The organism is Streptomyces sp. NPDC030991 (assembly GCF_055571235.1).
This window is the reverse complement of sequence record NZ_JBVIFR010000006.1, coordinates 112,363-168,408: the sequence shown is the minus strand read 5'-3', so window position 1 is coordinate 168,408 and position 56,046 is coordinate 112,363. Positions and strand designations below refer to the sequence as shown.

The 56,046-nt window shown below is 71.0% G+C and carries 53 protein-coding genes (2 of these 53 cut by a window edge); 23 read left to right on the top strand and 30 right to left on the bottom strand.

Translation table 11 applies throughout. The annotated features are described in order from the left end of the window. Positions 1-376, top strand: partial view of a discoidin domain-containing protein gene (locus ACZ45E_RS13990; RefSeq protein WP_468220382.1) — the 3' portion only. It extends 2,330 nt beyond the left edge of the window; the window shows 376 of its 2,706 coding nt (coding positions 2,331-2,706); its start codon lies beyond the left edge, outside the window; its stop codon occupies positions 374-376. Positions 377-577: 201 nt separating this feature from the next. On the opposite strand, the gene ACZ45E_RS13985 is transcribed toward ACZ45E_RS13990, so the two are convergent. Then, a complete protein-coding gene (locus tag ACZ45E_RS13985) occupies positions 578-1,243 on the bottom strand; it encodes a response regulator (RefSeq protein WP_468220381.1) in 666 nt (221 codons plus the stop codon). Further along, positions 1,240-2,499 carry a sensor histidine kinase gene (locus ACZ45E_RS13980; RefSeq protein WP_468220380.1) on the bottom strand — a complete coding sequence of 420 codons (1,260 nt, stop codon included), beginning with the start codon at positions 2,497-2,499 and terminating at the stop codon, positions 1,240-1,242. Before ACZ45E_RS13980 ends, ACZ45E_RS13985 begins: the two co-directional genes overlap by 4 nt. A 499-nt stretch (positions 2,500-2,998) precedes the next feature. On the opposite strand from ACZ45E_RS13980, the gene ACZ45E_RS13975 reads away from it, so the two are divergent. Continuing rightward, positions 2,999-3,946 (top strand): ABC transporter ATP-binding protein, encoded by a 948-nt coding sequence (locus ACZ45E_RS13975; RefSeq protein WP_468220378.1) that lies wholly within the window; start codon positions 2,999-3,001, stop codon positions 3,944-3,946. Next, positions 3,943-4,971 carry an ABC transporter permease gene (locus tag ACZ45E_RS13970; protein ID WP_468220376.1) on the top strand — a complete coding sequence of 343 codons (1,029 nt, stop codon included), beginning with the start codon at positions 3,943-3,945 and terminating at the stop codon, positions 4,969-4,971. The genes ACZ45E_RS13975 and ACZ45E_RS13970 overlap by 4 nt, the downstream gene beginning before the upstream one ends. A 182-nt stretch (positions 4,972-5,153) precedes the next feature. Here the strand turns inward: ACZ45E_RS13970 and ychF are convergent, their stop codons facing one another. Continuing rightward, entirely contained in the window at positions 5,154-6,242 is a 1,089-nt protein-coding gene (gene ychF / locus ACZ45E_RS13965; protein ID WP_468220373.1) for a redox-regulated ATPase YchF, read from the bottom strand. Between the two features lie 197 nt (positions 6,243-6,439). Here ychF and ACZ45E_RS13960 point away from each other — a divergent pair, with 197 nt between their 5' ends. After that, positions 6,440-7,054 (top strand): DUF6542 domain-containing protein, encoded by a 615-nt coding sequence (locus ACZ45E_RS13960; RefSeq protein ID WP_468220371.1) that lies wholly within the window; start codon positions 6,440-6,442, stop codon positions 7,052-7,054. A 193-nt stretch (positions 7,055-7,247) separates the two neighbouring features. Here ACZ45E_RS13960 and ppgK read toward each other — a convergent pair whose 3' ends face one another. Beyond that, positions 7,248-7,994, bottom strand: a complete 747-nt coding sequence (gene ppgK, locus ACZ45E_RS13955; protein WP_468220369.1) for a polyphosphate--glucose phosphotransferase — start codon at positions 7,992-7,994, stop codon at positions 7,248-7,250. Positions 7,995-8,024: 30 nt separating this feature from the next. Then, on the bottom strand, positions 8,025-9,023 hold the full coding sequence (locus tag ACZ45E_RS13950) for a 4-hydroxy-3-methylbut-2-enyl diphosphate reductase (RefSeq protein WP_468220368.1): 999 nt from the start codon (positions 9,021-9,023) through the stop codon (positions 8,025-8,027). Positions 9,024-9,195: 172 nt separating this feature from the next. On the opposite strand from ACZ45E_RS13950, the gene ACZ45E_RS13945 reads away from it, so the two are divergent. After that, entirely contained in the window at positions 9,196-10,560 is a 1,365-nt protein-coding gene (locus ACZ45E_RS13945; RefSeq protein WP_468220366.1) for an APC family permease, read from the top strand. A 268-nt stretch (positions 10,561-10,828) separates the two neighbouring features. Here ACZ45E_RS13945 and ACZ45E_RS13940 read toward each other — a convergent pair whose 3' ends face one another. After that, positions 10,829-12,256, bottom strand: a complete 1,428-nt coding sequence (locus ACZ45E_RS13940) for a collagen-binding domain-containing protein (RefSeq protein WP_468220364.1) — start codon at positions 12,254-12,256, stop codon at positions 10,829-10,831. A gap of 114 nt (positions 12,257-12,370) precedes the next feature. Between ACZ45E_RS13940 and xseA the strand changes: the two genes are divergently transcribed. From xseA to ACZ45E_RS13925, 3 genes are all read left to right on the top strand, one after another. Beyond that, a complete protein-coding gene (gene xseA, locus ACZ45E_RS13935) occupies positions 12,371-13,678 on the top strand; it encodes an exodeoxyribonuclease VII large subunit (RefSeq protein WP_468220362.1) in 1,308 nt (435 codons plus the stop codon). Positions 13,679-13,695: 17 nt separating this feature from the next. After that, on the top strand, positions 13,696-13,947 hold the full coding sequence (locus ACZ45E_RS13930; RefSeq protein ID WP_468220769.1) for an exodeoxyribonuclease VII small subunit: 252 nt from the start codon (positions 13,696-13,698) through the stop codon (positions 13,945-13,947). Between the two features lie 168 nt (positions 13,948-14,115). After that, a complete protein-coding gene (locus ACZ45E_RS13925) occupies positions 14,116-14,706 on the top strand; it encodes a malonic semialdehyde reductase (RefSeq protein WP_468220361.1) in 591 nt (196 codons plus the stop codon). Positions 14,707-14,779: 73 nt separating this feature from the next. Here ACZ45E_RS13925 and ACZ45E_RS13920 read toward each other — a convergent pair whose 3' ends face one another. Next, positions 14,780-15,316 carry a DUF4245 domain-containing protein gene (locus tag ACZ45E_RS13920; protein WP_468220359.1) on the bottom strand — a complete coding sequence of 179 codons (537 nt, stop codon included), beginning with the start codon at positions 15,314-15,316 and terminating at the stop codon, positions 14,780-14,782. Positions 15,317-15,508: 192 nt separating this feature from the next. Here ACZ45E_RS13920 and glpX point away from each other — a divergent pair, with 192 nt between their 5' ends. Further along, the gene (glpX, locus tag ACZ45E_RS13915; protein ID WP_468220358.1) at positions 15,509-16,543 is read left to right on the top strand and encodes a class II fructose-bisphosphatase; all 1,035 of its coding nucleotides are present in this window, start codon (positions 15,509-15,511) and stop codon (positions 16,541-16,543) included. Between the two features lie 83 nt (positions 16,544-16,626). On the opposite strand, the gene ACZ45E_RS13910 is transcribed toward glpX, so the two are convergent. Both ACZ45E_RS13910 and ACZ45E_RS13905 read right to left on the bottom strand, forming a co-directional pair. Then, the gene (locus tag ACZ45E_RS13910; RefSeq protein ID WP_468220356.1) at positions 16,627-16,995 is read right to left on the bottom strand and encodes a WhiB family transcriptional regulator; all 369 of its coding nucleotides are present in this window, start codon (positions 16,993-16,995) and stop codon (positions 16,627-16,629) included. Positions 16,996-17,144: 149 nt separating this feature from the next. Further along, entirely contained in the window at positions 17,145-17,843 is a 699-nt protein-coding gene (locus ACZ45E_RS13905) for a DUF1707 SHOCT-like domain-containing protein (RefSeq protein ID WP_468220354.1), read from the bottom strand. Positions 17,844-17,997: 154 nt separating this feature from the next. Here ACZ45E_RS13905 and ACZ45E_RS13900 point away from each other — a divergent pair, with 154 nt between their 5' ends. The 4 genes from ACZ45E_RS13900 to ACZ45E_RS13885 all read left to right on the top strand — a co-directional run bounded on the left by ACZ45E_RS13900 (position 17,998) and on the right by ACZ45E_RS13885 (position 24,447). Continuing rightward, positions 17,998-19,665 (top strand): fumarate hydratase, encoded by a 1,668-nt coding sequence (locus tag ACZ45E_RS13900; RefSeq protein ID WP_468220351.1) that lies wholly within the window; start codon positions 17,998-18,000, stop codon positions 19,663-19,665. 94 nt (positions 19,666-19,759) lie between these two features. Further along, a complete protein-coding gene (locus ACZ45E_RS13895) occupies positions 19,760-21,145 on the top strand; it encodes a class II fumarate hydratase (RefSeq protein WP_468220349.1) in 1,386 nt (461 codons plus the stop codon). A gap of 81 nt (positions 21,146-21,226) precedes the next feature. Beyond that, positions 21,227-21,907, top strand: a complete 681-nt coding sequence (fomD, locus tag ACZ45E_RS13890; protein WP_468220347.1) for a cytidylyl-2-hydroxypropylphosphonate hydrolase — start codon at positions 21,227-21,229, stop codon at positions 21,905-21,907. Positions 21,908-22,437: 530 nt separating this feature from the next. After that, the gene (locus ACZ45E_RS13885; RefSeq protein ID WP_468220344.1) at positions 22,438-24,447 is read left to right on the top strand and encodes an ATP-binding SpoIIE family protein phosphatase; all 2,010 of its coding nucleotides are present in this window, start codon (positions 22,438-22,440) and stop codon (positions 24,445-24,447) included. Positions 24,448-24,467: 20 nt separating this feature from the next. On the opposite strand, the gene ACZ45E_RS13880 is transcribed toward ACZ45E_RS13885, so the two are convergent. Next, positions 24,468-26,741, bottom strand: a complete 2,274-nt coding sequence (locus ACZ45E_RS13880; protein WP_468220342.1) for a transglycosylase domain-containing protein — start codon at positions 26,739-26,741, stop codon at positions 24,468-24,470. Between the two features lie 269 nt (positions 26,742-27,010). On the opposite strand from ACZ45E_RS13880, the gene ACZ45E_RS13875 reads away from it, so the two are divergent. The 5 genes from ACZ45E_RS13875 (at position 27,011) to ACZ45E_RS13855 (ending at position 31,916) form a co-directional block, all read left to right on the top strand. After that, complete coding sequence (locus ACZ45E_RS13875) at positions 27,011-27,946, top strand: SPFH domain-containing protein (RefSeq protein WP_468220339.1); 936 nt, start codon at positions 27,011-27,013, stop codon at positions 27,944-27,946. Then, entirely contained in the window at positions 27,943-28,185 is a 243-nt protein-coding gene (locus tag ACZ45E_RS13870; protein ID WP_468220338.1) for a type II toxin-antitoxin system antitoxin, read from the top strand. Before ACZ45E_RS13875 ends, ACZ45E_RS13870 begins: the two co-directional genes overlap by 4 nt. A 145-nt stretch (positions 28,186-28,330) precedes the next feature. Next, entirely contained in the window at positions 28,331-28,858 is a 528-nt protein-coding gene (locus ACZ45E_RS13865) for a PadR family transcriptional regulator (RefSeq protein WP_468220336.1), read from the top strand. Next, on the top strand, positions 28,855-29,541 hold the full coding sequence (locus ACZ45E_RS13860) for an ABC transporter ATP-binding protein (protein ID WP_468220333.1): 687 nt from the start codon (positions 28,855-28,857) through the stop codon (positions 29,539-29,541). Before ACZ45E_RS13865 ends, ACZ45E_RS13860 begins: the two co-directional genes overlap by 4 nt. After that, the gene (locus ACZ45E_RS13855) at positions 29,538-31,916 is read left to right on the top strand and encodes an FtsX-like permease family protein (protein ID WP_468220331.1); all 2,379 of its coding nucleotides are present in this window, start codon (positions 29,538-29,540) and stop codon (positions 31,914-31,916) included. Before ACZ45E_RS13860 ends, ACZ45E_RS13855 begins: the two co-directional genes overlap by 4 nt. Positions 31,917-31,938: 22 nt before the next feature. On the opposite strand, the gene ACZ45E_RS13850 is transcribed toward ACZ45E_RS13855, so the two are convergent. Next, a complete protein-coding gene (locus ACZ45E_RS13850) occupies positions 31,939-32,901 on the bottom strand; it encodes a hydrogen peroxide-inducible genes activator (RefSeq protein ID WP_468220329.1) in 963 nt (320 codons plus the stop codon). Positions 32,902-33,033: 132 nt separating this feature from the next. On the opposite strand from ACZ45E_RS13850, the gene ACZ45E_RS13845 reads away from it, so the two are divergent. Next, positions 33,034-33,588, top strand: a complete 555-nt coding sequence (locus tag ACZ45E_RS13845) for a peroxiredoxin (protein ID WP_468220327.1) — start codon at positions 33,034-33,036, stop codon at positions 33,586-33,588. A 16-nt stretch (positions 33,589-33,604) separates the two neighbouring features. After that, entirely contained in the window at positions 33,605-34,135 is a 531-nt protein-coding gene (locus ACZ45E_RS13840) for an alkyl hydroperoxide reductase (RefSeq protein ID WP_468220325.1), read from the top strand. Positions 34,136-34,215: 80 nt separating this feature from the next. Here ACZ45E_RS13840 and ACZ45E_RS13835 read toward each other — a convergent pair whose 3' ends face one another. The 4 genes from ACZ45E_RS13835 to ACZ45E_RS13820 form a co-directional block, all read right to left on the bottom strand. Further along, the gene (locus tag ACZ45E_RS13835) at positions 34,216-35,607 is read right to left on the bottom strand and encodes an AI-2E family transporter (RefSeq protein ID WP_468220323.1); all 1,392 of its coding nucleotides are present in this window, start codon (positions 35,605-35,607) and stop codon (positions 34,216-34,218) included. Positions 35,608-35,740: 133 nt separating this feature from the next. After that, entirely contained in the window at positions 35,741-36,451 is a 711-nt protein-coding gene (locus ACZ45E_RS13830) for an aggregation-promoting factor C-terminal-like domain-containing protein (RefSeq protein WP_468220321.1), read from the bottom strand. 408 nt (positions 36,452-36,859) lie between these two features. After that, positions 36,860-38,182 carry a PhoH family protein gene (locus ACZ45E_RS13825; protein ID WP_468220318.1) on the bottom strand — a complete coding sequence of 441 codons (1,323 nt, stop codon included), beginning with the start codon at positions 38,180-38,182 and terminating at the stop codon, positions 36,860-36,862. 347 nt (positions 38,183-38,529) lie between these two features. Then, a complete protein-coding gene (locus ACZ45E_RS13820; protein WP_468220316.1) occupies positions 38,530-39,303 on the bottom strand; it encodes an isoprenyl transferase in 774 nt (257 codons plus the stop codon). A 153-nt stretch (positions 39,304-39,456) separates the two neighbouring features. On the opposite strand from ACZ45E_RS13820, the gene mgrA reads away from it, so the two are divergent. After that, positions 39,457-40,494 (top strand): L-glyceraldehyde 3-phosphate reductase, encoded by a 1,038-nt coding sequence (gene mgrA / locus ACZ45E_RS13815; protein WP_468220313.1) that lies wholly within the window; start codon positions 39,457-39,459, stop codon positions 40,492-40,494. A 565-nt stretch (positions 40,495-41,059) separates the two neighbouring features. Here mgrA and ACZ45E_RS13810 read toward each other — a convergent pair. After that, the gene (locus ACZ45E_RS13810; RefSeq protein WP_468220312.1) at positions 41,060-41,866 is read right to left on the bottom strand and encodes a class I SAM-dependent methyltransferase; all 807 of its coding nucleotides are present in this window, start codon (positions 41,864-41,866) and stop codon (positions 41,060-41,062) included. Positions 41,867-42,092: 226 nt separating this feature from the next. Between ACZ45E_RS13810 and ACZ45E_RS13805 the strand changes: the two genes are divergently transcribed. Beyond that, positions 42,093-43,403 carry a cytochrome P450 gene (locus ACZ45E_RS13805; RefSeq protein ID WP_468220310.1) on the top strand — a complete coding sequence of 437 codons (1,311 nt, stop codon included), beginning with the start codon at positions 42,093-42,095 and terminating at the stop codon, positions 43,401-43,403. A 109-nt stretch (positions 43,404-43,512) separates the two neighbouring features. After that, a complete protein-coding gene (locus tag ACZ45E_RS13800) occupies positions 43,513-45,210 on the top strand; it encodes a serine/threonine-protein kinase (protein ID WP_468220307.1) in 1,698 nt (565 codons plus the stop codon). A 54-nt stretch (positions 45,211-45,264) separates the two neighbouring features. On the opposite strand, the gene ACZ45E_RS13795 is transcribed toward ACZ45E_RS13800, so the two are convergent. The 14 genes from ACZ45E_RS13795 to ACZ45E_RS13730 all read right to left on the bottom strand — a co-directional run. Then, complete coding sequence (locus ACZ45E_RS13795; RefSeq protein ID WP_468220305.1) at positions 45,265-45,609, bottom strand: YwqJ-related putative deaminase; 345 nt, start codon at positions 45,607-45,609, stop codon at positions 45,265-45,267. After that, positions 45,602-46,078 (bottom strand): SUKH-3 domain-containing protein, encoded by a 477-nt coding sequence (locus tag ACZ45E_RS13790; protein ID WP_468220304.1) that lies wholly within the window; start codon positions 46,076-46,078, stop codon positions 45,602-45,604. Before ACZ45E_RS13790 ends, ACZ45E_RS13795 begins: the two co-directional genes overlap by 8 nt. A gap of 20 nt (positions 46,079-46,098) precedes the next feature. Then, on the bottom strand, positions 46,099-46,509 hold the full coding sequence (locus tag ACZ45E_RS13785; protein ID WP_468220301.1) for a YwqJ-related putative deaminase: 411 nt from the start codon (positions 46,507-46,509) through the stop codon (positions 46,099-46,101). Positions 46,510-46,589: 80 nt separating this feature from the next. Further along, positions 46,590-47,219 (bottom strand): OmpA family protein, encoded by a 630-nt coding sequence (locus ACZ45E_RS13780; protein ID WP_468220299.1) that lies wholly within the window; start codon positions 47,217-47,219, stop codon positions 46,590-46,592. After that, positions 47,216-47,815 carry a hypothetical protein gene (locus ACZ45E_RS13775; RefSeq protein WP_468220297.1) on the bottom strand — a complete coding sequence of 200 codons (600 nt, stop codon included), beginning with the start codon at positions 47,813-47,815 and terminating at the stop codon, positions 47,216-47,218. The genes ACZ45E_RS13780 and ACZ45E_RS13775 overlap by 4 nt, the downstream gene beginning before the upstream one ends. A gap of 35 nt (positions 47,816-47,850) precedes the next feature. Next, the gene (locus ACZ45E_RS13770; RefSeq protein ID WP_468220766.1) at positions 47,851-48,504 is read right to left on the bottom strand and encodes a pilus assembly protein TadG-related protein; all 654 of its coding nucleotides are present in this window, start codon (positions 48,502-48,504) and stop codon (positions 47,851-47,853) included. Next, a complete protein-coding gene (locus ACZ45E_RS13765; protein WP_468220764.1) occupies positions 48,501-48,689 on the bottom strand; it encodes a hypothetical protein in 189 nt (62 codons plus the stop codon). The genes ACZ45E_RS13770 and ACZ45E_RS13765 overlap by 4 nt, the downstream gene beginning before the upstream one ends. Positions 48,690-48,974: 285 nt before the next feature. Continuing rightward, entirely contained in the window at positions 48,975-49,877 is a 903-nt protein-coding gene (locus ACZ45E_RS13760) for a DUF5936 domain-containing protein (protein ID WP_468220294.1), read from the bottom strand. Positions 49,878-49,880: 3 nt separating this feature from the next. Then, the gene (locus ACZ45E_RS13755; RefSeq protein ID WP_468220293.1) at positions 49,881-50,831 is read right to left on the bottom strand and encodes a type II secretion system F family protein; all 951 of its coding nucleotides are present in this window, start codon (positions 50,829-50,831) and stop codon (positions 49,881-49,883) included. 64 nt (positions 50,832-50,895) lie between these two features. Further along, positions 50,896-52,263 (bottom strand): CpaF family protein, encoded by a 1,368-nt coding sequence (locus tag ACZ45E_RS13750; protein ID WP_468220291.1) that lies wholly within the window; start codon positions 52,261-52,263, stop codon positions 50,896-50,898. 2 nt (positions 52,264-52,265) lie between these two features. Beyond that, positions 52,266-52,547 (bottom strand): hypothetical protein, encoded by a 282-nt coding sequence (locus tag ACZ45E_RS13745; protein WP_468220288.1) that lies wholly within the window; start codon positions 52,545-52,547, stop codon positions 52,266-52,268. 206 nt (positions 52,548-52,753) lie between these two features. Beyond that, positions 52,754-54,337 (bottom strand): AAA family ATPase, encoded by a 1,584-nt coding sequence (locus ACZ45E_RS13740; protein ID WP_468220286.1) that lies wholly within the window; start codon positions 54,335-54,337, stop codon positions 52,754-52,756. Positions 54,338-54,416: 79 nt separating this feature from the next. Next, entirely contained in the window at positions 54,417-55,136 is a 720-nt protein-coding gene (gene cpaB / locus ACZ45E_RS13735; protein ID WP_468220283.1) for a Flp pilus assembly protein CpaB, read from the bottom strand. Between the two features lie 65 nt (positions 55,137-55,201). Next, on the bottom strand, positions 55,202-56,046 hold the 3' portion of the coding sequence (locus ACZ45E_RS13730) for a hypothetical protein (RefSeq protein ID WP_468220281.1). 94 nt of this gene lie beyond the right edge of the window; 845 of the gene's 939 nt are visible here — the last part of the coding sequence; its start codon lies beyond the right edge, outside the window; the stop codon is at positions 55,202-55,204.

Here is a 56,046-nt window from a genome sequence, read left to right as displayed (position 1 = left end):
CCGCAGGAGGGTGACGGCCGACGGCATCATGTTGCGGACCCGGCGCCCGGACCGCGCCCCGACCACGGACCTGGCACGCTGCCGCCCGGCGACGGCGACGTCCGAGGACCCGGGCCAGTACGCGGGCGCGGCGGTCGACGGCAACCCGGCCACGACCTGGCTCCCGGCGGGCCCCGGCGCCGCGCTGACCGTGGACCTGGGGTCGGCGCGGACGTTGTCCCGGGTGACGGTGGAGGGCGCGCGGTCGTACCGGATCAGGACGTCATCGGACGGCCGCCACTGGCTGCCGCTGGTACCCGGTGGCGCGGGCCGTTGGGTACGGGTGACGGAGACCGGGCGGTCGGCTGAACCGATCGGGGAGATCACGGTGCGGTAGACGGGCCGGGGGTGGTCCGGAACCGAACGTGAACCCACGCCGAACCGAACCGAACCGGAACCCGAACCGAACCGGAGCCCGAACCGACCTTGGACCCAGCTCAGCCCACCCGACTCAAACCGGAACCAGGCGAACCGGAACTCAAGAACCAACGGAACCCCAAGGCCGAACCACCCGACCCACACCGACCCCGCCCGCCCCCTACCCCCGCCCCTCGACAAGCCCGGACTCCCACGCCCAGGCGGCGATCTCCACACGGTTGCGGGCGGACAGCTTGCTCTGCACGTTGCCGAGATGCGTCTTCACCGTGCCGACGGAGATGACCAGTTCGGCGGCGATCTCGGCGTTGGTCAGCCCCCGGGCGACCAGGCGGACGAGGTCCTTCTCCCGCGCGGAGAGCGCGGCGTGCGCTTCCCGGGTGGCGGAGGCGGCGGCCCCGGCGCTGTTGAGGCGCCGCAGCAGCCGGACGGTGATGGCGGGGCTCACCAGCGCCTCGCCGGAGGCGGCCGCCCGGATGGCCTCGACGAGCAGGGCGGGTCCTGAGTCCTTGATCAGGAACCCGGAGGCCCCTTCGCCGAGGGCGCGTTGTACGTACTCGTCGTCGTCGAAGGTCGTCACCACGACGACCTTCGGCGGGTTCACGGTGCCGGGGCGGGTCAGCCTGCGCAGGGCCTCCAACCCGTCCATGCGGGGCATGCGAATGTCCATCAGCACCACGTCGGGCCGGTGACGTTCGGTGAGTTCCACGGCGTGCACCCCGTCCGTGGCCTCCGCGACGACGTCGATGTCGTCCTCCGCGGCGAGGATCATGGCGAACCCGGCCCTGACCATGGCCTGGTCGTCGGCGATGAGCACCCGGATCGTCACGAGCCCACCACCCCGATGGCCCCGGCTGTTCCGGCCGGGACGACCCCCGTCGGCCCCACCGGAAGCGTCGCCTCGACGCCCCAGCCGCCCCCCGTGGCCGGCCCGGCCTGGACGCTTCCGCCGATCAGACCGACCCGCTCGGCCAGCCCGCGCAGCCCGAAGCCGCTGTCGGAGACGTGGTGCGGCCGGCCGTTGTCGCTGACCCGTACGGTGAGCCGGTCCCCCGAGCGTTCCATGCGCACCCGCACCTCGGTGCAGCCGTGGGCGTGTTTGCGTACGTTGGTGAGGGCTTCCATCACGACCCGGTGAGCGGTGGTGGACACTTCCACCGGCAGATCGTCGAAGGTTCCTTCGAGATCGAGCCGGGCGCGGGCGCCGCCGACGGAGGCGAACTCCTCGACGAGCGTACGTACTTCACCGATGCCCGCCAGCGGCGTCAGGGTCACTTCTCCGTCGGCGTCACGCAGCATCCCGACCATGTGCCGCATGGAGGTCAGCGCCTCCGATCCGGCTTGTTCGATGCGCTGGAGCGCGGGCGGCACCAGTTCGGGCCGCCGGTCCGCGATGGCCTGGGCGCCTTGTGCCTGGACGACGATGCCGGTCACGTGGTGGGCGACGAAATCGTGCAGGTCCCGGGCGAACTCGGTCCGCTGTTCGATGCGCAGGGCCGCGGCCCGGCGCCGCCGGTCCTCCAGGAGCAGGCGCATGCCGAGGCCGGTGCCCAGCGCGGTGACCGCGGCCAGGGCGAAGAGGAGCGCCATGATGATGGTGGACTGCCGCGCGTTGACCGCCATCGGCCGCAGCACGATCGCCATGCCCAGCAGAGGGACGGCGACCGTCGCCCACGAAGGTTTTCCCCGCCGGGCGACGATCAGCAGGAACCACACCAGCGCGGCCGGTTCGGCGAAGCCCATCGCCTCCGAACTGCCCTCCATCTCGAGGTGCAGCCAGACCGAGAGGCACAGCGACATGCCCGCGATCCCGCAGGCGGCGATCGGCAGTGCCCGGCTGTCCAGCCGGGGCGAGAGGACGACGAGGCCGACGGCGAGCAGGGTGCCGATCAGCTTGGTGGGGCCGTGGTCCTCGATCCAGTAGAAACCTGCGGCCCCGTCCAGTACGACGAGGCCGGCCAGGGCTCCGACGAGCAGCGCCCACACCGGAACGGGTAGTACCTGCGCCCATCCCTGGCCTTGTGCGGCGCGTATGCCTCGGGGTGTGGCCGCGCGATCCGCCGCCTCCGTCATGCTGCTCACCATTTCTCGCACCGTCCCTCCCGCCGACCGGCCGAAAGTCGGAGCCGGCCGCTCATGATCTGTCTTTCGCCCGATCCGCCGCGGGAGGCGGTGCGGACAGAGTGGGGTCCACAGGGCGGCGCTCGCCACTCATCACGCTTCACCCCGCAAGGACCACGTCATGACCACGGCCAACGTCACCTTAGTGGTCCCTCTGGAAGCCACCGGCCTCCGCGTCGGAGCCCCGCCCCTCCCACACATACGCACACGAACACGAACACGCACACGGTTGCCCCTCCCCCACACACAGGAGCCACACATGGATGACGCACACATGCACCACCCATACGAAAACCGAAGCGGCGTCGGTGGCGGTACGGGGGCGGGGTGGGCGAACCCCGCAGGTGGACCGGCGATGGCGGCGGCACCGGCTATGGCGGCGGCACCGACGGTCGCGGCGGCACCGGCGATGGCGGCGGCACCGGCGATGGCGCCGGCTCCGGCTATGGCGCCGGCTCCGGCTATGGCGCCGGCTCCGGCGGTCGCGGCGATCGAGGCCCAGGGCCTCGGCAAGCAGTACCGGCGCGGCTGGGCGCTGCGGGACGTCTCGTTCCGGCTGCCCGCCGGGCGGGTGTGCGGACTGGTCGGCCCCAACGGTGCCGGCAAGAGCACGTTGATGGGCCTGGCCACTCATATGATCCGGCCGACGACGGGCGCGCTGCGGGTCTTCGGCGCGGCGCCGGGGTCGACCCGGGCGGTCCTGCGCACGGCGTTCCTCACCCAGGAGAAGCCGCTGTTCCGGCGCTTCACCGTGGCCGAGACGCTGCGTCTGGGCCGCGAGCTCAACCCCCGCTGGGACCAGTCCGTCGCCGAGGGGATCGTCCACGCGGGCGGGGTGCCGCTGAACGCGCGGATCGGAACGCTCTCCGGCGGCCAACGCACCCGCGTCGCCTTCGGCCTGGCTTTCGGCAAGCGCCCCGATCTGCTGATCCTGGACGAGCCGATGTCCGACCTGGACCCGCTGGTACGCCGCGAACTCATGGCCACGCTGCGTCAGGAGGCCGCCCAGCACGGCACGACGGTGCTGGTGTCCTCGCACATGCTCGCCGAGCTGGAGTACATCTGCGACTTCCTCCTCGTCATCGCGAACGGCGGTCTGCGCCTGGCGGGCGAGGTCGACGAGCTGCGCGGCGCGCACGCCCTGCTCGACGTCCCGGGCGGCGGCTCGTTCCCCGCCGTCGCCCCGCACACGGTCATCGAGTCCCGGCGCGGCGAGGGCAGGCCGGGCGTCCTGGTGCGTCTGGGCGCGCCGATCGAGTACGGCGGCCCGGCCGAACCGCCCACTCTCGAAGAGCTGCTGCTCGCCTATCTGCGGTCGCCCGACGCGGCGCCGCTGATCGCCCCCAGCGCCCGGGTCGGCGACATCCACGACATCATCACCCGCGACCGGCAGAAGGCTGTGACGGCATGACCACGCTCACGTACGACGCTCACGACCAGGCCCGCACGGCGACGCCGGAGGGACGCCCGAAGAACGCGCGTGGCACGCGCCTGAGCGGTACGACCTGGCTCGTCTGGCGCCAGCACCGCGCCGCGTTCTGGACCCTGATCGCTCTGACCGCCGTGGCCGTGGCCGCCATGATCTTTCTGCGCGGTCAGCTGACGGACTACCTGAACTCGTCCCAGAAGTCCGGTGGCGGGCCCGCCGACCTGGAGGAGTACACCGGCCGTCTGTCCAGCTTCGGCGGCTACCTGGGTTACGTCCCTCTCCTGACGGGTGTTCTGCTCGGAGCGCCGCTCATCGCGGGCGACCTGGAGTCCGGCACGGCGAAGCTGGTGACCTCGCAGTCCGTCAGCCGGCTGCGGTGGCTCACCATGAAGCTCGCCATGCCCGCCGTGCTGATCACGCTCTCCACCGCCGTGCTCGCCGTCGTCTTCGACTGGTGGTGGAGCCCGCTCAAGGGGGGTGTCGACACGCTGGAATGGACGAGCGGCACGTTCTTCGACGTCACGTGGGTCATGCCAGTCGCCTACGCGCTGCTCACGTTCGCCGTGGGCGCGGCGGTCGGCATGCTGCTGCGCCGCACGCTGGTGTCGATGGTGGTCACGCTCGGGGTCGTGGTGGCGATCGGGGTCGTCTGGGACCGGTTCCGGATGAGCCTGGGACACATCCTGTCGGTCAGCACCGACCAGGGCATCGGCCCGGGCGCCCCGCGTCCTGAACTGCCCGCCGGGGCGGTCCAGCAGGGCCAGGGCACCTACTTCCTGACCGACTCGGGCGCCCGCCTCGACTGGACCGCGTGCCTCGACAGCACGGACACCGACCGGGCCCGCACGGCCTGCCTGGAGGCCAAGCACGTCGTCGGCTGGTCGATCGACTACCTGCCGATCTCCCAGATGCACACGATGCAGTGGCTGGGCGCGGGCATCATGCTCGCCCTCACGGCGGCGGTGACCACGTTCATCACCCTCTGGGGCCGCAAGCGCCTCCTGTGATCCGCCCCGAAGAAGATCACTCATCCGGGCAAGATGCCGCTGATCGGCCGCCGGAACCTGCCCCCGCAGGGTCTCCCCATCCATCTCCCAGCACGGGAAAAACGAAGGGCCCGACTCCGAAGAGTCGAGCCCTCTCTGAACTGTGTGTTCGCCAGACCAGCGAAGTAGCGTCACGAGATCCGCTACACGTTGAAGCGGAACTCCACCACATCGCCGTCCTGCATCACATACTCCTTGCCCTCCATGCGCGCCTTGCCCTTTGCGCGGGCCTCGGCGACCGAGCCGACCTCGACCAGGTCCTCGAAGGAGATGATCTCCGCCTTGATGAAGCCCTTCTGGAAGTCCGTGTGGATGACTCCGGCCGCCTCGGGGGCCGTGGCGCCCTTCTTGATGGTCCATGCGCGGGATTCCTTGGGGCCGGCCGTCAGGTAGGTCTGCAGGCCGAGCGTGTTGAAGCCGACGCGGGCCAGCGTGGTGAGGCCGGGCTCCTCGGCGCCGACCGATTCGAGGAGCTCCATGGCGTCCTCCTCGTCGAGTTCGGCGAGGTCCTGCTCCAGCTTGGCGTTGAGGAAGATCGCCTCGGCCGGGGCGACCAAGGCGCGCTGTTCCTGCTTGAAGGTCTCGTCCGTCAGCTCGTCCTCGTCCACGTTGAAGACGTAGAGGAACGGCTTGGTGGTGAGGAGGTGCAGGTCGTGCAGGAGCTCCGCGCGCTCCGAGCCCTGGAGGATGCCCTGCGAGAAGAGGGTGTCGCCCTTCTCCAGGATGGCCTGGGCCTCCTCGATCGCCTTCAACTTCGGGCCGACGTCCTTCTTGATGCGCGATTCCTTCTGGAGGCGCGGGAGGACCTTCTCGATCGTCTGGAGGTCGGCGAGGATCAGCTCGGTGTTGATCGTCTCGATGTCGTCCTTGGGCGAGACCTTGCCGTCGACGTGCACGACGTTCTCGTCCTTGAAGGCGCGGATGACCTGGCAGATCGCGTCGGACTCACGGATGTTCGCCAGGAACTTGTTGCCCAGGCCCTCGCCCTCGGAGGCGCCGCGCACGATGCCCGCGATGTCCACGAAGTCGACCGTGGCCGGGAGGACCTTCTGGGAGCTGAAGATCTCGGCCAGCTTGGCGAGGCGAGTGTCGGGGACACCGACCACGCCGACGTTCGGCTCGATCGTGGCGAACGGGTAGTTGGCCGCGAGCACGTCGTTCTTGGTCAGGGCGTTGAACAGGGTCGACTTGCCGACATTCGGCAGACCGACGATTCCGATCGTGAGCGACACGTTGCGACTTCCCGTACGTGGTGGGCGCTGATGGCCATGGACTGATGGGGGTGGGCAGTCCACCAGTCTACGGCCTGGCCGCACCCCGCCCGGCGGCGTATCGAACACCCGACCAGCGCCGCTCCCCGAAAGTCAAGGTCAGCCAAAGCGCGTGTCCTTTGGCCTATTCCGCACATAAGCCCACCTATGTTGGGCGGGTGGAGCAACCGAGGACGCGTCCCCCGCAGCCCCGCCCCCGCCGCACGGCCCCGCTGCCGCCGCAGGCGCAGGGCGGTCGTGACGAGCGTGCCGCCGAGACCGCCGAGTCCGCCACCGTCTACCGTGCCGCCCGCCAGGGCCGCCGGATGCCGCCCATCGTGCTGGCGCTGCGCCGTTTTCCGAACCCGCGGTTGACGGGGCTCGGCAGCGCGCTGTTCTGCGTGGCCGCGATGCTGGTGCTCGGCTTCCTGGACCGGCTGCTGTTCGACGGTTCAGCAGGCGTGTACGGCGTGCTGTTCCTGCTGGTCAGCGGGCTTACGGCCAAGTGGGTGCGGAAGGCCGACCTGGTGACGGCGCCGGTCGCCGTGCCAATCTCGTTCGCGATCGGGGCCCTGTCGATCGCCGACGGGGCGGGCGGGCTCGGCGCGCGGCTCATGGGGGTCTTCACCACGCTCGCCATGAACGCGGGCTGGCTGTACGCCGGCACACTCCTCGCCTGCGTCCTCGTGGGCGTACGCAAGATCAGGATGATGGCCCGCCGGGCGGCACAGCGGCGGGCCGGTCAGCCCGCGTCACCGTCCGCGGCGCCGGGGCCCCGACGCCGTACCGCCTGAGCCTCCGACCGCCACCGACACCTCTGACCGTTTCTGGGACGTACCCCGCGACCGCGACCCGCGGGATACGTCCCACGGGCCGCGTACCGAGCGCGCGTATGCGAGTCACGGGTCACAGGCCACGGGCCACGTACACGCTGCGTACGTACGGCTACGCGGCGCTCAGTAAGCAGTACGCAGTACGTACTGAGCGCTACGCGCGCGATGCCGCCATCGCCGCGCCCACGATCCCCGCGTTGTTCTGCAGCTGCGCCGGGACGATCTCCGCCTTGATGCCCTCGATCAGCGGCAGGAACTTCTGCGCCTTACGGCTGACGCCGCCGCCGATGACGAACAGCTCGGGCGAGAACAGCATCTCGACGTGGGCCAGGTACTTCTGGACGCGGTGCGCCCAGTGCTCCCAACTCAGGTCGTGGTCCTCCTTGACCTTCGTGGAGGCCCTGCGCTCGGCGTCGTGGCCGTCGAGCTCGAGGTGGCCGAGCTCGGTGTTGGGGACGAGGACGCCGTCGCTGAACAGGGCGCTGCCGATGCCGGTGCCGAAGGTGAGCAGCAGCACGGTGCCCTTGCGGCCGCGGCCCGCGCCGAAGTTCATCTCGGCGACGCCCGCCGCGTCCGCGTCGTTGAGGACGGTGACGGGCAGGCCGCCGAGTGCCTCACTGAGCAGGGCGCGGGCGTCGACGTCGACCCAGCCCTTGTCGACGTTGGCGGCCGTACGGATCGTCGAGCCGCCGGTCACGACGCCGGGGAAGGTGATACCGACCCGGTCCGGGCGGACGTCGAAGTTGTCGACGACCTCTTTGACGCCCTCGGCCACCGCCTCGGGCGTGGCCGGGTGCGGGGTCAGCACCTTGAACCGCTCCTGGGCGAGATCGCCACGCTCCAGATCGACCGGAGCGCCCTTGATCCCGGATCCGCCGATGTCCACACCGAAGATCTTCATGGGCTCCACGGTACGACGCCGGAGCCGCCGTCACTTCCCGGAACGGGAACCCTGCATCAGAGCGGCCGCTTCCGCGCGCAGGTCGCGGCGGAGCTCCTTGGGCAACGAGAAGGTGATGGACTCCTCCGCCGCCTTGACGATCTCCACGTCCGCGTAGCCGCGCTGGGAGAGCCACTCCAGGACTTCCTCGACGAGGACGTCGGGGACGGAGGCGCCCGAGGTGACGCCGACGGTCGTGACGCCCTCCAGCCACGCCTCGTCGATCTCGGAGGCGTAGTCCACGAGGCGCGCGTCCTTCGCGCCGGCCAGCTTGGCGACCTCGACGAGGCGCACGGAGTTCGAGGAGTTGCGCGAGCCGACGACGATGACGAGCTCGGAGTCGGCGCCCATCTGCTTCACGGCGAGCTGGCGGTTCTGCGTGGCGTAGCAGATGTCGTCGCTGGGCGGCGAGATCAGGCCGGGGAACTTGGTCTTGAGGGCGTCGACCGTCTCCATCGTCTCGTCGACGGAGAGTGTGGTCTGGGAGAGCCAGACGACCTTGGACGGGTCGCGGACCTCGACCTTGGCGACGTCCTCGGGGCCGTCGACCAGCGTGATGTGGTCGGGGGCCTCGCCGGAGGTGCCGATGACCTCCTCGTGACCCTCGTGGCCGATCAGGAGGATGTCGAAGTCGTCGTCGGCGTAGCGGATCGCTTCCTTGTGGACCTTGGTGACCAGGGGGCAGGTCGCGTCGATGGTGGCGAGCTTGCCGCGCTCGGCCTCCGCGTGGACGGTCGGTGCGACGCCGTGCGCGGAGAACATGACGATGGCCCCCTCGGGGACCTCCGCGGTCTGCTCCACGAAGATGGCGCCCTTCCGCTCCAGGGTCTGCACGACGTACTTGTTGTGCACGATCTCGTGGCGGACGTAGATCGGGGCGCCGTACTGCTCCAGGGCTTTCTCGACGGCGATCACGGCACGGTCCACACCGGCGCAGTAGCCACGGGGGGCGGCGAGCAGGACACGGCGGGAGCCAGTCGTAGCAGTCATGCCCCCATCGTAAGGCTGCCCCCTGCGGGTCGAGGATTCCCCGCACGGGTGGCGCTCGACAGGCCGGGAACAGCGGACTTACAGAGACTGGAGCTCTGTGCACGGCCCGATGGCCCCACGGCTCACGGCCCACGGCCCACGGCCCACGGCCCCACTGTCCTACGGAGGTGTGATGTCGACCGAGACCACGGCGACCCATGAAGAGGCGGCACTGCGGCGCACTCTCAGTTTCCGGGACCTCGTGGTCTACGGGCTGCTCTTCATCGCCCCCATGGCGCCGGTCGGCGTCTTCGGCACTCTGGACGCGAAGTCGCACGGCGCCGTCGCGCTGGTCTACATCGTGGCGACGGTCGCGATGGCGTTCACCGCGTTCAGCTACGCGCAGATGGTGCGGGTCGCTCCGCGGGCGGGGTCGGTGTACGCCTACGCGCGCGTGGGGCTGGGGAAGGGGCCGGGGTTCATCGCGGGCTGGATGGCGATGCTGGACTATCTGCTGATCCCCGCGGTGGCGTACCTGTTCTCCGGGATCGCGATGAACGCGCTGGTCCCCTCGGTGTCGCGGTGGGTGTGGACGGCGCTGGCGGTGCTGATCACGACGCTGCTGAACCTGTGGGGCGTACGGGCCGCGGCCCGGGTCGGTTTCGCGGTCCTGGCGCTGGAGATCGTGGTGCTGCTGGTCTTCATGGTCTCGGCGATCGTGGTGCTGTCCCGCGACGGCGCGCAGCGGGACTGGTTGTCGCCGCTGAGCGGGGACGGGACGCAGGGGGCCTTCGCCCTGTCGGCGGTGGTCGGCGCGGTGTCCGTCGCCGTTCTCTCCTATTTGGGCTTCGACGCGATCGCCACGTTCGCCGAGGAGGTGACGGGCGGCTCGGCGAAGGTGGCGCGGGCGGTGCTGTTCTGTCTGGCGCTCACCGGTGTGCTGTTCGTGGCCCAGACGTACCTGGTGGCGCTCCTGGAACCGACGACCTCGGCGCAGCTGGCCGCCGATCCGGGCAAGCAGGGGTCCGCGTTCTACGACGCAGTCGACACGTCGGTCGGCGGGTGGCTGCACGATCTGGTGGCGGTCAGCAAGGCGATCGGCGCGGCGTTCGCGGCGCTGGCCGGGCAGGCCGCGGCGGGCCGGCTGGTCTTCGCGATGGCGCGCGACCGGCGGCTGCCGAAGGCCCTGTCCCGGACGAACTCGGGCGTGCCGCGTGCGGCGCTGCTCGTCGCGGCGGTGATCACGCTGGTCGCGGCGGTGTGGGCGGCCCGCAGGGACGACGGCATGGACCATCTGGTCTCGGTCGTCGACATCGGCGCCCTGACGGCGTTCACGCTGCTGCACGCCAGCGTGGTGGGTTATTTCGCGGTACGTCGTCGGGGCGGGCCCGTGAGCTGGTGGCGGCACCTCCTGGTCCCGGTGCTCGGCGCGGCGATCACGGTCGCGGTGATCGTGGAGGCGTCGGGGGCGGCCCAGGTGGTCGGCGCGGTCTGGCTGGTCGTGGGGCTCGTGGTGCTGGTGGTGCAGCGGGGGCGGGCGGCGGATACGGCGGCGTAGAGCCGGTCGCCGCCGGCCGCGCACCAGGGCCGCCCGCGCGTCCGGCCCGCCCGGGTATGCCCCGCCCGTGCGTCCTCCCCGCGCCGCGCCACACCCGGGCCCATGCAGGCCCCGCCATGCGCGCACCCGGACCCCGCGCACCCGGGCCCCGCACACCCCGCCCCGCACACACCCCGCCCCGCGCGCCGCACGCCCCCGGACCCCGCCCCCAAGGCCCACCGCCCCCGCACCCAACACCCAACCCCCAGCCCAGTCACGGCCTACCGGCTCAGCGGTGCCGTCCGTTCCTGCGCAGTCGGCCGAGAGCGACGGTTCCGGCGCCGGTGATCACCAGGGCGGCCGCGGCGGCGCCGAGGAGCAGGGAGGTGTGCCGGTCGGAGCCGGTGTCGGCGAGCTCGGGGCCGGTCGGGGAGGGGGTGGCCGGGGTCTGGGCCGGCGACGTGGGGGCGGGGTGTGTCGGTGAGGTCGTCCCGTCGGTCGGTCCCGGCGTGGGCGTCGCCGGCGTCGGGGTCCGGTCGGACGGTTCCGGCCTGGGCGTCACCGCGGTCGGCGTCGGGGTCGGGGTCGGCGTCGGATCGTCGTCGCACCGGACGTTCCCGTCGAACGGGCGATAGTGGATCTCCCCGGCGTTCGCCCTCCCGCCCCCGACCGCGGCGGTCGCCCCCTGCACCAGCGACTTCACGATGACGTCGCCCTCGATGTTCGATGGGTCCAGGTCGATGAACTCCGCGCTCGGCGCGTAGACCGTGCCCTCGATCTGGTCGCCGTCCGGGTTGGTGATGCGGGACGCGTCGGGGAAGTCCCACAGGATGTGCGTCTGGGAGCCCCCCACCCCGGCCATGGTCGGCGCGTGCCAGGTGTAGTCCCCGCCCTCGGCGCCGGTGTCCACCACGATCACCAGGGGCGCGGCGGCCGTCGGCCGGTCGAGCAGCGTCAGGGTCGAGATGTTGTCCAGCATCTCGCCGGTGAGGCGCAGCACGTTGGTGCGGCCGCTGTCGAGGCGGAGTTTGATCTGGGAGTTCGGCGCGATGGTCGCCTGGTCGGGGAGCGGGTCGCCGTTGCCGTCGAGCAGGGTGACGTTGTTCACGCAGGTCGCCATCTGCTGTGCGCGGTCCCGGTAGGTGGTGAACAGGCCGGGGAAGTCCATCAGGTGCGCGGCGCTGACCTTGGCCGCGGCCTCGTGCGTACTCAGTTCGATCCGGGGCGTGGCGTCGTACGGGTCGCCGGCCGCGTCGACGTGCGTGTTGACCGTGGCGCCGTTGCCGTCGGTGTCGAGGGCGTGGCCGCCGCTCATGTCGCCGATCTTCGCGTACCCGTTCTGCAGGACCCGCAGGACGCCGGCCGGGTCGCTCTCGTCGTAGCGGACCTGCCCGCCGACGAGCAGCGCCGTGGGCCGCGAGTCGCCGGGGGCGGTGAAGGAGCCGGCGGTGTTCAGGGCGACGTTGTAACCGGCGCCGAAGCGCAGGTCGCCGCCGACCGCGACGGGGCCCTCGGATTCGGTGCTGCCGAGATAGGCGTCCTCCTCGGTGACGACGCCGAAGCCGTTGTTGCCCGCGACGGGGTTGCCGACGGCCACGGCGGCGCGCGGGGCGGCGGGCGCGGAGCTCACCGGGGCCGCGGCCAGCAGCAGCCCGCCCGTGCACACGACGCAGCCCGCCGCCGCGACAGGGACCGCCGTCTTGAATACGTTTGTCATACCGGTTGACGCTAGGGAGGTGCGGTCCGGGAGCCCGGAAGGTCACGCCGGAGCGCGTGCAGGACTACCCATGTGCCCCACCTGGCTGTCAGTGCCGGCGACTACCCTCGCGGCATGGCTGCCAACACGTCTCCGGATGCCCCGCTCCCCGTGGGCGAGGTCTCCCGTCTCATCGGCGGATGGATCGACCGGCTGGGCGCCGTGTGGGTCGAGGGCCAGATCACCCAGCTGTCCCGCAGGCCGGGCGCCGGTGTCGTCTTCCTGACGCTGCGCGACCCGTCGTACGACATCTCGGTCTCGGTCACCTGCTACCGGCAGGTGTTCGAGGCGGTGGCGGACGTGGTGCGCGAGGGCTCCCGGGTCGTCGTGCACGCGAAGCCGGAGTGGTACGCGCCGCGCGGGCAGCTCTCCCTGCGCGCCGCCGAGATCCGCCCGGTCGGCGTCGGGGAGCTGCTCGCGCGCCTGGAGCAGCTGAAGAAGTCGCTCGCCCAGGAGGGGCTTTTCGCGGCCGACCGCAAGAAGGCACTGCCGTTCCTGCCGCAGCTGATCGGCCTTGTCTGCGGTCGCGCGTCGGCCGCCGAGCGCGACGTGCTGGAGAACGCGCGGCACCGCTGGCCCGCCGTCCGCTTCGAGGTGCGCAATGTGCCGGTGCAGGGTGTGCACGCCGTGCCGCAGGTCGTCCAGGCGGTGAAGGAGCTGGACGCCCTGGACGGCGTGGACGTGATCATCGTCGCGCGGGGCGGTGGCAGCGTGGAGGATCTGCTGCCCTTCTCCGACGAGCAGTTGGTGCGGGCGGTCGCCTCCTGCCGGACGCCCGTCGTCTCCGCGATCGGCCACGAGCCGGACAGTCCGCTGCTCGACCTGGTCGCCGACCTGCGGGCCTCGACGCCGACCGACGCGGCGAAGAAGGTCGTGCCGGACGTCGGCGAGGAGTACGAGCGGGTGCGCTGGTTGCGCGACCGGGCCCGGCGCAGCGTCGAGGCGTTCCTCGACCGCGAGGAGCGGGGTCTCGCCGCGGCGCTCTCCAGGCCCTCGATAGAGGACCCGCACCGGATGGTCGACGAACGTGAGCAGCAGGTCGCGGCGCTGGCCGAGCGGGCCCGCCGCACGCTCGGGCATCTTCTGGACCGCGCCGAGTCGGATCTGACGCACACGCACGCGCGCGTGGTCGCGCTCTCTCCCGCGGCCACGCTCAAGCGGGGCTATGCGGTGCTGCAGAAGGCGGACGGCCATGTGGTGCGGGCCGCGGACGACGTGGCACCCGCCGAGCGACTGCGGGCCCGGGTCGCCGAAGGCGAGTTCCACGTACAGGTCACGGAGGACGTACAGGCCACGGAAGACGCCCCGGCCACAGAAGACGGACAGGCCCCAGAAGACGCGCCCGCCACGGAAAGCGTGCGCGTCGCGGAAGACGAAGCGTGAGGACGGACGAGACCACGATGACGACGACGAAGACGGCCGAAGAGACCCTCGGCTACGAGCAGGCGCGCGACGAACTGATCGATGTCGTACGGCGGCTGGAGACCGGCGGCACGTCCCTGGAGGAGTCCCTCGCCCTGTGGGAGCGCGGCGAGGAGCTGGCGAAGGTGTGCCGCCGCTGGCTGGACGGCGCGCGGGCCCGCCTCGACGCGGCGCTGGCCGAGGAGGACGGCGGTGAGGCCGCCGACGAGGAGGCTCCCGGAGACGAGTGAGGAGGGGGCGAAGGAGGGGGTGAAGGAGGGGGGAGGGGAGGGAGTGAAGAGGGTCACGGAACGGGTTGGTTGAAAGTTGAACCTAATCCGCGTACTGTCGTGTGCATCGGCTGATCCGGAACGGATCGGATCACCCCAGCCGTCACGCCGTACCGAGAAGGTTGATCGATGTCTCTCGTTCTTGACCCCGCCGCCCAGGACCTGCTCTTCCGCGAGGCCCGCACCGCGAACACCTTCACCGACGAGCCGGTGACCGACGAGCAGGTTCAGGCGATCTACGACCTGGTCAAGTACGGTCCGACCGCCTTCAACCAGTCGCCGCTGCGCATCACCCTGGTCCGCTCCCCCGAGGCCCGCGAGCGCCTCGTGGAGCTCATGGCCGAAGGCAACCGGCCGAAGACCGCCGCCGCCCCGCTGGTCGCGATCCTCTCCGCGGACAACGAGTTCCACGAGGAGCTCCCGGCGCTCTTCCCGCACTTCCCGGCCGCGAAGGACGCCTTCTTCTCGGAGCGCCCGGTCCGTGAGCAGGCCGCCGCGCTGAACGCGTCGCTGCAGGCCGCCTACTTCATCGTCGGCGTGCGCGCCGCCGGCCTGGCCGCCGGCCCGATGACCGGCTTCGACTTCGGCGGCGTCCAGAAGGAGTTCCTGGACGACGACCACACCCCGCTGATGATCGTCAACATCGGCAAGCCGGGCGACGACGCCTGGTTCCCGCGCTCCCCGCGCCTGGAGCTCGACCAGGTCATCACGACCGTCTGAGCCCCGCACACCCCTGCGTGAAAGGGCCCCGGCTGCTGCCGGGGCCCTTTCACGTACGCGCGCACCCGCGCGCTCAGGACGCCTTGTCCTGCTTCATCTCCAGGGCCTCGGCCATCTTCGTCAGCTGCCCGAAGCCGGCCGTGCCGGTCACGAGGGTCGTGGAGTTCTTCCGCTTCAGCACCAGGGCGTCGTACTTCGCGCCCTTGTAGCGCTGCCAGCTCTCGCCGCCGATGGTCTGCTTGCCGCTGGTCTCCTCGGCGCCCTGGCTCGCGTCGTCGATGAACCGCACCGGCTTGTCCGTCGACTGCTCCACAGCGACGTACTGACCGTCGGGGTCGAGGAAACCGAGGTGCCAGGCCTCGTTCGGATCGCCCTGGTAGCGCACGGAGGTCGGCTTCCAGGTCTTCGGGAGGCCGGTCGGGGCCGCCACCGGGTACGAGGCCGCGCGCCGGGCCGTCAGCAGCTCGATCCGGTAGTCCACGCGCTTGACCGGTGTCTGCTTGGAGTCGTCGTGCGGAATGAACACGTACGCGACGCCCGCCGCGACGACGCAGACGCCGAGCGAGAGGACCAGGCTGCCGACCGTCTTCTTGCCATTTCTTCCTGCCACGCGCCCCATCGTCGCAGGTCGCCGATTGATCTCTGCCGGGAGGTCCCGTACCGCGCGACCGGCGCGGGCGGGCCCGCTCATCCGTGGGGCGCTCTGCTCAGATTGTCGGACTGGCGATAGAGTCGGGGCCGTCAACCCTCATCCGGCCGTCGTCGTATCCCGGTGAAACCCGGAACAGAAAGGTGCGTCTCGATGACCGAGCATCACCAGCTTCCGTCCGAACTCGAGGTCCCCTCCGAGGCCCCTGACCGCAACCTCGCCCTCGAGCTCGTCCGGGTCACCGAGGCCGCGGCCATGGCCGCCGGCCGCTGGGTCGGCCGCGGTGACAAGAACGGCGCGGACGGTGCGGCCGTGCGCGCCATGCGCACCCTCGTCTCCACCGTGTCGATGGACGGCATCGTCGTCATCGGCGAGGGCGAGAAGGACGAGGCGCCGATGCTGTTCAACGGCGAGCAGGTCGGGGACGGGACGGGCGCCGAGTGCGACATCGCCGTCGACCCGATCGACGGTACGACGCTGTGCGCCAAGGGCATGCCGAACGCGATCGCGGTGCTCGCCGCCGCCGACCGCGGCACCATGTTCGACCCGTCGGCCGTCTTCTACATGGACAAGCTGGTGGCCGGGCCCGAGGCCGCCGACTACGTGGACATCAACGCGCCGGTGTCGGTGAACATCCGCCGGATCGCCAAGGCGAAGAAGGCCGCCCCCGAGGACGTCACCGTCGTCATCCTCGACCGGCCGCGCCACGAGGGCATCATCAAGGAGGTCCGCGAGGCCGGCGCCCGGATCAAACTGATCTCCGACGGTGACGTCGCCGGCTCGGTCCTCGCGGTGCGCGAGGACTCCGGCGTCGATCTGCTGCTGGGCATCGGCGGCACCCCCGAGGGCATCATCTCGGCCTGCGCGATCAAGTGCCTCGGCGGTGTCATCCAGGGCAAGCTGTGGCCCAAGGACGCGGCGGAGCGGCAGCGGGCGCTGGACGCCGGGCACGATCTGGACCGCGTCCTGTCCACCGACGACCTGGTCTCCGGCGAGAACGTGTTCTTCGTGGCCACCGGCATCACCGACGGCGAGCTGCTGCGCGGCGTGCGCTACAGCTCCGAGACGGCGACGACCTCGTCCCTGGTGATGCGGTCCAAGTCGGGCACGATCCGGCAGATCGACTCGCAGCACCGGCTGAGCAAGCTCCGGGCGTACAGCGCGGTCGACTTCGACCGGGCCAAGTAACACCACGCCCTGCGGGGCGAGCGGCTACGCGTGCGGGGGCGCCCCTGAGGGAAGGGGCGCCCCCGGCGACGTACGTGGGTGACCTAGCCGGCCGCCGCCACCGCGCGGGACGGCTTCTGCAGCTCGACCTCGCGCCGGCGCCTGCGCGCCAGGACCACCCGGCGCTCGGCGGCGGTGAGGCCGCCCCACACTCCGTACGGCTCCGGCTGGAGCAGGGCGTGCTCGCGGCACTCGACCATCACGGGGCAGCGGGCACAGACCCGCTTGGCCGCCTCCTCGCGCGACAGCCGCGCGGCGGTGGGTTCCTTGGATGGGGCGAAGAAGAGTCCCGCCTCGTCGCGCCTGCACACGGCCTCCGTGTGCCACGGTGCGTCCTGGTCCCTGTCCCCCACGGGCACCCGCTGGGGCGGTACGGCGGCGACCTGCAGGGACTGATGCGGCGGATGCAGCACGGTCTACTCCTGACGACGGCTTACGACGGCTTTCGCGAGCGAGAGACGATGCAGCAAGCTCTACCCGCTGTGTCGACGCCTATGCACTGAGTTCCGAAGCGCGGAAGTTCCCTGGCGCATACGGGAGTTCACCGTCGTGCGGCCTCCGCTCAGTCCAGGTGCTTGCGCAGCTGCTTATCGACATACCTGCCGACGTACTTGTGGAGATCCTTGACGAGCTTGCCTCGCTTGGGCCGCGCCTCGATGTTGCCGAGGACCGCGACACCGTCGACGTGGACGACGGGCGCCTGCGGGTCCGCGGCCTCCAGGGTGTCCACCTCGAAGTTGCCGAGGACGCCGCCGCCGCTGCCGCGCAGCGAGACGTTCTCGGGGACGCGGATCTCGACGCTGCCGAAGACGGAGACCGCCCGGATGTAGACCTCTGGGTGCTCGAAGATCGCCTCGCTGAGGTCGATCTCGATGTTGCCGAAGACGGCGTACGCGTGCGTGCGGCGACCGACGCGCCAGCGGCCCCTGCGGGTGGTGGCGCTGAACACCGCCACCAGGTTCTCGCTGGGGACCGAAGGGACGGGGCCGGCGGCCGGGCGGCCGGGCGAGGCGCCCGCGGCAGCCGTCGGGCGGGGCGTCTGCGCGCCGGGCAAGTCCCTCACCAGCGGCTCCAGTTCACCCAGCGTCTTGGCGCGGTACACGTCGTCGATCCGCTCGGCGTGCTCCTCCGCGTCGAGGCGGCCCTCGGCGAGCGCCTCGCGCAGGATGTCCGCGATGCGGTCGCGGTCGGCGTCGGAGGCGCGCAGGTCGGCCGGGTCCGCCACGGGGGTGCTCTGCTGGGGGCGCTTCTGAAGGTCCACGACAGCAGCGTACCCAAACGCGATAGATCGCGACTAGAGGTCGGTGGCGGGAACTGAGCCTTACCTCACAGACCCGGCCGTCCCACCAGGTTCTACGCTGGTCGGCGCTGCCGATGAATGCCAGCCGCTGTCTGTCGAGTGAGGAATGGGCGAGATGCCTGAGTTCGCGTACACCGATCTGCTCCCCCAGGGCGAGGACACCACCCCGTATCGCCTGGTGACCTCCGAGGGTGTCTCCACCGCGGAGGGGCCGGACGGCCGTACGTTCCTGAAGGTCGAGCCCGAGGCGCTGCGCGCGCTCGCCGCGGAGGCCATCCACGACATCCAGCACTACCTGCGCCCGGCCCACCTCGCCCAGCTGCGCCGCATCGTGGACGACCCCGAGGCGTCGAACAACGACAAGTTCGTCGCGCTCGACCTGCTGAAGAACGCGAACATCGCGGCGGCCGGCGTGCTGCCGATGTGCCAGGACACCGGCACCGCGATCGTCATGGGCAAGCGCGGACAGAACGTCCTCACCGAAGGTGAGGACGAGAAGGCGCTCTCCAAGGGCATCTACGACGCGTACAAGAACCTGAACCTGCGGTACTCGCAGATGGCCCCGCTGACCATGTGGGACGAGAAGAACACCGGCTCGAACCTGCCCGCGCAGATCGAGCTGTACGCGACCGACGGCGGCGCCTACAAGTTCCTCTTCATGGCGAAGGGCGGCGGCTCGGCCAACAAGTCGTTCCTGTACCAGGAGACGAAGGCCGTCCTGAACGAGTCCTCCATGATGAAGTTCCTGGAGCAGAAGATCCGCTCCCTCGGCACGGCCGCCTGCCCGCCGTACCACCTCGCGATCGTCGTGGGCGGCACCAGCGCCGAGTACGCCCTGAAGACCGCGAAGTACGCCTCCGCGCACTACTACGACGAGATTCCGTCCGAGGGCTCCGAGCTGGGCCACGGCTTCCGCGACAAGGAGCTGGAGGAGAAGGTCTTCGAGCTGACCCAGAAGATCGGGATCGGCGCGCAGTTCGGCGGCAAGTACTTCTGTCACGACGTGCGCGTGGTGCGGCTGCCGCGCCACGGCGCGTCCTGCCCGGTGGCCATCGCCGTCTCCTGTTCGGCGGACCGCCAGGCCGTCGCGAAGATCACCGCCGAGGGCGTCTTCCTTGAGCAGCTGGAGACGGACCCGGCGCGGTTCCTGCCGGAGACGACGGACGAGTCCCTCGACGAGAGCGACGTCGTCGAGGTCGACCTGAACCAGCCGATGGACGCGATCCTCGCCGAGCTCTCCAAGTACCCGGTGAAGACCCGCCTCTCGCTGACCGGCCCGCTGGTCGTGGCCCGCGACATCGCGCACGCCAAGATCAAGGAGCGGCTCGACGCGGGCGAGGAGATGCCGCAGTACCTGAAGGACCACCCGGTGTACTACGCGGGCCCGGCCAAGACGCCCGAGGGTTACGCGTCGGGCTCCTTCGGGCCGACGACCGCCGGGCGCATGGACTCCTACGTGGAGCAGTTCCAGGCCGCGGGCGGCTCCAAGGTGATGCTCGCCAAGGGCAACCGCTCGCAGCAGGTCACCGACGCCTGTAACGCGCACGGCGGTTTCTACCTCGGCTCGATCGGCGGTCCGGCCGCGCGCCTCGCGCAGGACTGCATCAAGAAGGTCGAGGTCGTCGAGTACGAGGAGCTCGGCATGGAGGCCGTCTGGAAGATCGAGGTCGAGGACTTCCCGGCGTTCATCGTCGTCGACGACAAGGGCAACGACTTCTTCCAGGACCCGGCGCCCGAGCCGACCTTCACGCACATCCCGGTGCGCGGCCCCGGCCTGGCGTAACCGCGTCCGCGGTACCCGCCGGACGGGCTGAACCAGACGGCCCGTCCGGCGTTGCGCCGGGAACACTACGGCTCCTGCCCGTGCTGTACGGGGTATGAGCGACTACCGGATCGAACACGACTCCATGGGCGAGGTGCGGGTCCCCGCGGACGCGAAGTGGCGGGCCCAGACGCAGCGCGCCGTGGAGAACTTCCCCATCTCCGGGCAGCGTCTGGAGCGCGCCCACATCGAGGCGCTGGCCCGTATCAAGGCGGCGGCCGCCCAGGTCAACGCGGAGCTGGGGGTACTCGACAAGGACATCGCGCGGGCTGTCGCGGAGGCGGCGGCGGAGGTCGCCGACGGCCGCTGGGACGACCAGTTCCCTGTGGACGTTTTTCAGACAGGATCCGGCACCTCCTCCAACATGAACACCAACGAGGTGCTTGCCACGCTCGCCACCGAGCGTCTGGGCCGTGACGTCCACCCGAACGACCACGTCAACGCCTCGCAGTCGTCGAACGACGTCTTCCCGTCGTCGATCCACATCGCGGCCACCGCCGCCGTCTCCCACGATCTGATCCCGGCCCTCGAACACCTCGCGGCGTCCCTGGAGCGCAAGTCGGCCGAGTTCGCCGATGTGGTGAAGTCCGGGCGTACGCACCTGATGGACGCGACGCCGGTGACGCTCGGGCAGGAGTTCGGTGGCTACGCGGCGCAGGTCCGCTACGGCGTCGAGCGGCTCACGGCCTCGCTGCCCCGGCTGGCCGAACTTCCCCTGGGCGGTACGGCGGTGGGCACCGGGATCAACACTCCGCCGGGGTTCTCGGCCGCCGTGATCGCGGAGGTCGCGCGGGCCACGGGGCTGCCGCTGACCGAGGCCCGCGATCACTTCGAGGCGCAGGGCGCGCGCGACGGGATCGTGGAGACGAGCGGGCAGCTGCGGACCATCGCGGTCGGCCTGACGAAGATCGCCAACGATCTGCGTTGGGCGGCGTCGGGCCCGCGCACCGGGCTCGCCGAGATCAACCTGCCCGATCTGCAGCCCGGCTCGTCGATCATGCCGGGCAAGGTCAACCCGGTCATTCCCGAGGCGACGTTGATGGTGGCGGCGCAGGTCATCGGCAATGACGCGACCGTGGCCACGGCGGGCGCGGCCGGCAACTTCGAGCTGAACGTGATGCTGCCGGTGATCGCCAAGAACGTACTGGAGTCGATCCGGCTGCTCAGCAACGTCTCCCGGCTGCTCGCCGACCGCACCGTCGACGGCATCACCGCCAACCGTGAGCGGGCCCGCGAGTACGCCGAGTCCTCGCCGTCGGTCGTCACGCCGCTCAACAAGTACATCGGCTACGAGGAGGCCGCCAAGGTCGCCAAGAGGTCGCTGGCCGAGCGGCGGACGATCCGCGAGGTCGTGCTGGACGGCGGGTACGTGGAGCGCGGTGACCTGACGGAGGAGCAGCTCGACGAGGCACTGGACGTCCTGCGGATGACCCGTCCGTGAGCCCCGGCCGACTGATCGCCGGATGACGTGTTCGTGACCCGCGCCGCAGCGTCGTATGCCCCGGACACCTAATATCTGCGCATGACAGACGACGACCGGACCGACGGCGAGGGTGGCGGGCGATGGGAGCCCGGGGAGCCGATCCTGTGGCGCTACCGCGCCAACGGGGGTGAGGGTTTCCACATCTGCCGCCCCGTCACGGTCGTCCAGGACACGGAGGAACTGCTCGCCGTGTGGATGGCGCCGGGCACCGAGTGCGTGAAGCCGGTGATCGCGGACGGCACCCCGGTGCACCGCGAGCCGCTCGCCACCCGTTACACCAAGCCGCGCGCCCTGCGGCGCGACCGCTGGGCGGGCGCGGGCGTGCTCAAGCTGGCGCGGCCGGACGAGCCCTGGTCGGTGTGGCTGTTCCGGGAACCGGACTGGACCTTTCGCAACTGGTACGTGAACCTGGAGGAGCCGCGCGTACGGTGGTCGGGGGGCGTCGACTCCGAGGACCACTTCCTGGACCTGTCGGTGTACCAGGACGGCAGCTGGCGCTGGCACGACGAGGACGAGTTCGCGCAGGCCCAGGCCGTGGGCCTGATGAGTGCCGAACGCGCCGCCGGGGTGCGGGCGGCGGGGCGCAGGGTGGTGGAGGTCATCAAGGGCTGGGGGCACCCGTTCTCGGACGGCTGGGAGCAGTGGCGGCCCGACCCCGCGTGGCCGGTGCCCGCGCTGCCCGGGGACTGGGACCGTACGCCCGCGCGCGTGTCCTCATGAGACCCTTGATGCGCCCCCGTGGGGGAAACGTAGGATCGTCCTCCGCAAGAGCACGCAGCGCCGCGAAGACGAGCACAAAAACCTGCTTCAACAGCAACTCTTCGCGCAACCAATAGGTCTGACACGATGTCAACCAGGTCATCGAGGGGCGGCGGGACCGTGAACGTGGGTGGAGCGGGCAGGGCGGCTGCGGCGACCTGGTGGCCGGTTGCCGTTGTCCTGGGCGAAAGCAGGCCCGGACGACGCGGGAATTCCGTTCCCTGGACACACAATCCGGGTATCGAATTTTCTGCGGGACGAACCGCGCCAGGCCCTGCGCGACGCGGACTTCGAGAACTGCCAGCCCTTCATGAACTGCGAGAACCGCGACAACTGCGAGAACTGCGAGAACTGCGAGAACACCGGGGAGGAGACGTAGGCGTACGCTCCCGCGAGCGCCGACGCCCCGACCGAGCACCTGCTGTTCCTCAACTGCCGGCGCACTGGCCAGTGACACGGCGCGCAGCCCCGGACGGACGGATTCGACACGCGTGACGGAGTACCCGACCTCCCACGAAGGCCGCCACCACACCGCGGCGGCCCGCCCCGCCGATCCTCGCGGGGCCCTCAGGCGTGCCCCGCAGGCCTCCGCGGCCCCGGTCGGCGACGGCTTGCCGCAACAGCCGCGCCGTTCCCCCGCCGCCGCGGACGCGGAGCACTCGCAGCCGCAGTCGCCCTCGCCCGAGCCGGTGCGTCCCTCGGGGCCGCCGGACGGCGGGGAGCGGCGTTCCGGACAGCCGCGTCCGACCGGACAGCCGACGGCGATGCGCCGCGACGGTGACCGGCTGCGCTTCGTCGGGGCGGCGACCCGGCGGATCGCGCGCGGGATCGACCTCGACGAGATCGTGATGGGTCTGTGCCGGGCGACGGTGCCGACGTTCTCCGACGCGATACTCGTCTATCTGCGTGAGCCGCTGCCGGTCGGCGACGAGCGCCCGACCGGCCCGATGGTGCTGCGACTGCGCCGCACCGACCGGATCCCCGACGCCGTCGACGACACGGAGTCGGGCGGCGTCCCGGCGGCGACCGTCATCGTCCCGCCGATCGAACTGGCGCCGGACAGCGCGGAGTTGTGCGAGGTGCGGGCCGGCGGTGCGCTCGCCGAGGTGCTGCGCGGGGTCCGTCCCGTCTTCGCGGACTCACCGGCCGCGCTCGCCGCACTGCCCGAACTGCTGGGCGGCGACCGGGCGGTGCCGATGGGCCGTCGCGCGATCCTGGCGCCGCTGCGCGGGCGACGCCGGGTGATCGGCGCGGCGGTCTTCCTGCGCCATCCGAACCGGGCCGCGTTCGACGCCGACGATCTGCTGGTGGCCGGGCAGCTGGCCACGCACAGCGCGCTGGGCATCGACAAGGCGGTGCTGTACGGGCGCGAGGCGTACATCGCCGACGAGTTGCAGCGCACGATGCTCCCCGAGACACTGCCGCACCCGACCGGGGTACGGCTCGCCTCGCGCTATCTGCCGGCGGCGGAGACGGCGCGGGTCGGTGGCGACTGGTACGACGCGATCCCGTTGCCGGGAAGCCGGGTCGCGCTGGTCGTCGGGGACGTCATGGGGCACTCCATGACCTCGGCCGCGATCATGGGCCAGCTGCGCACGACCGCGCAGACGCTGGCCGGGCTCGACCTGCCGCCGCAGGAGGTGCTGCACCACCTCGACGAGCAGGCGCAGCGGCTCGGCACGGACCGCATGGCGACGTGCCTGTACGCCGTCTACGACCCGGTCGCGCACCGCATCACCATCGCCAACGCCGGGCATCCGCCGCCCGTGCTGCTGCATCTGGGCGGCCGCGCCGAGGTGCTGCGCGTCCCGCCGGGGGCGCCGATCGGTGTGGGCGGCGTCGACTTCGAGGCGGTCGAGCTGGACGCCCCGGCCGGTGCCACGCTGCTCCTGTACACCGACGGGCTGGTCGAGTCGCGGCTGCGGGACGTGTGGACCGGTATAGAGCAGCTGCGCGAGCGGCTCGCCGCGACCGCGCAGCTGACCGGCCCGGACCATTCGCCGCCGCTGGAGGCGCTCTGCGACGACGTCCTCGACATGCTCGGTCCCGGCGACCGGGACGACGACATCGCGCTGCTCGCCGCCCGCTTCGACGGGATCGCGCCGAGCGACGTGGCGTACTGGTTCCTGGAGCCGGAGGACGCGGCGCCCGGCCGGGCCCGCCGTCTCGCCCGCAGCGCCCTGGCCCGCTGGGGACTCGAGGAGATGACGGACTCCGTGGAGCTGCTGGTGAGCGAGGTCGTCACCAACGCGGTGCGGTACGCCTCGCGGCCGGTGACGTTGCGTCTGCTCCGTACGGATGTGCTGCGCTGCGAGGTCGGCGACGACGTACCGCAGCTGCCGCGGCAGCGTCAGGCCCGGGCCACCGACGAGGGCGGGCGCGGCCTGTTCCTGGTGAACCGGCTGGCCAGGCGGTGGGGGGCGACGCGCCTGAGCACCGGGAAGGTGGTCTGGTTCGAGCTGGCGCGGCCGGCGGGCGACTCCGTCCCGATCGGGGACTGAGCGCCCGCCCTCGGGCTGCGCTAGTCGTCGCCTCTGCCGTCGTCGGCGTTGCCGTCCGCCGGGTTCTCCGGGATGCCCCAGGTCGGCGAGGCCGGGGTGGTCGGCGTCGTCGGGGTGTTCGACGGTTCGTCCGACGGCGGCGTGGTCGTCGGGGTGTCGGACGGCGTCGTCGGGGACGACGGGGGCGGCGTCGAGGACGGCTTGTGGCTCGGCGTGGACGGGGTCGTGGGCGGCTGCGTCGGGGTGGGCGGCGCCGTCCTCGTGGGTGCGACGCCCGCGCCCATGTCGGTGTCGAGGTCGAACTTGGCCGAGGTGCTGGAGGAGTTGAAGGTGTACTGGGCCCAGATCTGCGCCGGGAAGCCGCCACCGTTCACGCGGCCGCCGTCGGCGGCGCCCGACAGCGAGACCTGGCCGCCCTTGCCGACCTTCGTCGTCGTGTCGTCGCACTCCAGCGTGGTCGCCTTGGCCGCTTCACCGAACAGCCCCACCGAGGTGACCAGGTCCGGCGTGTAGCCGGTGAACCAGGCCGACCGGTTGCAGTCGGAGGTACCCGTCTTGCCCGCGACCTTCTGACCGTCGCGCGCCGGGTTGTTGCGCACCGACTCGCGCGCCGTGCCGTCGTCGACCACGCCGGTCAGCACCGAGGTGACGGAGTCGGCGGCGCCGCGGCTGATCACCTGCTTGCCGATCGCCTTCCCCAGTTCGACGGGCTGGCCCTGCTTGGCGACCGCCTTCACGATCTGCGGGGTGACCTGCTTGCCGTGGTTGTCGAGGGTGGCGTAGACGCCGGCCATCTCCAGCGGGCTCGCGCCCATGGTGCCGAGGGTCTGTGCCGCGTACGGCTTGAGGTCCCCGTCCGCCATGCCGAGCTGCTTGGCGGTCTCCATGACCTGTTCCATGCCGACGTCGGCGCCCATCTGCGCGAAGACGGAGTTGATGGACTTGTTCATCGCGGTCTGCACGGAGACCGGGCCGTAGCTCCGCTCGTCCTCGTTCGGCGGCGCGAAACCGACCTTCTTGCCGTCGGCGACGACCGGGCGCTTGTTCGTCCCGTCGTAGATGGTGCTCGCCTTGATCGACTGGCCGGTCTGCGTCTTGGCGTTGCTCTCCAGGGCGGCCGCGAGAATGATCGGCTTGAAGGTGGAGGCGGGCTGGTAGTCGGCGCGCGACGCGTTGTTGACCCAGTGCTTGTCGATGCCCGTGCCGCCGTACATGGCCAGGATCTTGCCGGTCTTCGGGTCGACCGAGACGGCTCCGGCCTGCACATCGGCGTCGGTCTTGCTGCCCTTGGGGTCCAGCTTGTCCGTCAGCTGCTGCCTGACCGACTTCTCCAGCTGCTTCTGCTTCTTGCGGTCGATGTTGAGGGTGACCGTGTAGCCGCCCGCGTCGAACTGCTCGTCGGTGAGGTCGAGCTGCTTCTTCACCTCCTCCTTCGCCGCCTGGTAGAGGTAGCCCTCCTGGCCCTGGAGCCCGGCCGCGGCCTTCGGCTCCTTCGGCACGGGGAACTCCATGCCCCGGCGCTCGCTCGCGCCGAGCCAGTGCATGTCGACCATGTTGTCCAGGACGTAGTTCCAGCGCTGCTTGGCCAGTGCCTTGCCGGTGTCGGAGGCTATCGCCCAGTCGTACTGGTTCGGGGCCTGGAGGAGCGCCGCGAGGTAGGCGCCCTGCTCGACGGAGAGCTTCGAGGCGTCGACGTTGTAGTACGCCTGCGCCGCGGCCTGGATGCCCCACGAGCTGCGGCCGTAGAAGCTGGTGTTGATGTAGCCCGCGAGGATGTCGTCCTTGGACTTCTTGCGGTCGACCTTGAGCGAGATGACCAGTTCCTTCAGCTTGCGCGTGACGGTCTGGTCCTGCGTGAGGTAGTAGTTCTTCACGTACTGCTGGGTGATGGTCGAGCCACCCTGCTTGCCCTTGCCGGTGACCGTGTTGAGGACACCGCGCGTGGTGCCCTTCAGGTCGATGCCCTTGTCCTTGTAGAACGTCTTGTTCTCGGCGGCGACGAAGGACTCCTGGACCCCCTTGGGGACCTCGGAAAGGTCGACGATCTCGCGGTTGACCTGGCCGGTGCGGGCCATGGTGGAGCCGTCGCTGTACTTGTAGACGTTGCTCTGCAGCTTGGCGTCGGGGTTGCCCTCGGGCACATCGATCACCATGTAGAGCACGACGAACGCGCCCATGACCAGTAGAACGACCCCGAAGAACGCCCCCAGGAGCTTCTTCCAGGTGAAGAAGCGGCGTATGCCTGACGGCCGCGCCGCGCGCTTGCGCGCTTTTCTCGCATCCGCTCGGCCCATGACCTCAGTTGCTCCGCTTCTCGTTCGTGACCAGGACTCGTTTCCGTGCACTTCCGTGCCGAATCAGCTCATGAAACTAACACCGCGAGTTAAGGCAAAACCCTGCCGATCCGGTCATTTCCGGACGTGACAATCAGCACCTACCCCATGGGAACCGACGATCCAGGGGTGCGTATGGTTGCCACACCGCTTAAAGTGATATCACTTTGCTAGGCAGGGTTCGTGCCATACCGGCCACGAATCCCCAGCTCACACAGGAGGGGGCCGTCATGTCCGAGACCGACGCCACACCAGACGTACCGACGATGCCGAAGGCGCGTGTGCGCGAGTTCACCGCGCACAGCATCGGCGGCGGGCTCGCGCTGCTGCTCGGTCTGATCGGACTGACGATCGGCGTGGCCCTGGTCGCCGTCGGCGCCACGCTCACCTCGACGAGCGGCGCGGTGCAGGCGGTGCTGATCGCCGTCGGCATCCTCGTCGCGCTCGCGTCGCTCTTCGCGATGGGCGGGCTGAACATGGTGGCGCCGGGCGAGGCCCGCGTCGTCCAGCTCTTCGGCCGCTACCGGGGCACGATCCGCGAGGACGGTCTGCGCTGGGTCAACCCGCTCACCTCGCGCACCAGGATCTCGACGCGCGTACGCAACCACGAGACGGCCGTCCTCAAGGTCAACGACGCGTACGGCAACCCCATCGAGCTCGCCGCGGTCGTCGTCTGGAAGGTCGAGGACACCGCGCAGGCCAGGTTCGAGGTCGACGACTTCCTGGAGTTCGTCTCCACGCAGACCGAGGCGGCCGTGCGGCACATCGCCATCGAGTACCCCTACGACGCGCACGACGAGGGCGGGCTCTCGCTGCGCGGCAACGCCGAGGAGATCACCGAGAAGCTCGCGGTCGAGCTGCACGCGCGCGTCGAGGCCGCGGGCGTGCAGATCATCGAGTCCCGCTTCACGCACCTCGCCTACGCGCCCGAGATCGCCTCGGCGATGCTCCAGCGGCAGCAGGCCGGCGCCGTGGTCGCGGCCCGCCGGCTGATCGTCGACGGCGCGGTCGGCATGGTCGAGGACGCGCTCGCCCGGATCGCGGAGCAGGACTTCGTGGCGCTGGACGAGGAGCGCAAGGCCGCGATGGTGAGCAACCTGCTGGTCGTGCTCTGTGGCGACCGTGCCGCGCAGCCCGTCCTCAACACGGGGACGCTCTACCAGTGACCCCGCCGCCTCCTCCGCCCCGCAAGCAGGTACTGCTGCGGCTCGACCCCGCGGTGTACGAGGCGCTGGCCCGGTGGGCCGGGGACGAGCTGCGCTCCGCGAACGCGCAGATCGAGTTCGTCCTGCGCAGGGCTCTCGCCGAGGCGGGCCGGCTCCCGGGCTCGGCGGGCCCCATCCCCCGGCGGGGTCGGCCGCCCCGCGACTCGGGTGACGAGGGCGGGACAGCGGCCGACCGATGAGCGCGGCTGGTCGCGCACTTCCCCGCGCCCGCGAAGGGAACCGCGCGACCAGCCCCCAGGGCCGGCAGCCGACGACGCACCCGCTCGGCGAAGCAGCTCAGATCGCTATACACACCGGGTATACACACGGTGTACAGTGCTTCCCATGTCCATCGGCCACACCCTTCTCGGGCTCCTGGAATCCGGACCCCGCCACGGCTACGACCTGAAGCGCACCTTCGACGAGACGTTCGGGCACGACAAGCCCCTGCACTACGGGCAGGTCTACTCGACCATGTCCCGCCTCCTGAAGAACGGTCTCGTCGAGGTCGACGGGGTAGAGGCCGGCGGCGGCCCCGAGCGCAAGCGGTACGCCATCACCGACGCCGGCATCACGGACGTGCGCCAGTGGCTCGCGACCCCGGAGAAGCCGGAGCCGTACCTCCAGTCGACCCTCTACACCAAGATCGTCCTGGCGCTGCTCACCGAGCGCGACGCCGCGGAGATCCTCGACAGCCAGCGCGCCGAGCACCTGCGCCTGATGCGCATCCTCACGGACCGCAAGCGCAAGGGCGACCTCGCCGACCAGCTGATCTGCGACCACGCCCTGTTCCACCTGGAAGCCGACCTGCGCTGGCTGGAACTGACCGCCGCGCGCCTCGACAGACTCGCCGCGGAGGTGCGCCCGTCATGACTCCCGCCGGATCCCTTCTCACCGCCCACGACCTGCACAAGGCGTACGGGCCCACCCCCGCCCTCGACGGCGCCGCGTTCACCATCCACCCCGGGGAGATCGTCGCCGTCATGGGCCCCTCGGGTTCGGGCAAGTCGACGCTGCTGCACTGCCTCGCGGGCATCGTCACCCCGGACTCCGGGACGATCACCTACGACGGCCGCGACCTGACCGCCCTCTCCGACCGGGAGCGCAGCGCCCTGCGCCGCACCGAGTTCGGCTTCGTCTTCCAGTTCGGCCAGCTGGTGCCCGAGCTGACCTGCGTCGAGAACGTGGCGCTTCCGCTGCGGCTGACCGGTGTCAAGCGCAAGGAGGCCGAGCGCCGGGCGACCGGGTGGCTGGAGCGCCTGGAGGTCGAGGGCCTCGCGGGCAAGCGGCCCGGCGAGATCTCCGGCGGCCAGGGCCAGCGCGTCGCCGTGGCCCGCTCCCTGGTCACCAACCCGCGCGTGCTCTTCGCCGACGAGCCGACCGGCGCCCTGGACTCGCTCAACGGGGAGCGCGTGATGGAGCTGCTCACGGACGCGGCCCGCGGCTCGAACACCGCGGTCGTCCTGGTCACCCACGAGACGCGGGTCGCCGCCTACTCGGACCGCGAGATCGTCGTGCGGGACGGCAAGTCGCGGGACATGGAGTTCGCCCGATGACGCTTCTGGACGACCGCGAGAAGACCACGGCGGCGCCCTCCGCCGCCGCGCCGACGGGCCCGTCGGGCTGGCTGCGCGACCTCGGCCTCGGTATCCGCTTCGCCGTCTCGGGCGGCCGCGAGGGCTGGATCCGTACGCTGCTCACCGCGCTCGGCGTCGGCCTCGGGGTGGCCCTGCTACTGGGCGCGGCGTCCGTGCCGACCATGCTGCACCAGCGCGATGTGCGCGGGGACGCCCGCCAGCTGGGCGTCGGCATGGACGGACAGCTCGCACGCGGCGACCGCACGATGCTCACCCTGGACGCGTCCTCCGAGTTCCGGGACAGCACCGTCGGCGGCTATCTGGTGCGCCCCGAAGGGCAGCACCCGCCGCTGCCGCCCGGCGTCGACAAGCTGCCGGGCCCCGGCGAGATGGTGGTCTCGGCCGCCCTGCGCAAGGCGCTCGACGACCCCGGCAACAAGCTCCTCAAGGAGCGCTACCCCTACCGCATCGTGGGCACGATCCACGACGCGGGTCTTGACGACCCCTTCGAGCAGTATCTGTACGTCGGCAACGACACGCTGAGCACGGACCGCAACGCCACCCGGGTCGACCACTTCGGGATGGAGTACGCGAACGAGCCGATGGACCCCATCCTCATCGTGCTCATCGTCCTGGCCTGCGTCGTGCTGCTGGTGCCGGTCGCCATCTTCATCGCGACGGCCGTCCGGTTCGGCGGGGAGCGGCGCGACCGGCGCCTGGCCGCGCTGCGCCTGGTCGGCGCGGACGCGCGGATGACCCGCCGGATGGCGGCGGGCGAGGCGCTGTTCGGCACGCTGGTCGGGCTCGCCGTCGGCGCCGTCCTCTTCCTGGCCGCGCGCCAGTTGCTGGGCGTGGTGAAGATCTGGCGGCTCTCGGCGTTCCCCTCCGACCTGTCGCCGGTGCCCGCGCTCGGTGTGCTGATCCTGCTGGCCGTGCCGGTCGCGGCGGTCGCCGTCACGGTGTTCGCGCTCCGCTCGGTGGCGATCGAGCCCCTGGGCGTCGTGCGCAGCAGACGCACCCGGGGCCGGCGCCTGTGGTGGCGGCTGCCCGTGCCGGTCCTCGGCGCGCTGCTCCTGTTCCTGTCGGGGTCCTCTGACGCGGAGAACACCCTGGGCATCGTGCGGATCACGGCGGGCATCGCCCTGGTGCTGCTCGGTCTGGTGCTCGTGATGCCCTGGGTGGTGGAGGCGGCCGTGAACCGGCTGCGCGGTGGCCCGGTGCCGTGGCAGCTCGCGGTGCGCAGGCTCCAGTTGAGCAGCAACGGGGCGAGCCGTGCGGTCGCCGGTATCACCATCGCGGTGGCGGGCGGCATCGCCCTGCAGATGTTCACCGTCGGCATCGACGACGACTTCGCCAGGACGACCGGCCAGGACCCCCAGCGGGCCCAGATCGGGGTGAGCACCAGCGTCGCCAGCGGGGAGTTGGCCGAGCGGATGGTGCGGGAGTTCGGGACGACCAGGAGCGTCCGGTCGGTGATCGGCACCGTGGAGACCTGGGTGAGCCCCGCGGGCGCCGACCCGAACGCCGAGAGCGCGGAGAGCGTCTCGCTCTCCGTCGGCTCCTGCTCCACGCTGCGCGCACTGGCGAAGCTGCCGTCGTGCCGGGACGGTGACGTCTTCCGCGTTACCGGGTCCCAGTACGCCGAGGGCGACGCGCAGTTGGCGCGTATCGGCCGGCCAGGCGCCCGGCTGGCCATCGGTGACACGCAGTCCCAGAACTGGACGCTGCCCCGTGACGCGCGGCTGGTGAAGGCGCGGCGCGACCCGGGGGGCAACATGTTCGGGGGCATCCTCGCCACCCCCGCCGCCCTGGACGTACGGCACCTGACGAACGCCACGACCTCCGCGCAGATCCAGATCGACGAGTCGGTGCCGGACGGCGCCGAGTACGTACGCAACACCGCGTTCCGGCTCGACCCGGGTATGCGGGTGTGGAGCTACCGGCTGGTCGAGCGCGACTCGGAGTACGCGAGCATCCGCCGGGGCCTGTTCTCGGCGGCGGCCCTGACGATGACGCTGATCGCGGCTTCCATGCTGGTCTCGCAGATCGAGCAGCTCCGGGATCGCAAGCGCCTGTTGTCGGTCCTGGTCGCCTACGGCACCCGGCGTTCGACGCTCGCCTGGTCGGTGCTGTGGCAGACGGCGATCCCGGTGGTCCTCGGCATGACGGTGGCGATCGGCGGCGGCCTGGTCCTGGGCCGGCTGATGCTGCGCATGGTCGGCAAGCCCGTCACGGACTGGCTGCTGTTCCTGCCCCTCGCGGGTGTGGGCGCGGCGGCGATCGCGGTGGTGACCCTGCTGAGCATGCCGCCGCTGTGGCGGCTGATGCGGGCGGACGGTCTGCGCACCGAGTGACCCGCCGGGGCCCGTCGGCGGCTCAGCCCCTGGTCACCCGGACAGGCAGCCCCGACAAGGCACTTCGCAGGGCCCCGGCCAGCTCCTCGTACTCCTCCGCGCGCGCGGCCCCCGCCCGCATCGCGAGGGCGACGCGCCGGGTGGGGGCGGGCTCGGCGAAGTACCCGGTGAGCAGTTGGCTGCTGCGGCTGGTCTCCACGGAGACGGCCGTCCGCGGCAGGAGCGTCACCCCCAGGCCACCGGCGACGAGTTGGACGAGCGTGGAGAGTCCGGCGGCGGTCGTGGTGACGGGTGCGTCACCACGGCCCGCCTCCCGGCAGATGTCCAGCGCCTGGTCCCGCAGACAGTGCCCCTCGTCGAGCAGCAGCAGATTCAGCTCGCGCAGCGCCTCGCGCGGGATTCCCTCGCGCCCGCCGAGCCAGTGGTCGAGCGGGGTGACGAGCACGAAGTCCTCGTCGAACAGCGGGAGTTCGGTGACGCCGGGCACGCCGAGCGGGACGGCGAGCAGCAGCAGGTCGAGCCGCCCGGCCGTCAGCCCCTCGACGAGGGAGGAGGTCTGCTCCTCGTGCACCTGGAGGTCCAGCTCCGGGTACGCCTCGTGGACCAGCCGCAGCACGGTCGGCAGCAGATAGGGCGCGACGGTCGGGATCACCCCGAGCCGCAGCACGCCGGTGAACGGCGCCCGTACCGCCTCGGCCTCCTCCATGAGCGCGCCGACCTCGTCGAGCACGGCCCTGGCCCGCACGGCCATCCGCTCACCGGCCGGCGAGAGCAGTACTTTTCTCGTCGTACGCTCGATGAGGGTGACACCGAGTGTCTCCTCCAGGGTGGCGACCGCGCCGGACAGGGCGGGCTGGCTCATCCCTATCGCGGCCGCCGCGTCCCGGAAGTGCAGGTGCTCCGCGACCGCGGCGAACGCCCGCAGCTGCGCCAGGCTCGGCAGCCTCTTCCGGGCCCCGGCGGGCGTTCCGTTCTGTACGGCCACTGATAGCCACCTCCGATCAACACGACCGAGTCTAGCTATTTCCGTAATCAATGCACTCTGTGCCACGATCTTCAGCAGTCCAACCCATGGAAACGTCCTCAAAAGGGATGTTCCCCGCTGCAAGGAGAGCGTGTGCTCACTGTCGGTGACAAGTTCCCCGAGTTCGACCTGACCGCCTGTGTCTCCCTGGAGAAGGGCTCGGAGTTCGAGCAGATCAACCACAAGACGTACGAGGGCAAGTGGAAGATCGTCTTCGCGTGGCCCAAGGACTTCACCTTCGTGTGCCCGACCGAGATCGCCGCGTTCGGCAAGCTGAACGAGGAGTTCGCCGACCGTGACGCCCAGATCCTCGGCTTCTCCGGTGACTCCGAGTTCGTGCACCACGCCTGGCGCAAGGACCACCCGGACCTGACGGACCTGCCCTTCCCGATGCTGGCCGACTCCAAGCACGAGCTCATGCGTGACCTCGGCATCGAGGGCGAGGACGGCTTCGCGCAGCGCGCCGTCTTCATCGTCGACCAGAACAACGAGATCCAGTTCACGATGGTGACCGCCGGTTCCGTGGGCCGTAACCCCAAGGAGGTCCTCCGGGTCCTCGACGCCCTGCAGACCGACGAGCTCTGCCCCTGCAACTGGACCCAGGGCGACGAGACCCTCGACCCGGTCGCGCTCCTCTCGGGCGAGTGAACGGAAGGCTACTGACATGGCACTCGACGAACTGAAGTCCGCCATACCGGACTACGCCAAGGACCTGAAGCTCAACCTGGGCTCGGTCATCGGCAACTCGGACCTCCCGCAGCAGCAGCTGTGGGGCACGGTCCTGGCCACCGCCATCGCCGCCCGCTCCCCGCGCGTCCTGCGCGAGCTGGAGCCCGAGGCGAAGGCGAACCTGTCGCCCGAGGCGTACACGGCCGCCAAGTCGGCCGCCGCCATCATGTCGATGAACAACGTCTTCTACCGCACGCGTCACCTGCTCTCGGACTCCGAGTACGGGACGATGCGCGCGGGCCTGCGGATGAACGTCATCGGCAACCCGGGCGTCGACAAGGTCGACTTCGAGCTGTGGTCGTTCGCGGTCTCCGCGATCAACGGCTGCGGCATGTGCCTCGACTCGCACGAGCAGGTGCTCCGCAAGGCGGACGTCTCCCGCGAGGTCGTCCAGGAAGCTTTCAAGATCGCCTCGGTGATCCAGGCGGTCGCGGTCACGCTGGACGCAGAAGACGCGCTGGCGTAACACGTCCCATGAGTGAAGGGGGCCGGATCTGATCCGGCCCCCTTCACTCATGTCACGAGGCTCCGCCCCGGCCCCGTCCCTCAGTTGCCGGAGAGGCCCGAGCCGGAGGGACCGGAGCCGGAGGGACCCGAGTCTGAGGTGCCCGAGTCGGCCGGGCCCGAGTCGGCGGGGTCGGCCTTCGGCGGATCGACCGGGGCCACGTCCACCGCTGTCGCGCCGTGCGGCGCCGGGGCGTGGCGCATCGCCGCCTCCTGCGACCATGCGCGCAGGTACACGACGACCGTGTTGGTGACGGCGACCAGGGGCACCGCCACCACCGCGCCCCCGATCCCGGAGACCATTCCGCCGGCCGCGACGGACAGCACCACGGCCAGCGGGTGCACCCGCACCGCGCGGCCGAGGATGAACGGCTGCAGGATGTGCCCCTCGATCTGCTGGACGGCGAGGACGACCGCCAGCACCATCACTGCCGTGAACACGCCCTGGGTCACCAGCGCCACGACCACCGCGAGCGCGCCGGAGACGACGGCGCCCACCAGCGGGATGAACGCGAACAGGAAGATGAAGACGGCGAGCGGCACCGCCATCGGCACGCCGAGGAAGAAGATGCCGAGGCCGATGAAGATGGCGTCGATCAGGGCGACTATCACCGTCCCCCGGACGTACGCGGTCAGCGTGCGCCACGCCCTCGGTCCGGCCCCGGCGATCCCGGGCCGCGCCTGCGCCGGGAACAGCTTGAGCGTCCACTCCCAGATGCGCTTGCCGTCGTAGAGCAGGAAGAGCGTCGAGAACATCGCGAGGAGGATGCCGGTCATCGCCTCGACGATGACGGTGACGCCTTCGAGGCCCGCCGAGGTGATCTCGTCGGTGTTCGCCCCGACGGCGTCGCGCAGCGACTTCGCGATGTCGTTGATCTGGCCCTCGGTCACGTGGAACGGGCTGTTGAGGAGCCACTTGCGCAGATCGTCGATGCCGTCCTGGACCTGGTCGGACAGCGCGTCGATGTTCTCCTGGACCTGCCAGACCACGAACCAGCCGACGAGCCCCATGATGACGAAGCCGAGGATGGCGGTGAGGGCTGTCGCGAGCCCCCTGGGGACGCCGTGCCGGCGCAGCCGGGCCACGGTGGGCTGGAGCAGCGCGGTGATCAGCAGCGCCGCGACGAACGCGAAGATCACCAGCTGCACCGAGCTGATGATCTTCATCAGGACCCAGAGCATGCCGGCGAGTACGAGGAGGCGCCAGGCCGCTTCCGCGGCGACCCGCAGTCCCCAGGGCACGGCGGCGGCCGGCTCGGGCCGGGGCGCCACGGCCGGCGCGTACGCGGGCGGCGGCGGCACGTGCTCGTGTTCGTGCGAGTCGTCGGCGGCCGACTCCTCGGACCGTGCCTCGGCGCGCCGCTCGTCCAAGCGCTCGCCCACCTTGCTGATTCCCGCGCCGACTCTGCCGAGCCAGCCTGGCACACGCTCCATGATCCGTCCCTTTCCCCCGTGCGCTCTCACCACTCCCCCCGGAGCCTGTGGACCAAGACGGTACATCGGGGCACGGCAGGAGCCCCTCACCATAGGACGGTGAAGGGCTCCGCGAGGTTGAGCGGTGTGCTGCTCAGTACCAGTGGTTGGCCTGCCAGAACGACCATGCCTCGCACGGGCTGCCGTAGCGGCCGTCCATGTAGTTGAGGCCCCACTTGATCTGGGTGGCCGGGTTGGTCTGCCAGTCGGCGCCCGCGGAGGAGTACTTGGACGCGGGCAGAGCCTGGAAGAGGCCGTAGGCGCCGGAGGACGCGTTGGACGCCCGGTAGTTCCAGCTGGACTCGTGGTTCACGATGTTGCTGAAGCACTGGAACTGACCGGAGGGCACCATCTGACGTGCCATCGCCTGGATCTGGCCGACGGAGTACGACGACTGGGTCGAGAAGGTGGAGGCGTCGCGGGTCGCGGAGCGGCTGGCGACCTTCTTGGCCTCCTCGCGCTGCTTCGCCTCCTTCTCGGCCTTGTCCTTCGCGGCCTGGGCGTCCTTCTGCTTGGCGATGGCGTCCTCGGCGGCCTGCTTGCGGGCCGTCTCCTCCGCCGTCTTCTGCGCCGCGTTGTCCGCCGCGATGGCCTGCGTCTGCGCCTGCTGAGTCAGGGACGCGGTCTGCACCTGCGCCTGCTGACCCGCGGGGATGTCCGCGAGGAGGGTCGCCTCGCCGGCCGTGGCCTCAGGCTCGTTCGACGGCTGAGCGGTGCTGCCCGAGGCAACACCCACGACGGCTCCGACGGTGGTGACCGCGGTGGCCGAAGCCACTGCGAATCCCCGGACCGAGATCCGGCTCACACGGTTTCCTTCCAGCATCGCCCGCTGGAGTGTGACCCTCGCGGACGCAATCGTGCCCCTGAACACTGGCCTCCCAACTGACGGGTCACGGGAGGCACGGGCCCGGTGGGCAACTCCCGCTCGGGGAGCGCCACGTGGTGCGCGGGCGGCATACGACGTTCACTATGAAGTTCGGATGCAGCCGGGGCTGCGGTGGGGCTTTACCGCTGGGGGTACGCAAGTGTCGTATGCGGGGCCTGACGGAACCGAGACTCTGCCGTATCCGTACGCCGCGTGGCAATTCTGTGTTGCGTGTGAAAGGTCACACCCCGTTTGTCCCAAGGGGTTTACGGAAATGCACACGCGCCAAGACGCCGCCCGGATAAGCTCTCTGGCTTCTCCGGACGGCGCCAAGTGGGGCCAACTACCCTAGATCTGGCCGTCCTCCAGCATTTCGGTCACGAGGGCCGCGATCTGCGAGCGCTCCGAGCGCGTGAGCGTGACGTGCGCGAAGAGCGGATGCCCCTTCAGCTTCTCGACGACCGCGACGACACCGTCGTAGCGGCCGACCCGGAGGTTGTCGCGCTGGGCGACATCGTGGGTGAGGACGACACGCGAGTTCGCCCCGATCCGGGAGAGAACGGTCAACAGGACGTTCCGCTCCAGGGATTGCGCCTCGTCCACGATCACGAACGCGTCGTGCAGCGACCGGCCGCGGATGTGCGTGAGCGGCAGCACCTCCAGCATGCCGCGGGACGTGACCTCCTCGATGACCTCGCGCGAGGTGACCGCCGAGAGGGTGTCGAAGACGGCCTGCGCCCACGGCCCCATCTTCTCGGCCTCGGAGCCCGGCAGATAGCCGAGATCCTGCCCGCCGACCGCATACAGCGGCCGGAAGACCATCACCTTCTTGTGCTGGCGCCGCTCCAACACGGCCTCAAGGCCCGCGCAGAGGGCGAGCGCCGACTTGCCGGTGCCGGCCCGGCCGCCCATCGAGACGATGCCGATGTCCGGGTCGAGGAGCAGATCGAGCGCGATCCGCTGCTCCGCGCTGCGCCCCTTGAGGCCGAACGCCTCCCGGTCGCCGCGCACCAGGCGCACGTTGCCCTCGGGCGTGACGCGGCCGAGGGCCTTGCCGCGCCCGGAGTGGATCGTGAGGCCGGTGTGGACGGGAAGGTCCGCGGCTTCGGGAACGTAGAGGCTGTCCTCCTCGAAAAGCAGGTCGACCTGCTCGGCAGGCAGGGTCAGTTCGGACATTCCGGTCCAGCCGGACTCGGTGATCGCGAGCTCGGCGCGGTACTCCTCCGCGAGGAGGCCGACCGAGGACGCCTTGATCCTGAGCGGCAGGTCCTTCGATACGACCGTGACGTCGAACCCCTCGGCCTGCAGGTTGCGTGCGACCGCGAGGATGCGTGAGTCGTTGTCCCCGAGGCGGTAGCCCGAGGGCAGGACGCTGGGGTCGGAGTGGTTGAGCTCGACGCGGAGCGTGCCGCCCAGCTCCCCGGTGGGGATCGGGGCGTCCAGACGTCCGAAGCGGATGCGGTAGTCGTCGAGCAGGCGCAGCGCCTGCCGGGCGAAGTACCCGAGCTCCGGATGATGCCGTTTGGCCTCCAACTCCGTGACCACAACGACGGGCAGCACCACTTCGTGCTCGTCGAATCGGGTCATGGCGTTCGGATCGGCCAGCAGGACGCTGGTGTCGAGAACATAAGTGCGCCGGTCTGGCTTGTGGCGCTTGTTGCTGGTCACCACGGAAGGACGTACCCCCTCGGAAGAGGTCGGGGAGCGACGGAGGGAATGCAGGGCCGGAAGGGCGGGCAAGAACTGCCGGTCGTCGGCCCCTGAGCGCGGGCCGAGAGCCGGCCCTCCAAGTCGTCGTCCGTACCCACCTGCGCACGGTCCACCTGGTGCAAAGGGCCTCCCGGGCGGACGGCCCCGTGCCGTCCGCTGAGAACCGGCGTCCGTGGTTCGGACACCGACCTGGAAGGCTTATTCCCTCGAACACGCGCAGCCATGCCACGGCATAGGGCGGCGCGTACGTTAACTCCTGATGACCCTTTTAGAATCCAGCCCCGTGGTGCGGGGGCGGTGACGCGGGGTCAGCCGCCGAAGCGACGGTGCCGGGCGGCGTAGTCACGCATCGCGCGCAGGAAGTCGACCTTGCGGAACGCGGGCCAGAAGACGTCACAGAAGTAGTACTCGGAGTGGGCCGTCTGCCACAGCATGAACCCGGACAGGCGCTGCTCGCCGCTGGTGCGGATGACGAGGTCGGGGTCGGGCTGGGCGCTGGTGTAGAGGTGACGGCCGATGAGGTCGATGGTGACGTCGTCGGCGACCTGCTCCAGGGAGCTGCCCTTCTCGGCGGCGTCGAGGAGCATCGAGCGGACGGCGTCGGCGATCTCCTGGCGGCCGCCGTAGCCGATGGCGACGTTGACCACTATCCCGTCGCGGTCGGCGGTGGCCTCCTCGGCCTCCTTGAGGGCGGTCTGCATGCCGGAGGGGAGGATGTCGGCGGCGCCGACGTGGTGCACGCGCCAGCGGCCGTCGGTGGCGAGCGAGCGGACGACGCCCTCGATGATGGCGAGCAGCGGGACCAGCTCTTCCTGGGGCCGGTCGAAGTTGTCCGTCGACAGCAGCCACAGGGTGACGACCTCGACGTCCGTCTCGCTGCACCAGCCGAGGAACTCCTCGATCTTGACGGCGCCCGCCTGGTGGCCCTGAGCGGCGGTGGATCCGGCGGCCTTCGCCCAGCGCCGGTTGCCATCCATGATGACCCCGATGTGCTTGGGCACCTGGTCGTGGTCCAGATGGCCTTCCACCCGGCGTGCGTACAGCCCGACCAGCAGGCCGCGCAGCCTGTCGCGCAGGTTCACGGTTTTCTCAGCCTCTCCGTGCAGACGGCAGTCCCCGAGGGCGAAAGCCTACCCCCGCGAAAGCCCCCTCCCGCCCTCCCCCGGGGCCCCGAGGGCGCCCCGCTGTCAGGTACCCGCTAGGGCAGTTCAGGGACCTGACGTAGTTTCCTCTCCATGAACGACACTTCTCCCTACGTCGCTTCCGGCGACCGGTACGAGTCCATGGAGTACCGGCGCACGGGCCGCAGCGGCCTGAAGCTGCCCGCGATCTCGCTGGGCCTGTGGCACAACTTCGGCGACGACCGCACCCTCGACTCGCAGCGCGCGATCCTGCGCCGCGCCTTCGACCTGGGCGTCACGCACTTCGACCTGGCGAACAACTACGGGCCGCCGGCCGGCTCGGCCGAGCTGAACTTCGGCAAGCTCTTCGCGCAGGACTTCGCCCCCTACCGGGACGAGCTGGTCCTCTCGACCAAGGCCGGTTACCTCATGCACCCCGGCCCGTACGGCGAGTGGGGCAGCCGCAAGTACCTGCTGTCGTCGCTGGACGCGTCCCTGAAGCGGATGGGCGTCGATTACGTCGACATCTTCTACTCGCACCGTTTCGACCCGGAGACTCCGCTCGAGGAGACGATGGGAGCGCTCGCATCGGCGGTGCGGCAGGGCAAGGCGCTGTACGTCGGCGTCTCCTCGTACACCAGTGAGCAGACGGCGGAGGCCGCGCGGCTGCTGAAGGAGATGGGCGTGCCGGCCCTCATCCACCAGCCGTCCTACTCGATGATCAACCGCTGGACCGAGGACGACGGGCTGCTCGACACCCTGGAGGCGGCCGGCATGGGCTGCATCTCCTTCGTGCCGCTCGCGCAGGGCCTGCTCACGGGCAAGTACCTGAAGGGCATCCCGGAGGGCTCGCGCGCCACGCAGGGCAAGTCGCTCGACCCGGATCTGCTGAGCGACGAGGTCGTGCGGCGGCTGAACGGCCTGAACGACATCGTCGGGCGGCGCGGCCAGTCCCTCGCGCAGCTCGCGCTGAACTGGGTGCTGCGGGACGAGCGGATGACGTCGGCGCTGATCGGCGCGTCCAGCGTGAAGCAGCTGGAGGAGAACGTGGCGGCGCTCGCCGGGCCGAAGCTGACGGACGAGGAGCTGACCGAAATCGACTCCTTCGCCGTCTCCACCCCCGGTACGAACATCTGGGCCGGCCGGAGCTGACCCGGCAGGGCGCCACGGGCCCCGAGGGGGCTTGGGGCGCCCCGGGCCGGCGGGCCCGCGTCGGGGCAGAAAAAACGGGCCGGTCCGTGGGGGGGGGGAGACGGACCGGCCCGAGGGGGGTTTCCACCATAACCCTTCGTAAGTGCGAGCGCGCGCATTGGCGGGTCACAACTACTCTCCGGAGTCGGGCGGCGACGTTCGGGGGGCCGTTTCAGGCCGCTCCGCCGCAGGCCCGCGGCGTCCTCGCCGCTGTCTTCGCAGGGGCGCCGCCGGGGGTTCGGCATCCCTCTCCCGAGTGGTGCACCCGGTTGACGCGCGTGCACTCGGGCGGAGCGCCGGCGCGATATGGCGCATTCGGATCGCGCCCGGGCCCGGGCGCCGGGATCCGGCAGCCGCCCTGCGGGCGATCGGTGCCGCGCGGCCCCCTCCGCCGCGCGGTACCGCCGCGCAGCTTTGCTCGCGCGAATTGCCGTTGGTCCGAACTTACGTGAGGTTTCCGTGGGGATCGAGGGCGTCCTGGTAACGATGCGGAATCGGTCGCGCCGGCCGCGGCGCGCAGCGCCCGTTACATCCGGTTCTGCGGCTTGCGGGCCTCGATCAAATGCCGGGTGCTGTGGGCCACGAAGGGCCCGTCCTGCTCGATCTGCTCGTGCAGCGCCAGGAGTTGGGGCCGGTAGGCATCGACCGTGAACCCCGGGACCATCCAGACGACCTTGCGCAGGAAGTGGACGACCGCTCCGATGTCGTGGAACTCGATACGAAGGCGCTCCGCGCGCAGGTCGACGACCTCCAGGCCCGCGGCCCCGGCCTCCGCCGTCTCCGTGTACGGGTCCCTGGCCCGGCGGATCCGCTCCGGCTGCGGGCCGAGGAAGTACTCGACGACTTCGAACACGCTGCTGGGTCCCACGTGTTGGGCGAAGTACGTGCCACCGGGACGCAGCACGCGGGCGATCTCCGCGAAGGGGGCCTTGACCGGGTGGCGGCTGGTGACCAGGTCGAAGGCGGCGTCGGCGAAGGGCAGCGGGGCGTCCTCCGGGGAGGCGACGACGACCACCCCGCGGGGGCTCAGCCGCCGGGTGGCCTTCTCGACGTTCGGCGGCCAGCCCTCGGTCGCGGCGGTCAGCGCCGGCAGCGCCGGCGCCAGGTCCAGGACCTCGCCGCCGCCGGTCTGGAGGTCGAGGGCGGCTTCGGCGCGGGCCAGGCGCTCCCCCATGGCGCGGGCGTACCCCCACGACGGGCGCTCCTCCGTGGCCCGGCCCTCGAACCAGGAGAAGTCCCAGCCCTCGGTGGGCGCCGCGACGGCCTCCGCGACCAGCTCGTCGAAGGAGCGCCCGTGTGGGGCGGCCACGTCTGCGTCTGCGTCCTTGCTCATGGGTCCATGGTCGCAAAGGCCGGGGTCCCGTTCCTCTTCTTTTACCGGCGGCACCGCCCGTGACCAGGGTGGGGATGTCCCCCGGGCGGATCCGGGGGACGGCCCCTCTTCCGTAGGCCCCCGGGAACGCACGTACCCTTGGCGAACCCCCGCGCCCCGTCAGAATCACGGCCCCACACGTACCCGTAGGCCCTGCCCGTCCGTCCCACCGCAGAGATGCGAGCACATGTCCGTACGTTCCGCGATAGCGACCTGGCTGACCCGCCTCTACTTTTCCCGGCTCCGCAAGAAGGGGGGCCTCGACCTGTCCGTGCTGGCGAAGCTGCCCGACGCCGCTCTGCTGCCGCTGCGCCGCGAGCGCCTCGACCCGGTGCCCGAGATAGGCGAGCTGCGCGACCGCGAACCGGTCAGCCGGCTGCCGATCCCCGGGATGACGGTCTGGCTGGTGTCCGGTTACGACGAGGCGAAGGAAGTCCTCGGCGACGCGAAGGCGTTCAGCAACGACTTCCGCCACCTGGTCGGTGTGGGCGGCGCCGGGGCCGACCAGAACCCGGGCGGCCTCGGCTTCTGCGATCCGCCGGACCACACGCGGCTGCGGCGGCTGCTCACCCCCGAGTTCACGATGCGCCGCCTGTCGCGCCTGACGCCCCGCATCCACGCCATCGTCGAGGAGCAGCTGCTCCACCTGGAGAAGGCCGCGCACGAGTCGGGCGACGGCACGGCCGACTTCGTCGAGCACTTTGCGATGCCGGTTCCGGCCCTGGTCATCTGCGAGTTGCTCGGGGTCCCGTACGAGGAGCGCGACGCGTTCCAGCAGTTCTCGGTCGCCCGCTTCGACGTGCTGGGCGGCGCGGGCGCCTCGTTCGGAGCGGTGTCGCAGTCCCTGGACTACCTGCGCGGCGTCGTCGCCGAGCAGCGGCGCAACCCCGGCGAGGGGCTGCTCGGCATGCTGGTGCGCGAGCACGGCGACAACATCACCGACGAGGAGCTGACCGGCCTGGCCGACGGCGTGCTGACCGGCGGCCTGGAGACCACCGCGAGCATGATCGCCCTCGGCACGCTGATCATGCTCCAGGACCGTGAGCACTTCGACGCGCTGCGCGACGCCGAGGACCCGGCCGCGGTGGCGGCGCCCTTCGTCGACGAACTCCTGCGCCATCTCACGGTCGTGCAGACGGCGTTCCCGCGGTTCGCCCGCGAGGACACCAAGATCGGCGGTGTCCCCATATCCGGCGGCGACATCGTGATCGTCTCGCTGAGCGCGGCCGACCGCGACCCGCGCCTGGGCGGGGCCGGCGACGACATGGACGCCTTCCTGCCGGGGCGTCCGCCGTCCTCCTCGCACCTCGCGTTCGGGTACGGCATCCACCGGTGCATCGGGGCGGAGCTCGGCAAGATGGAGTTGCGGGCGGCCTTCCCCCAACTGGTGCGCGCTTTCCCGGGGTTGCGGCTGGCGGTGCCGGAGGCGGAACTGGAGTTCCGTAAGCTGTCGATCGTGTACGGGCTGGATTCACTGCCGGTGCGCGTGGCGGGGTGACGGGCGGGCCGGCGGTACGCGGGGACTTCCCCGGCGGGCCGCTGATGCGCACGGCCCGGGTTCGCGCACACGGCCGGGGGCCGGGAACCGGGATCAGGGGGCGTGGGGCATGCGCGAGGCTACAGAGGTGTTCGAGCCGCTGACGGCGGACGATCCGCGGACGGTGGCCGGGTACCGGCTCGGCGCGGGCGGCATGGGCCGCGTCTATCTGTCGCACACCCAGGGCGGTAGGCCGGTGGCGATCAAGGTCGTACGTCCGGAGCTGGCCGACGACCCCGATTTCCGGCGGCGCTTCCGGCGGGAGATGGACGCGGCCCGGCGGGTGCGGGGCGCGTACACGGCCGAGCTGATCGACGGCGACGCGGACGGCACCCCGCCCTGGCTGGCCACGCTGTACGTGCCCGGCCCCTCCCTCGCCCAGGCCGTGGCCCGGCGCGGACCGCTGCCGGTGCCGGCGCTGCTGTGGCTGACGGCCGGGATGGCGGAGGCGCTCCAGGCCATCCACGCCGCGGGGATCGTGCACCGGGACCTGAAACCGTCGAACGTGCTGCTGGCCGCCGACGGCCCGCGCGTCATCGACTTCGGCATCGCGACGGCGTTCGACGGCACGTCGTACACCGCCACCGGCGCCACCATCGGCACGCCGCAGTTCATGGCACCCGAGCAGGCGTCGGCGGCCCCGGTCACCGCGGCGACGGACGTCTTCTCCCTCGCCCAGACGGTGGCGTTCGCGGCGCTCGGCACGCCGCTGTACGGGGACGGCCCGGCGGTCAGCGTGCTCTACCGGATCGTGCACTCCGCGCCCGACCTCTCCGCGCTCCCGGCCGCACTCCGTCCCCTCCTCGAACGCTGCCTCGCCGCCGACCCCGCGGTGCGGGCCACGCTCGCGGAGGTCGTGGAGTGGTGCCGCCGCGAACTCGGCCCGGACGCGGACGCGGGCGCGGGCCCCGCCGTCTGGCAGGAGGCCAAGGGCCCGGAGGTGACGGTCCCGCCACCGGTCGCGCCGGCCGCAGCGCCCGCCCCCGTCCACGCCACCCAGGCGTACGGGACTCAGCCGCACGGTACCCAGCCGCTGTCGCCGTGGCAGGCGCCGGACATGGGGACGACGCGTCCGACCACGCCGGAGGACCGGGCACGAAGACGCCGCCGCGCGCTGCTCGGGGTCGCGGGCGTGGCGGCCGCGCTGCTGGTGCTGGGCGGACTGGGGTGGCGGGTCTGGGACGGCCGGGCCGGGTCGGGGTCCGCGAGTGCGTCGGGCCCGGGCACCTCGAAGACGTCGGAGCGGCCGAACACATCGGACAGCTCCGCCGGATCGGACACGGCGGACAGAGCGGATACGTCGTCCGGAGCGTCCGGCGGATCCGGCGGCGTGGCCCCCTCGGGCCCGTCCGCCGACGCCACCTCGTCGCCGCGGGCGACCGCGTACCCCTTGCAGATGCTGACCGAGAAGAACTCGCTGCGCATCAAGGACGGGGCCGAGCTCAAGGACCGCAAGGGTGACATCCGCTTCACCTGCGCCAAGGAGCACAGCTGCGCGCTGGAGACCACCGGCGGCGTGATCGCCCCGGTGTACAGCAACCCGGCCGGTCCCCTCGACACCTGCCGCGCCTACCTCGCGGGCAAGGGCGCCTCCAAGCGTCTGCCGCTGGCCGTCATCACGACCGGCAGCCAGATCTGTTTCGAGCAGCCCGACGGCTATATCGGCCTGTTCGTGGTCGAGACGAAGTCGACGGCGCTGCCGAAGAGCGGGTCCAGCTTCCTGTCCGGGGCGTTGACGGTGTGGCGGACGGAGAAGTCGGACGGCTGACCGGCCGGTTGCCGACCGGGCGGTTGCCGACCGGGCGGCGGCGGACCCGGCTTGTCACGCCATCTGTCGCAGATCGCTCAGCGCGTCCTGGACCCGGCCGTGCAGCTCGCCCGTCCGCGCGCCCGCTCCGACGCGCAGGCCGGCCTCAAGTCCGTCCGCCCGCTTGGCGAGATGGCCGTACCGGACCGAGAACCGGACCAGGCCGGCCGGAGTCCGTGCGTGTGCCCCGGGGACCTCGACCGCCAGGAACGGTTCGCGCTGCGCGGCGGGAAGCCGGCGGAAGAACTCGGTGACCGCGGGGTGCAGGTCCGGCTCGGACTCCGCGTCGAGATCGGTCTGGCTGAAGATCTGCCCGTGCACCAGCAAGGATGCCGCGGTGACCGGAATGTGCTCAGGCATAGTAGTCCTCCGCGTCCTGCAGCGGATATCCCCGCGAATAGTTCATGAGCGCCGCATATTTGTCGTCGCCGAGGAAGTACTCGCCGCTGTGGTGCAGATAGAAGAAGCGCCCCGCTTCGTCCATCAGGACCGTGCCGCCGTCGTACGTGTCGTGCGCGACGGGAAAGACCTTCTTCCCCAGGGCGTCGGCGAGTTCCTGGACGTCCTCCGCCGCACCCCGGTACATGAGCCGTGGATTGAACTCCACCGTGTCTTCGGGGGAGTCGTGCAGGGGTGCCACCAGGCCGACGTGCTCCCGCAGGAAATCGAGGGCGGGCCGGATGACGTCGAGGCTGCCGCCGTCGTCGCGGAACGATCTCTGGACGAATTCCGTCTCAGTGGCGGCGAGGTCGTCGCACCTGCGGCCCGGGAACCAGCCGGCCGCCGCCAGCCAGGTGTCGACCGCCTCGGGCGTCTTCAATACGGACACAGTTCTCTTCCTCTTCCAGGTCAAACGGGTGTGACGCCGATGAGCGGCAGCATGCGTTCGCAGGAGGGGCAGGGCGGCTTGTACGCCCCGTGCGGCAGGTAGCCCTCCCGGTCGGGATTCATGTCGCCGGTCTGCCGCGTATGGACCTGCGCTCCGTCCATCGCTCTCCTGACGTCCTCGGGGGTCCTGATCGCGGCGCCGCCCTCCTCGCCCATGGCGTGCAGCCGGTCGGAGATCAGCGCCACTTCCGCGCACTTCCCGTGCCCGACCCCCAGGTTCACGTCCTGGGCCCGCGCCTGCCGCTCGACGTCGTCCAGGACGGTCTGCAAGGCGGGATGTACGTCCAGCTGTGCCTGCGGATCCGGGTTCTGCGGGTTCTTCTTCAGCTTCGACACACTGGTGTGTCCCGTCAGGACGCCGTTGTGCAGCAAGGCACCTGAACATGCATATCGGCCGCCCGAGCCGCGGTCTCTGACCTGACCGGCCGGTCGGCGGCCCGGTCGCGGAGGCGTCAGTCCCCCTTCGGGAACGACACCTCCACCCGGCGGTTCTTCTTGCGGCCCTGTTCGGAGGTGTTGTCCGCGATCGGGTAGTCCTCGCTGTAGCCGCGGACCTGGAACGTGAGATCCGCGCCCTTCGCGCCGAGTGCCGCCGACAGTTCGTCGTGCACGGCTTCCGCGCGCTTCTTGGAGAGGGTGAGGCCGTGGGCGTACGAGCCCAGGTTGTCGGTGAAGCCGAACACCCGTACCGCGCTCGCCTTCTGGGTGTTGATCTCGTCCGCGATGGTCTGGATGCGGGAGCGTGCGTCCGGGTTGAGTGTGGCGCTGTCCTTGGGGAAGAGGACCTCGGCCTGGAGCGCGAAGGTGATGTTCTCGTTCGTGTCGGAGCGGCGTTCGTCGCCGGAGAGGTCCTCCACGACGGACTTGATGTCCAGCACCTTGGCGGGGGCGAGCGTCGCCCCGTCGGCGAGCTTGAGGCCGGGGCTGTTGGCGTCCACCTGCGGGGGCGGGGAGCTGGAGCTCGTACCGGGCGGCGCGGACGGGCTCGGGTCGGCGGCGTGCGTCGGGACCGGGGAGAGGAGGAGGGCGGTGGCCGCGGTCAGCACCACCGCTGCGGTCGGACTCCGTCGGGGCATCGTCATTCGCCCTCGGTGATCTCGATCGACGCGGGGGGCATCGCGCCGACCTGGAACGAGAGCTTGTCGGTGCCTTCGGGTGGGGCGGGGAACTGGGCGTACCAGGTGGCGGTCTCGCCGTTGCGGACGCCGCCGGTGAAGCGGGTGCACAGGCACCGCCCCTCCGTGTCGCGCAGGATGAGGTACTTCTTCTTGCCCGCCTCGTCGACGAGCGCGGCGCCGGCGATGGAGCCGCCGTTGGTCATCAACTCCCGCTCGTCTCCGCGCCAGTTGACCGGCACCCACGCTTTTCCGGTGCCGTTGGTCACCGTGCCCTGCACCGTGAGGAAACCGCCCGCGTCCCGGGCCGCCGACGTGACGGACAGCGCGATGCCGTTCTCGCCCTTAACCTCGGCCAGGACTTGGTCGGCCGAGGCCGGGGGCGTCGAGGACTCCGCTCCCCCGCCCTTGCTCGTGGACGTCGTCGGCGTGGCGGAACCCTTCCCCTTGTCGCCGTCGTCGTCTCCGCTGCCGCCGCAGCCGGCGACCGTGAGAACCAGCCCCGCCGTGATTGCCGCCAGGGTCAGTGACCGACGGCTCGTCGTCGTACGCCGAAGTTTCATGGCTGCGGCATCCCTCTTTCTCGTCGTTCGCTACGTCAGTCGGCCAGGTGGACGGAGAACAGGTCGGAGGCGTCCGGCAGGTCCAGCGGGTCGAAGTCCTCGGGGTCGATCGTGAAGTCGGCTCCGTCGCAGTCGAGTTCGACGGGCTTCTTCGGATCGGCGTCCGTGGGGAGGTCGCAGCGGGGTTCGATGACCGCCGTGGCGTGCGCCCTCGCGTGCTGGGACTCCGTGCCGGGGATGACGGTGTCGCCCACCGTGTACTGGGTCTCGATCTCCACCGAGTAACCGGGGAAGCCGTTGACCTCGGTCTCGGTGGGCCCCCCGATGACCGTGGCGTCGTTCTGCGCCGCCAGGTCACCGGCGGCGGCGTCAGCGCCGGCTCCTTCGAGGTCCTGGCCCGTGAGCCGGTCCAGCCAGTCCTCGTCGTGGTCGAGCACCGCCTTGCCGAGGCCCTCCATCAGCTCGTCCCGGGCGGACTGCGTCGCCGCCAGAGCGGCCGCGTCGGCGGCGGACTGCGCACCGTTGCGCGCCGAGGCCGCCTGGGCGAACGCGAAGAACGCGAACGCGGCGAAGAGCAGGATGGCCGTCATCCAGATGTAGACCGGGAGCGTCGAACCCCGGTCACCTCGGGGACGGAGCCGGCCACCACAGGGACGGCGCCGGTCACCACGGGGACGGAGCTCCGTCAGCCGCCGATGACGTTGCTGATGGCGTCCAGCACGGCGCCCGAGATCAGTCCGTCCAGCCCGAGACTGTCGATGGCCACGAAGATCCCGGCGATCAGAATCATCAGCCCCGCATACTCCACGAACCCGGCACCCGCATCCCGCCGAGCCCCCCGGACCCGCTCGCCCAGCGCACTCGTCCACGACACCCACGCCCCGAGCACTCGGTTCTTGATCACGGGAACCCCCTTCCGGCACTTCCTCCAAGGCGACCAGAACAACACACGCAACGTACGCGAAGTGCGACCCTGCGCACCCGGTTTCGCCGATTAAGTGGCCTGCCTTGACCGGAAGTTGTCGGGGCGTTGCCCGGGGCGTCATCGCGTGTCAGCTCCCCTCGCAGGAGACCGCCGGGCCACCCGGGCCCGGCATTCGCATGAGCCAACCTTTGCTCATTGTCACTGTAGCCAGTCCGGTATCGACCTAGGAATGGTTCAACGGCCCAATATCGAACCGAAGTTGCTTCCGGAACCGAGGAACATGCCCGTCGCGATCAGGATCATGGTCGCGGGGAGCATGAAGACCAGCGTCACCATCGTTGCCTTCGGGATCGTCTTCGCGGCGCGGCGGCGCGAGTTCTGGGCGTCGGTGCGGCGCATGTCGGTGGCGAGCTGGATCAGGGTGTCCGCGATGGGTGAGCCCAGCTCCTCGCCCTGCTGCAAGGCGGAGACGAACTGGGCGACCTGCTCGGAGGCGTTGCGGCGGCGCAGTTCGTCGAAGGCCTGGCGGCGCGGGACGCCCATGTCCATCTGGCGCAGGGTGATGCGGAGTTCGTCGGCCCAGGGGCCCTCGTACTTCTCCGCGACGCGGTCCAGCGCCTGGCGGAAACCGAGGCCCGCCGAGACGACGACCGCGAGGACGTCGAGGAAGTCGGGGAGGGTCCGGTCGATGACCTCCTTGCGTTCGCGTACCGCCTGCCAGATCAGGGCGTCGGCGGCCAGCGCGCCGAAGGCCAGGGTGAGGAGGGCGAGGAGCGGGCTGCCGTTGGAGAGGAAGACCAGGGCCATGACGACGCCGAAGAGGCCGTAGACCGCCCTGCGCGCCCCGTACCGGTCGATGGTGAGGCCGCCGGGGTTCCCCGCCATGTCGATCTTCCGGCGTTTGGCGTCCACGCGGCGCGGGCCCATCAGGCGCAGGACCAGCGGTGCGAAGCGCATGCCCAGGCGGTCCACCGCGGAGCCCGCCGTGGAGACCCGGGTGGCGCCCACTTCGAGGGCGAGGGCGAGGTCGCTGGGGACCTTGGCCTCGGCGCGGTACATGCGGATGCCGGTGCAGACGCCGAGGACGGCCGCGCCGGTGAGGAGGGCGAGGAGCAGGCCGACGAGGGTGGGTGACATGGGTCAGACCTCGATCTTTCCGAGGCGCCGGATCACGAAGAATCCGATGGCGTACAGGCCGAGGGAGATGAGGATGAGGGTCTGTCCGAGGGGGGAGCCGGTCACGCGGGCCAGGGCGCCCTCGTTCGAGGAGTTGATCAGCAGGAGGGAGCCGAGGCCGAGGAGGGGGACCGTGAACGCCGTCGCGTTCACCTCGGAGAGCATCGTACGGATCTCGCGCCGGGTCTCCTTGCGGTCCTCCAGGGTCTGGGTGAGGTTCCGCAGGGAGGAGACGACGGTGCCGCCCGCCTTGTTGGCGAGGACCAGGGTCGTGACGAGCACGATGAGTTCGCGGGAGGGAAGGCGGGCCGCGAGTTCGTCCAGCGCGTCGTCGACCGAGCGGCCGAGCGCCAACTGGTCGGCGACCCGGCTCAGCTCCTCGCCCGCGGGCGCCTCCAGTTCCTCGGCCGCCATCGCGAGTGAGGTGCGCAGGGCGAGCCCGGCGGCCGTCGCGTTGGCCAGGAGGCGTGCTACGTCCGGGAGTTGGTTGATGAAGGCTTCGATCCGCTTCTGGCGCTGCCAGTTGAGGAAGATGATCGCGGCCCAGACGACGACAGCTCCTGCGATCGGGCCGAAGAACGGGGCCAGGGTCGTCGCCGCGAGCAGCCACAGACCGACGCCGACCGCGGCCACGTAGACGGAGAACTCGCCCGCCGTCAGGTCCAGGCCCGTGGCGGAGAGCCGGAGGTGGACGGCGCGGCCCAGGCGCGTGCGGCGCAGGCGGCGGTCGACCGTCGGGAAGCGGCGCGCGCGGCCGCCCGCCGGGCCGTCCTGGCCGCCGACCCGGTAGCCGTCCAGGCGGTCGACGAGGGCTTGGCGCTGGGCGCGCCCGGAGGCGTACACGTGCACCCCGGCCACGGCGAGCGCGCAGGTCAGGACCGTGGCTCCGAGGGCGATGAGGGCGGGGTCCGTCATGCGGCGGGCCCCTTTCCGCCGGCGTGGGCGCGGGCACGAGTGCGAGTGTGGGTGCGGGTGCGGGTCATCCCGTGGCCTCCCTCGTGTGGCGTACGTCGATGGACTCGACGACCCCGAACGCCGGTGGGACCGCCTCCCCCGCCAGGTACAGCCGGTCCGCGACGCGGCGCGGCAGCGGCAGGTGTTCGTAGGAGCCGTTGACCCGGCGCCGTTCGGGGTCCGTGGCGCCCGACACGTACGGCTGGGCGACGAAGCGGGTCACCGTCGCGATGGTGAACTGTTCGCGGCCGTGCGAGACGAGCAGGGCGATCTCGCTGATCCGGCGGGAGCCGTCGGCGTGCCGGGTGAGCTGGACGAGGACGTCGACGGCCGAGTTGATCTGGTCGCGGAGCGCCTCGAAGGGGACGTCGACCTCGGACATGGAGCCGAGGGTCTGGAGGCGGGTGAGGGCGTCCTCGGCGGTGTTGGCGTGGACGGTCGCGAGGGAGCCGTCGTGGCCGGTGGACATGGCTTGCAGCATGTCGAGCGTCTCGCCGCCGCGGACCTCGCCGACGATGATGCGGTCGGGGCGCATGCGCAGGCTGTTGCGGACGAGGTCGCGGATGGTGACCTGGCCCTTGCCCTCGACGTTGGCGGGCCGCGACTCCAGGCGGATCACGTGGTCCTGCTGGAGCTGGAGCTCCGCCGAGTCCTCGATGGTGATGATGCGCTCGTGGGAGGGGATGAGCGCGGAGAGGGCGTTGAGGAGCGTCGTCTTGCCCGAGCCGGTGCCGCCGCTGACGATGACGTTGAAGCGGGCCCGGACGAAGGCGGCGAGCAGCATCAGCATGTGCTCGTCGAGCGAGCCGAGTTCGAGGAGTTCGGTGAGGCTGTACGCGCGGGGGAAGCGGCGGATGGTGAGGGTCGCGCCGGTGAGGGAGAGGGGCGGGATGATCACGTTGACGCGTTCGCCGGTGGGCAGGCGGGCGTCGACCATGGGGTTGGACTCGTCGACGCGCCGGTTGACCGTGGAGACGATCCGCTCGATGGTCTGCATGAGCTGCTCGGGTGAGGCGAAGCGCATGGGGAGCTGTTCCACGCGGCCGGCGCGCTCCACGAAGATGGCGTCCGGGCCGTTGACCATGATCTCGGTGACGGAGGCGTCCGCGAGGAGCGGTTCGAGGATGCCGAGGCCGAGCGCCTCGTCGACGACGCGGCGGATCAGCTGGGTCCGCTCGGTCGAGGAGAGGACCGGGCCCTCGCGGCTGATGATGTGGCCGAGGACGCGCTCCAGGCGGACGCGGCGGTCCGCGGCCTGGAGCGAGGACATCTCGGCGAGGTCGATCTCTTCGAGGAGTTTGGCGCGGTAGACGGCGATCAGGCCCTCGTCGCGGTCCGGGGGCGTGCTGGTGGCGGTGTCGCGCGTGGCGACCACGCGGGAGCGCAGGCTCATCGTCAACTCCCGTCGGTCTGTTCGTCGTTGGGCATGGTCGCGGCGCGGCGCAGGTCCCAGCCGTCGAAGAGGGGGATGATCGCCGGTACGTGGACGGTGACGGTGGCGGTGACGCTCTCGCCGCCGCCGATCGTCGCCGAGGGGTCCAGCCAGCCGCTGGCCGCCGAGGCTGCCGCGATCTGGCCCGTGCCCTGGTGCAGGGATTCGGCGCGGGCCGCCGCGCGGGCGGCGCTGCCCGCCTGGTTCGCCCCGTAGCCGACGAGGCCGAGCTGGATGGCGGCCATGCCGACGATGAGGAGGAAGGGGAGGAATCCGGCGAACTCCAGGATGGAGACGCCGCGGTCGCTCCATTTCGGGGGCGGCGGGGCGGTGTCCGGCCCAAGGCTCCGCCCAGGACCCGACCCATCCGGCCCCGGTGGCCCTTCCGGCCCGTGCCGCCCTTGTGATCGGGGAGCGGGGTCCGGGGCGGAGCCCCGTGGGCCGGGCGCCATCACTGGTCCACCTCTGACGCGGCCCCCGCCTCACCCCGGACCGACCAGCCGGGATTCACGCCGGGGAAGAACAGCGGCACGTCCACCTCGACCGTGGCCTTCATGACGACCCCGTCGTCCGCGCACCCGATCGTCGCTCCCTGCCAGGCGGACGGCAGGTGCGAGGCGCCCGCCGCCTGGCAGGCCCCGGCGGCGTCGCCGCTCCCGGCGGCGGCGGAGGTGGCCGCCCGCGCCGCCTCGTCCGCGGCGTTCCCGGCGAGGGAGTACGTGTAGCCGTACAGCACGCACTGCCACATCAGCGCCATCACGACGAGGACCAGCGGGAACATGGCGGCGAATTCGAGGGTGACCGCGCCCTTGTCGCCGCGGCGGCGGGAGCGGCGGCCGCCGGCGTCCGGGGCGGGGGCGGCGACCAGGCCGAGTTCGGCGGCCAGGGCCCACAGGGCCTGTTTGACGGTGGAGCGGTTGTCGAGGTCCTGCATGCGGCCCGCGTCGACGGCGGCCTGGAGTTCCTTGTAGGCGGCGGGGACGGAGGTGCGTGCCGACTTCGTGCCGGTGACGCGCTCGACGAGGGCGGACGTGATCTCGGCGGGGCGGGCGTGCCGGTTGACGACGGTGAGGGTCTCCTCGGCCTTGCGGATCTGGAGCCGGTCCCAGAGGCGGACCATGCGTTTGGCGGCGCGTACGGCCACCACGTCGGGGGTGACCAACAGGGCTGCTTGGTCGGCGAGTTCGATCGCCGCCGCGTTGGCCGCGCCCATCTGCGTACCGCAGTCGACGACCACGACCTCGTAGCGGGCGCGCAGGGCGTGCACGACCTGGCGGGCGACGCGGTCGGTGACTTCCTCGCCGCGTTCGCCGTCGGCGGGGGCGAGGAGGAGGTCGATGCCGGTCTCGTGGGTGAAGACGGCGTCCTGGAGGACGCGCGGGGTGATGTCGTGGATGGCGGCGAGGTCGGCGATGGAACGGCGGAACTGGACGTCGAGGTAGGAGGCCACGTCGCCGGATTGGAGGTCGAGGTCGAGCAGCGCCACGGAGCGTCCTGACGCCCGTGCGGCGAGGGCGAGTTGCACGGCGGCGAGGGTGGTGCCGACGCCACCCTTGGCACCCGCCACCGCCACGACGTGGCCGCCGCCACCGGCGGGCATCAGCTCCGCGCCGGTGCCCCCGGAGAGGTGGCGGCGCATGCCGGTGGACCAGGAGGCGGCGGCGTGGACGCGTTCGGCGAGGGCGTCGTAGCCGAGGGGGAACGCGACGATGCCGCGGGCGCCGCTGTCCATCGCGGCGGTGAGCAGGGCGGGGCTGGTGTCGGCGGTGGCGAGGACGACGCCGACGGCGGGGAAGCGCAGCACCAGGTCGCGGATGAGCTCCAACGCCGGTACAGGGCCGATCCGTTCGTGTACGAGGACGACTTCGGGCAGCTCGTCGAGGGACTCGGCGGCGAGCCTGGCCAGGGTGTCGAGCAGGGCGGTGGAGTCGGTGACGGGCGGGGCGGGTTCGGTGTCGGGGAGCTGGGAGAGGAGGGTGACCAGTGCGCGGGCCGCCTCCGGTTCGCTCGCGGCCGGGAGGATACGGGTCGTCATCGGCGGGCTCCCTTCGAGAGCGCTGACGTACGGGCCCCGGGGCTGCGCTCGCCCGTGGCCGGCGCGGTCCCGGGCCCCCTCACTTGTCCTCGTCCAGCGTGTACGACCGGTCCCCGGGGGCGATCGTCCCGTGGTCCCCCGGCGCGACGAGCGCGAGCCGTACGTGGGTGGCGAACGACTCGGCGTACGCGACCCGTTGGGCGTCGGCCGCGCCCAGGGCGAACGTGATCGGCACGGCCTCGCGCTGGCGTCGCGCGGTGCTTGCGGAGGTGCCCGCGCCCTGCTGGTCGATGGGGGTCAGTTTGCCCACGTCGATGACCTCGGCGTTCTCCACGATGACCTGGGAGCGGTCGCGCTGTTTGTCGTTCTCCGCCTTGAAGGTGGCGTAGATGTTCACCTTGGAGCCCGGGTCGATCTTTCCGGCGACACCGGTCTCCGCGTCGATCATGATGGCGATCTCCTGCTGGCCCGCCTTGAGCTGCGGCCGGGCCACGACCATGTCGGTCTGGAGCAGCGAGCCCTTCCGCAGCTGGGTGACGGCGATCTTGCCGCGGACCTGGCGGAGGCTGGTGACAGCGGTCGAGGAGAGCCACCGCTCGGGCATCTCCACCTTCTCGAACTGGTCGTCGGACAACTCCTTGTACGGGGCCACGTCCTGTTTCAGCCGGTACGCGACCACCTCGGGGCCCACTTTGGAGTTCACGTCGCGGATCACGGACAGCACACCGGCGAACGCGCCGAGGGCACACAGGACCGAGACGGCCAGGAGGATGACGCCGCGGCGCTGACGTGAATTCATGGACCGGACAACCTCGTCGGTAGGCGGGCGGGGGGCGCGTTACGGGTAAGGGCGGGGGCGGCGGGTCAATGGTGGGAGGCGCGGGGCAGTGCGGTCCGGCCCGAGCCGGCGGCCGGGGCGAGTGCGGACCTGCTGCCGCCCGCGCGCTCGGGTGGCGCACCGGCGGCCAGCGGCGCGGAGCAGAACCCGCAGCGGTCGCCGATGAGTTCGAGCCCGCACCAGTGGCACTCCTCGCGCCGTACGGACGACACGAGCTGGTAGAGGACGGAGATGTCGGGGATGGCGGCGGCGAACTCGACGATCCGGCCGGGGTGGCCGCCTTTGCCCGTCGCCCACCAGCGCGGCGACTCGGCGGGCAGCGGCGCCTCGGTGGCGCTCGTCACCCGCCAGGCCGGGGCGAGGGCGCCGGTGACCCAGTCGGTGGAGTGCTGGCCGGCCGCGTAGAACATCCGCGTACCGAAGGACGGTCCGCTGGGCGTCTCGGCGCCGGTGATGCGCAGCAACTGCGGCTGCGGTGAGGCCACCACCGCGAACTGGGCGCCCGGCGACCACGATTTGGCGTGCGCCTTGAGCGTGACGGGGACGCGGTCGAGCTTGGCGACGGAGCCGAGGAGGGCGCCCGCGTGGACGTAGTGGGCGAGCAGCCGTCCGGCGGAGGCGAGGATGCCCGGGCTGAAGTCGCAGATGGACAACTGGCGCAGTTGCAGCGCCAGTACGGCGAGTCCGAGCGGCGGCAGCTCGGGCCGCAGGATGGCGATACGGTCACTTTCGAGCACGGACCGGATGGAATACAGCCGATGGACGACCGCGTCCGGGACGGACTGTGGACAGAGCACGATCAGATATCCGTGCTGTTCGATCAGTGCGTGTACGTCGCCGATCGCACGGTCCAGCGGGTACACGTCCGGCG

Excerpts from the sequence above, each read along its gene's own strand:
- ACZ45E_RS13980 (WP_468220380.1), bottom strand. The coding sequence starts at position 2,499 with ATGGTGAGCAGCATGACGGAGGCGGCGGATCGCGCGGCCACACCCCGA.
- ACZ45E_RS13975 (WP_468220378.1), top strand. The coding sequence starts at position 2,999 with ATGGCGCCGGCTCCGGCGGTCGCGGCGATCGAGGCCCAGGGCCTCGGC.
- ACZ45E_RS13970 (WP_468220376.1), top strand. The coding sequence starts at position 3,943 with ATGACCACGCTCACGTACGACGCTCACGACCAGGCCCGCACGGCGACG.
- ppgK (WP_468220369.1), bottom strand. The coding sequence starts at position 7,994 with ATGAAGATCTTCGGTGTGGACATCGGCGGATCCGGGATCAAGGGCGCT.
- ACZ45E_RS13950 (WP_468220368.1), bottom strand. The coding sequence starts at position 9,023 with ATGACTGCTACGACTGGCTCCCGCCGTGTCCTGCTCGCCGCCCCCCGT.
- ACZ45E_RS13945 (WP_468220366.1), top strand. The coding sequence starts at position 9,196 with ATGTCGACCGAGACCACGGCGACCCATGAAGAGGCGGCACTGCGGCGC.
- ACZ45E_RS13940 (WP_468220364.1), bottom strand. The coding sequence starts at position 12,256 with ATGACAAACGTATTCAAGACGGCGGTCCCTGTCGCGGCGGCGGGCTGC.
- xseA (WP_468220362.1), top strand. The coding sequence starts at position 12,371 with ATGGCTGCCAACACGTCTCCGGATGCCCCGCTCCCCGTGGGCGAGGTC.
- ACZ45E_RS13930 (WP_468220769.1), top strand. The coding sequence starts at position 13,696 with ATGACGACGACGAAGACGGCCGAAGAGACCCTCGGCTACGAGCAGGCG.
- ACZ45E_RS13925 (WP_468220361.1), top strand. The coding sequence starts at position 14,116 with ATGTCTCTCGTTCTTGACCCCGCCGCCCAGGACCTGCTCTTCCGCGAG.
- glpX (WP_468220358.1), top strand. The coding sequence starts at position 15,509 with ATGACCGAGCATCACCAGCTTCCGTCCGAACTCGAGGTCCCCTCCGAG.
- ACZ45E_RS13900 (WP_468220351.1), top strand. The coding sequence starts at position 17,998 with ATGCCTGAGTTCGCGTACACCGATCTGCTCCCCCAGGGCGAGGACACC.
- ACZ45E_RS13895 (WP_468220349.1), top strand. The coding sequence starts at position 19,760 with ATGAGCGACTACCGGATCGAACACGACTCCATGGGCGAGGTGCGGGTC.
- fomD (WP_468220347.1), top strand. The coding sequence starts at position 21,227 with ATGACAGACGACGACCGGACCGACGGCGAGGGTGGCGGGCGATGGGAG.
- ACZ45E_RS13880 (WP_468220342.1), bottom strand. The coding sequence starts at position 26,741 with ATGGGCCGAGCGGATGCGAGAAAAGCGCGCAAGCGCGCGGCGCGGCCG.
- ACZ45E_RS13875 (WP_468220339.1), top strand. The coding sequence starts at position 27,011 with ATGTCCGAGACCGACGCCACACCAGACGTACCGACGATGCCGAAGGCG.
- ACZ45E_RS13865 (WP_468220336.1), top strand. The coding sequence starts at position 28,331 with ATGTCCATCGGCCACACCCTTCTCGGGCTCCTGGAATCCGGACCCCGC.
- ACZ45E_RS13860 (WP_468220333.1), top strand. The coding sequence starts at position 28,855 with ATGACTCCCGCCGGATCCCTTCTCACCGCCCACGACCTGCACAAGGCG.
- ACZ45E_RS13855 (WP_468220331.1), top strand. The coding sequence starts at position 29,538 with ATGACGCTTCTGGACGACCGCGAGAAGACCACGGCGGCGCCCTCCGCC.
- ACZ45E_RS13840 (WP_468220325.1), top strand. The coding sequence starts at position 33,605 with ATGGCACTCGACGAACTGAAGTCCGCCATACCGGACTACGCCAAGGAC.
- ACZ45E_RS13835 (WP_468220323.1), bottom strand. The coding sequence starts at position 35,607 with ATGGAGCGTGTGCCAGGCTGGCTCGGCAGAGTCGGCGCGGGAATCAGC.
- mgrA (WP_468220313.1), top strand. The coding sequence starts at position 39,457 with ATGAACGACACTTCTCCCTACGTCGCTTCCGGCGACCGGTACGAGTCC.
- ACZ45E_RS13810 (WP_468220312.1), bottom strand. The coding sequence starts at position 41,866 with ATGAGCAAGGACGCAGACGCAGACGTGGCCGCCCCACACGGGCGCTCC.
- ACZ45E_RS13805 (WP_468220310.1), top strand. The coding sequence starts at position 42,093 with ATGTCCGTACGTTCCGCGATAGCGACCTGGCTGACCCGCCTCTACTTT.
- ACZ45E_RS13800 (WP_468220307.1), top strand. The coding sequence starts at position 43,513 with ATGCGCGAGGCTACAGAGGTGTTCGAGCCGCTGACGGCGGACGATCCG.
- ACZ45E_RS13795 (WP_468220305.1), bottom strand. The coding sequence starts at position 45,609 with ATGCCTGAGCACATTCCGGTCACCGCGGCATCCTTGCTGGTGCACGGG.
- ACZ45E_RS13780 (WP_468220299.1), bottom strand. The coding sequence starts at position 47,219 with ATGACGATGCCCCGACGGAGTCCGACCGCAGCGGTGGTGCTGACCGCG.
- ACZ45E_RS13775 (WP_468220297.1), bottom strand. The coding sequence starts at position 47,815 with ATGAAACTTCGGCGTACGACGACGAGCCGTCGGTCACTGACCCTGGCG.
- ACZ45E_RS13760 (WP_468220294.1), bottom strand. The coding sequence starts at position 49,877 with ATGTCACCCACCCTCGTCGGCCTGCTCCTCGCCCTCCTCACCGGCGCG.
- ACZ45E_RS13755 (WP_468220293.1), bottom strand. The coding sequence starts at position 50,831 with ATGACGGACCCCGCCCTCATCGCCCTCGGAGCCACGGTCCTGACCTGC.
- ACZ45E_RS13750 (WP_468220291.1), bottom strand. The coding sequence starts at position 52,263 with ATGAGCCTGCGCTCCCGCGTGGTCGCCACGCGCGACACCGCCACCAGC.
- ACZ45E_RS13745 (WP_468220288.1), bottom strand. The coding sequence starts at position 52,547 with ATGGCCGCCATCCAGCTCGGCCTCGTCGGCTACGGGGCGAACCAGGCG.
- ACZ45E_RS13740 (WP_468220286.1), bottom strand. The coding sequence starts at position 54,337 with ATGACGACCCGTATCCTCCCGGCCGCGAGCGAACCGGAGGCGGCCCGC.
- cpaB (WP_468220283.1), bottom strand. The coding sequence starts at position 55,136 with ATGAATTCACGTCAGCGCCGCGGCGTCATCCTCCTGGCCGTCTCGGTC.